Below are 57,671 nucleotides of genomic sequence, written 5' to 3'. Positions count from 1 at the left end.
GCGTTAGAATACGTGTTAGATGTCTATCGAAAAGTGGAAACATTATATGTCTATTCTCATTTAAAAAATGATCAAGACACTACAAATACAGCTTACCAAGCTTTATATGCCAGAGCTAGTTCTTTATATGCGCAAGTTAGTGAAGCTGTTTCTTGGTTTGACCCAGAGGTTTTAACATTAAGTGATGAACAAATCTGGGGATATTTTGAAGAGCAGCCGAAATTAGCTGTTTATCGTCACTATATTCAAAATATTTTAGATGAACGTCCCCATGTTTTATCGATGGAACAAGAAGCTTTACTGGCGGGGGCTAGCGAAATTTTTGGTGCCTCAAGTAATACATTTTCAATTTTAAATAATGCAGATTTAGAATTTCCAACTGTGCAAAATGCTGAAGGCGAAACGATTCAACTTTCTCATGGCGTTTATGGTCAATTAATGGAAAGTGTCGATCCATCTGTTCGTGAAGCAGCATTTAAAGGTTTGTACAAAGTATACAAACAATTTAGAAATACATTAGCCTCAACTTTAGGTGCACATGTTAAAACACATAATTATAAAGCAAAAATTAGAAATTATGATTCTGCTCGGGCAGCATCTTTAGCAAGTAATCATATCCCTGAAAGTGTTCACGAAACATTAGTAGCTGTAGTAAATAAACATTTACCTTTGCTACATCGTTATGTAAAATTAAGAAAAAAATTATTAAACGTAGAAGAATTACACATGTACGACTTGTATGCGCCTTTGCTAGGTGAAGCACCAATTCGTTACAGCTATGAAGAAGCAAAAGAAAAAGCAATTGAGGCTTTAAAACCACTAGGTGAAGACTATTTATCTATTGTTAAAGAAGCTTTTTCAAGTCGTTGGATTGATGTGATTGAAAATCAAGGAAAACGAAGCGGTGCATATTCTTCCGGAGCTTATGATACAGCCCCATACATTTTAATGAATTGGCATGATAGTTTGGATCAACTATTTACATTAGTCCATGAGATGGGCCATAGTGTTCATAGTTACTATACAAGAAATAATCAGCCGTATGTTTATGGCGACTATTCAATTTTCTTAGCTGAGATTGCTTCAACCACAAATGAAAATATTTTAACAGAATATTTATTACAAACAGAAACAGATCCTAAAGTACGTGCGTATGTCTTAAATCACTATTTAGACGGCTTTAAGGGAACCATTTTCCGTCAAACGCAATTTGCGGAATTTGAACATTTTATTCACACGGAAGATGCTAAAGGCACGCCATTAACAAGTGAATATTTGAGTGAGTATTATGGCGAGCTCAATGCTAAATATTATGGACCAGAAGTAGTTAGAGACGAAGAAATCAGTTACGAATGGGCGAGAATTCCACATTTTTATTACAATTACTATGTTTATCAATATGCAACTGGCTTCTCAGCCGCTTCGGCATTGTCTAAACATATTTTAGCTGAAGAAGAAGGAGCTTTAGAGAAGTACCTTAACTACTTGAAAGCAGGAAGTAGTGACTTCCCAATTGAAGTGATGAAAAAAGCGGGCGTGGATATGACACAAGCCGCGTATATCGAAGATGCAATGAAAGTTTTTGAAGAACGTTTAACGGAATTAGAAGCTTTGGTTGAAAAATTATAGACAAAGAAGTGGGATATAAGTCCAAATGACTTATATCCCACTTTTTAACTCTTAAGATAATTGGTTAACAGCTTTTGTCGCAGCATCTTTTTTATAATAAATGTAAATGTCCATTTGGAAAATGATAATTGGAGCGACGTTTAAATTCAAAGGTTGCGTCACCTTGGTCCAGCAACGGTTCGTTATGTGGATGGACACGACATAGTTGTTTAATTTCATCCATGTTTTCAAAATTTTCGACTAAAATGCCGAAATCGTTCTCGCAAGTATAGTTGTAAACGACTGCGGTAGGATGTTGTTTAATCCCCATTTCTCGAGCAACTTTTTGGTCGGTTTGGAAAGATTCTTTGACAAAATCGGATTGTCGGTCTTTACGATACATATCAATATCCCCGCCGGCCGCTAGAAGTAGTTCTTCTGATAACTCAGGAGAGTAAGCTAGACCGTCTTCAGCTACTGCTTTTTGTAAGCCAATCAACAATTGTCGGCCTTTTTTTCGGCCTTGTAACTGTGCTGCTTTATAGTCAAGAGCGGCTGAGTATAAATCTTCAAAAATTCGATTCCGTCGTTTAATGTCATTAATCGGAATATGTTGACGACTCAAAAATTCATTGATCGTCTTCATGTTTAATAAAGGGATAAAGCGCAATTGTATTTTCTTCTTGTCGTTAACAGACAATTGTATAATTTCTTTTTCAATTTCTAAACAGACGCCGCCTAAAGGATTGACGAACAAATAAATTTCAACCATTCATACTTCCTCCAATGCCATGCTTTTTCAAATACAGGTGCCAGAACGTCAGTGCTTCGAATACTAAGGGGCAGTGGTCCGCATCATGCGTTGAATCTTGTTAGGTGCAAGCGTAATGGGAATGTTCAAATCAGCCATTAATGTTTGAAACGCTTGCTTGCCGCTTTCAGCTTCAGTAACTTCTAACTCTAATTCAAAATCGTGCTGTTGGTTATACCAACTTTCGTCTAACGCAAGTAGTCCTTGAGGAATTTGTTTTTCTGCACGTGCTGTTTTTAATGAACCAATTAAATGGATCGAGGCGATTTCAATACCTAATTCTTGTAATTTCTTCGCCACAGCCCCCTCAGTAGGGAGGTGATTCCTTTTGATAAAGTGGTTCGCCGACTCAAGCGATAAAGGGTCATTGATTTCTAATAATCCTTCTGGCGCAGGAACTTTTAAGGTTAACTCACCACGATCTGCTAATACGCGAATTCTTAAGCCCATTCGTTGTGCTTTTAATTGAAAATCGTCCGTATCAAAATAATGATTTGTTTGCGTAAAAAAGTCCGTTTTTTGAATAGCAAAATGGTCGATTAATCGTTTGAAATCTTGCGGACTAACTAATGTTTTAAATTCAATTTCTAAGTGCTCACTCATGGGGTTCTCTCTCTTTCTTAAATCACTCCAATTTTCACATATTATATAGGTTTCCGTCAAGAAAAGTGGTCTTCTCTGTGAAAAATTTTTCTAATGAAAGGCGTTTGGAAATCAAATAGCGAATAACACCCTATTTTAGGAAGGACTGTGGTAAAATAATCAGTGAATGAAATTCAAGGAAATTGAGGGATCTACCATGGAACGAGAGTGGGAGCTGTTTTTAGCGCCATATGAACAGGCGGTCAGCGAATTAAAAGTAAAACTACGAGGTATTCGTAAACAATTTCGGGAGCAAGATAAACACATACCAATTGAATTCGTTACAGGACGTGTGAAACCAGTAGATAGTATTTTGACAAAGACGGCTATTCGGCATATTCCTTTAAATAGGATTGAAGAAGAAATGCAAGACATTGCTGGTTTGCGGATTATGTGCCAATTTGTGGAAGACATTTACCAGGTAGTCGCACTTTTAAGAAATCGTAAAGACTTAAAAATTGTGGAAGAACGTGACTACATTGAAAATAAAAAAGAAAGTGGCTATCGTTCGTACCATGTGGTGGTGGAATATCCTGTGCAATTAGTCACCGGGGAAAAGATTATTTTGGCCGAAATCCAAATTCGGACACTTTCCATGAATTTTTGGGCAACGATTGAACATTCTTTGAATTATAAATATCAAGGTGTTTTTCCTGAAGAAATGAAAGAACGCCTTCAGCGAGCGGCAGAGGCAGCCTATTTATTAGATGAAGAAATGTCATCTATTCGTGAAGAAATTCAAGAAGCACAACATTATTTCTCTCATGGCCGTGGCTTGCTAGAAAACGAATACTATAAGCAAATTAAAAACGAAACACCAGAAAATCAGTAAAGGAGTCTGCTTATGAAAGTGGCGATTGTTCATAACTCGGAAGAAAAATCGAAACAAGTCACAAAACAACTGACAACACTATTAGAGCAAAACCAAATTCAAATAGACAATCGTCAACCTGAACTTGTGATTTCAGTCGGCGGAGATGGTACGCTTCTTTCCGCTTTTCATCGATTTAATCATCTGTTAAACGAAGTAAGCTTCTTAGGTGTACATACCGGACACTTGGGTTTCTATACAGATTGGCGTGATTATGAATTAAAAGAACTAGTTGAAAGTTTGTGTATTCATCGTGAAAAAAGTACGAGTTATCCATTATTAGATGTGCGGATTCGGTTTAGAGATGGGAAACCAGATAAACATTTTTTAGCATTAAATGAATCGACAATTAAACGAGGAAACCGGACGATGGTGGGCGATGTGTTTATTAAAGACGAACTGTTTGAACGATTTCGTGGTGATGGGTTGTCGATTTCGACCCCAACCGGCTCTACTGCGTATAATAAAAGTATTGGTGGAGCTGTTTTACACCCCAGCATTAATGCGTTTCAGTTAACCGAAATCGCCTCCTTAAACAATCGTGTCTTTCGAACATTGGGGTCACCGATTGTAATCGCACATACGGAGTGGCTGGAGATTAAATTACAGGAAAGTGATGATTATTTTGTCACGGTGGACCAATTAGATATTTATCAAGAAAATATCGCTTCTGTCTGCTATCGAATTGCAGACGAACGGATTCATTTTGCCTCTTATCGGCACATGCATTTCTGGCATCGAGTGAAAGATGCCTTTATTGGTGAGGATTAATTAAACGATGGAATTTCAATGGACATATGACAAAGAAACAACACAACAAGTGAAATATTTTTTAAAGGAACAAGGCGTTTCAAAAGGGTTATTAGCTAAGGTGAAATTTCAGGGTGGTAAAATTCAAGTGAATGGGACCGTTCAAAATGCCATCTATCCTTTACAAACTGGCGATGTCGTTAAAATGACGATTCCAGATGAAGCGGAACATGAGACATTATTAACAGATGATGAACCGATTGAAATTGTGTTTGAAGATGATCATTTTTTAGTAGTTAATAAGCCTGCTGGCATTGCCTCGATACCTGCTCAGTATCATCCTTCAGGAACGATGGCGAATCGTGTTAAGGGCTATTACAAGCGTCAAAATTACGTGAATCAAGTTATTCATGTCGTGACTCGTTTAGATCGAGATACTTCTGGGCTGATGTTATTTGCGAAACACGGCTTTGCTCATGCTTTAATTGATCAAGAATTACGAGAAAAAAAGGTGACAAAAATTTATTATGCCCTTGTTGGTGGTGCGATTGAGCAGTTAAACGAGCATCAATTGATTGAAAAGCCAATTGGGCGCGACTTGTCCTCTTTATTAAAACGTCAAGTTATCGAAACGGGTCAATTTGCTAGCACAGAATATTGGCTCGCAAAAAGAGGAGCCCAAGCAGCAGCTGTGCGCATTCAGCTCCATACAGGACGAACACACCAAATTCGGGTACATTTTGAAGCAATTGGCTGTTCATTGTTAGGGGATGAGATGTATCATGGAGAGATGGATCAAGGAATTGAGCGGCAAGCGTTGCATTGCATGGAACTAATTTTTACTCATCCTTTTACCAAAGAAACGGTTCATCTGATTTCCCCACTAGCGGAGGATATGAAAAGTGTAGATGATACGTTATAATAATAAAGAGGCAGGAGGGGAAAGTGTAAGATGAATGAAGGCCAAGAAATGGAAGAGCAATTTGCCCTTCTTTTAGAAACGCTAAAAAATCAACAAATGAACGAATTTCGTGAGCTATTTTTAGCGTTACACATTTATGAACAAGGACAATTTTACCAATCGTTAGATGAAAAAGACCGACAACATTTATACAATTACCTATCTCCGAAAGAACTAGCGGATATGTTTGATGTTATCGAAGAAGATAATGAGAATATGAAAGATTATTTAGCTGAAATGCGCCCAAGTTATGCAGCAGATATGTTAGCTGAGATGTATACCGATAATGCGGTGGATTTACTAAATATGTTAGATAAAAGTCAAAAGGCGAAATATCTTAGTTTGTTAAGTAGTGAAGAAGCAGGCGAAATTAAAGAGTTACTTCATTACGAAGATGAAACTGCTGGGGCGATTATGACCACCGAATTTGTTTCGATTGTGGCGAATCAAACAGTGCGTTCTGCGATGTACGTCTTAAAGAATCAAGCGGACATGGCGGAAACAATCTATTACGTTTACGTAGTCGACCAAGAAAATCATTTAGTCGGCGTTATTTCGTTGCGGGATTTAATTGTTAATGATGATGATACCTTGATTGCTGATATTTTGAATGAACGGGTTATTTCAGTTCATGTTGGCGATGACCAAGAAGATGTCGCGCAAACAATTCGTGACTATGACTTCTTAGCTGTGCCAGTTACAGATTATGATGATCATTTGTTGGGGATTGTAACAGTTGATGATATTATTGATGTTATCGATGATGAGGCCGCTAGTGACTACTCTGGTTTAGCCGGGGTCGACGTTGAAGAAGTTAGTGAGAACCCTTTAAAAGCCGCTTCTAAACGATTACCTTGGTTAATTACGCTGCTGTTTTTAGGGATGTCTACGGCCTCATTAATCAGTAATTATGAGTCTTTAGTTAGCGAAGCGAGTATTTTAGCCGTTTTTATTTCTTTAATTACCGGAACAGCCGGCAATGCCGGGACACAATCATTGGCGGTCGCGGTACGCCGTTTGGCTATGAAAGATGAAAAGGATAGTAATTTTGGACGCTTAATCTTAAGTGAAGTGCTCACGGGACTAGTGACGGGGGCTGTGACAGGTTTAACCATTATGATTGTGGTTGGCGTGTGGCAACATAATCTTCCACTTGGATTTGTGATTGGGATGGCAATGCTCTGTGCAATTACTGTGGCGAATTTAGCAGGGAGTTTAATCCCAATGTTAATGGATAAATTAGGGTTTGATCCCGCAGTTGCCAGTGGCCCGTTTATTACTACCTTAAGTGATTTAACCAGTGTATTAATTTATTTCAATATTGCCAGCATGTTTATGCGTTATTTTGTTTAAAAAATTGCACTTATTTATCATGAGACTAAGGTAAAAGGTTTCGTTGGTTTGCTTAAAATCAAAAAAGTGAGGTAGCCGTTAATACGACGGCTACCTCACTTTTTTAGATACAAGAAATTAAACAATTTTTGTGCCATGGACTTCTGTGACTTTTAAAGTGTCCATCACAGTTTGAACGTTTTCTGTGGAAATACCGCCACCTGGTAAAATAAGAATCCGTTGATCTGCGTAGGCAATTAATTCTTTTAAATGATCAAAGTTGTCTTCGATAGGGGTACCAGCTGGCCCGCCATGAGTTAAAATACGCGTCACACCACGCTCAGCTAACCAGTCGATCGCCTTAAATTGGTTTTCTTTCGACAAGGCATCAAAAGCCATATGGAAAGTGATTTGCAAGCCTTCAGCTGTTTCAATGAATAAGTCCAAAGCTTCTTCATCTAACCAACCATCCTCAGTTAAACAGCCAATAACAATTCCGTCGGTTCCTAATTTCTTTGCTTCGATTAAATCGGTATGCATAATTTTTAATTCAATATCATTATAGACAAAATTGCCGCCACGAGGACGAATGATTGTCATCACTGGTACTGAATGTTCGCCAGCGTATGCTAAGACTTCTTCAATAACACCAGTACTTGGCGTCGTTCCACCTACGGCTAAGTTATCGCATAATTCGATGCGATTCGCACCTTTTTGAATGGCTTGGGGAATCTTAGTGAAATTTTCGGCACAGAATTCTTTAATCATTTCTTATCGCTCCTTGCTTTTTCTTCACAGGCATTGTACCATAATTCTGCTTACTACCATAGCCCTGAAAAAAAGAGTGCAACTTTTTATAAGAGAAAATGTTCATTTAATGAACGTAAGGAGTTTTAAATGTTAAAGAAAATTGAACGAGCACAACAATTATTAAAAAAAGAAGCAACCGTTTTTCGCTGTCCAACTTGTCATGAACCAATGCATGTAGAAGGGGTTGGTCTGATTTGTCAACAGAGGCATCAATTTGATTTATCCAAGAAAGGCACGCTATACTTTCTAAATCATGGCGTTCAGACAGAATATAATAAAAAAATGTTTACTTCTCGAGGAAAAATGATTCAAAGTGGCATGTACGCGCCTGTTTTAAACAAAATTATGCATTATCTTCCTCAAAATAAAACAGTAGTCGATGTTGGTTGTGGTGAAGGGAGTTTTCTAGCTGAGTTAAGTCAAGCAGGCTTATCTGGACTGAAAATCGGGTTTGATTTATCAAAGGAAGGAATCTATTTAGCAAGTAATCAGCCAATTGATGCGTTTTGGTGTGTGGCGGATTTAACGAATTTGCCATTTGCGAATGAAGGGCTTGATACGATTTTAAATATTTTTTCTCCTTCACATTATCAAGAATTTCGGCGAGTACTAAAAGCTGACGGGACTGTGATTAAAATTATTCCTGAAGAGAATTATTTAAAGGAATTACGAGCGGCTTTTTATCCCAATGACGAAAAGAAACAAAGTTATTCCAATCAAAAAGTAGTCCAACGTTTTGCCGAGGAATTAGCAGTGGAAGTAGATGAACGAATAACTTATTGCTTTGACATTCCCGAGGAAAGACGGTTGGATTTATTAGAAATGTCGCCATTAGAGTGGCAAGTTTCTCAAGAAGTTAAAGCCAAACTACAACAGCGACCATTGGAAAAAATCACGATTGACGTCCGCTTGTTAGTAGGTCGTAAAAGATAGACTTTTTTGTGAAGAAAATCCTAAAAAAGTCTTGCAATAAAGTGACATTGGTGTTATATTACTTACAAGTTGTTTTTTCATTGGTTTTTATCAGGGTCCTGTTCTGATAAAAGTTAGTGAAGAGACCTTCACTAACGTAACGACTCGCCGTGCTAGACACCGAGACGGTACGTTTTTTTTATTGGTTAAAATAGCTGCCGCCTGACATCATCGCGTCATGCGGTTTTTTTGAAAATAAGTATTGTGGGCGCTATTTATTTTGAATTTATGCTAAAATGAACACGATTGATATTTGAGGAGCTGAAGATAGTTGACGAACCATATTGTTTTATTTGAACCACAAATTCCAGCAAATACTGGAAATATTGCACGGACATGTGCAGCGACGAATACACCGTTGCATTTAATTGAACCTTTAGGATTTTCAACAGATGATAAACACTTAAAACGTGCTGGATTAGATTATTGGAATGATGTAAATATTACGTATCATAAAGATTTGGCTGCCTTTTTAGCCCATGTGGCAGGCAAACACTTGCATTTAGTAACCAAATTTGCTCACCAAACATACAGTGAGGTCAATTATAATGATGGCGAAGACCATTATTTCCTTTTTGGAAAAGAAACAACGGGCTTACCAGAAACGTTTATGCGAGAAAACGAAGAAAAGTGTATCCGAATTCCTATGAACGATGAACATGTGCGCTCATTGAATCTTTCTAACACTGCCGCACTAATTGTTTATGAAGCCTTACGTCAGCAAAATTTTCCGAACTTAGAACTGACGCATCATTATGAAAATGATAAATTAGATTAAAAAAGTTAGGACAGTAGCGCTTTTTTCAAAAATGTCAGAAGAAAGTGGTTTTATTTTTACCGTTGCCCAATTTCCAAGCCTAGAACAAAAAACAATTTAGATTTTTGTTCTAGGCTTATTTTGCTTGGATTACTAGAAACTTCCATGGATATTTTCGCAGGGAAGTGATAAACTAGAAAGACATATGAAGAGATAAAGAAGTTTGGAGAAGTTACATGAAATTATATTTTACACGACATGGAAAAACTGAATGGAATCAACAGAAACGATTTCAAGGAATGACAGGAGATTCGCCGTTATTATCAACTAGTTATGACGAAATTAAACAATTAGGCCAATATTTACAAGATATTCCGTTTGAAAAAATTTATTCTAGTCCGCTATTACGTGCCAAAAATACTGCGCGGGGAATTCAACAAGAATTGACTCATCCAGTTGAAATTGTTTATACAGATACTTTAAAAGAATTAGGTTTAGGTCGTCTAGAAGGACAATATATTGAAGAAATGCGTAATTTTTATGGAGAAGAATTAGATCATTTACGGCATCGTTTAGATTTGTATGATCCAACAATTTTTGATGGTGAACCAATCGAGCAAGCGATTCAACGGATTTCAGAAACAGTTGCTGAAGCGGCGAAGCAACACGAAGGTCCAGTTCTATTTGTCGGACACGGAGCAGCCTTGACAGCGGCAATCCAAGCGATGGCTGGTAAACCATTATCAGAATTACGTACAATGGGCGGGCTGCTAAACAATAGCCTCTCAATCCTTGAAACCAAAGAGGCATCAAGGAACCTGCCGTACGACTTAACGTTATGGAATGATACGTCTTTTTTAGCTAAAGAAAAAGCACAATAAGCGCACAACAGAAAGGAGGGCTTGTAGTGGTAACACTTTTTGGTGAGGACGAAGAAAAAGCCTTTATTGTTGGGACTGTACAAGCAATCTTTTTTGAAAATCCCAGTAATTTTTATAAAGTCGTTCTTGTAAATGTGACCGATACAAATACAGATTATTTAGAAAAAGAAATTGTAGTAACTGGAAGTTTTGGCCAAGTTCAAGAAGAGGAACCCTATCGTTTCTTTGGTCATTTTGTGGACCATCCTCGTTATGGCAGACAGTTTCAGGTGGATAGTTATCAGCAAGAAAGACCGACTTCGGCTAGTGGGGTGGTTAACTATTTATCAAGTGACAAATTTCCTGGCATTGGTAAACGAACCGCTGAAAAAATTGTTGAAGTATTAGGGGAAAGTGCGATTGACCGAATTATTGATGATCCTAGTGTTTTGGAAGAAGTTACTGTTTTAAATGAAAAAAAACGTCAAGTAATCGTCGAAACAATTCGCTTGAATCACGGGATGGAGCAAGTGATTGTGGGACTAAATCGATACGGCTTTGGTAGTCAGTTAGCTTTTTCAATTTATCAAACCTATCAAGAAGAAACCCTTTCTGTGATTCAAGAAAATCCCTATCAGTTAGTTGAAGATATTGAGGGAGTCGGATTTAAACGAGCGGACAATATTGCTGAACAAATCGGCATTCAGGCGGATTCTGCTGTTCGAATTCGAGCAGCTATTTTACATGAAGTGTTTGAACACTCCATTCGCTCAGGCAATACGTATGTTCAAGCAGATGTTTTATTAGAAGAAGCGATTCGGACCTTGGAAGCAAGTCGCCCAGTGGAAATCTCACCTGATCAAGTGGCCAATGAAATCATTACGTTAGTCGAACATGGAAAAATCCAACAAGAAGAGACTAAACTTTTTGAGAACAGTCTCTATTTTTCTGAATGGGGCATTGGTACTTCGATTCAGCGTTTACTTTCTCGTAAAAAAGAAATTCATTATGAGGAAGAAGAAGTCCAAAAAAATATCCGAATGATTGAGAAACGTTTAAATATTCAGTATGGCGACTCGCAACAAGCAGCGATTGAAGAAGCGATTAAATCGCCGTTATTTATTTTAACTGGAGGGCCCGGAACAGGGAAAACAACTGTTATCAATGGGATTGTCTCGTTGTTTGCGGAACTAAATGGCCTTTCATTAGATCTCAAAGACTATACGCAGGAGATGTTTCCAATCTTGCTAGCGGCGCCAACTGGGCGAGCAGCGAAACGTATGAACGAAACGACAGGTTTACCTGCAAGTACCATCCACCGTTTGTTAGGCTTGACAGGTCGTGAAAAAAATCCGAGTTTAACCGCCAAAGAATTAGAAGGTGGTTTGCTAATTGTAGATGAAATGTCAATGGTGGATACTTGGTTAGCCAATACGTTATTAAAAGCTATTCCGACAAACATGCAAGTGATTTTTGTTGGTGATAAGGATCAGCTACCGTCTGTCGGTCCAGGTCAAGTCTTACATGACTTATTGCAAATTAACGAAATTCCCAAATGTGAGCTAAACGAAATTTATCGTCAAGGAGACGGTTCAAGTATTATTCCTCTTGCCCATGAAATTAAAGAAGGAAAGTTGCCTGCTGATTTTCAAAAAAATCAAAAGGATCGCTCGTTCTTTGCAAGTGATATTGGTCATATTGAAGAATACATTCGACAAATCGTCACAAAGGCAAAAGCAAAAGGGTTTACGCCACAAGATATCCAAGTTTTAGCGCCAATGTATCGTGGCGCAGCCGGCATTGATGCCTTGAATAAGATGATGCAAGAAATCTTCAATCCAAATGATGGTAAGAAAAAAGAAGTCAAATGGAATGACACCGTCTATCGGATTGGGGACAAAGTTTTGCAACTAGTCAATACGCCAGAATTAAATGTGTTCAATGGAGATATGGGAGAAATCGTCGGAATTACTTTAGCCAAAGACTCAGAGGACAAAGTGGACGAGTTGGTTTTACAGTTTGATAATAATGAAGTAACGTATAAAAGAAATGAATGGAATAAAATTACGCTATCGTATTGTTGTTCGATTCATAAAGCGCAAGGTAGTGAATTCCGCATGGTGTTACTGCCAATGGTTCATCAGTATAGCCGAATGCTGCAACGAAATTTGCTGTATACAGCAGTGACACGTAGTAAAGAATTATTAATTCTACTAGGTGAGGTTTCTGCTTTTGAAACATGTGTCAAAAACGAATCGGCTAGTCGCATGACGATGCTAAAAGAACGAATCGTGAACGCAGAACAAATGACCTTAACGACTAGAACCCAGTTAGAAGCCTATGAAGAAGGTTTAACGGCAGACCATCCATTTACTGAAAAGGAAACAAAAGCTGTCTCTTATGAAACTGAACAGCAATCAACGAAAGCCGATCAGATTAAAGAAACAGACGAGCAATTAGTTGAAACAACGGTACAAGAAGTTTCACTATTTGCTGATGAAGGGGAAGAGTCAACCTCAGAAACAGCAAAGAAAGCGACAAAAGTTGTCGAAGAACCATTACCAAAAGAACCACGACTAACAGTCGAAATTATTCAAACAAATGCTGTTGATCCAATGATTGGAATGAAGGATACGACGCCTTATCAATTTATGTGAGAAAAGGAAAGAGTGCCATAAGTCGTTTTGACTTATGGCACTCTTTTTCAACCTTAAGGGACTCAGTTAAAACCAAAACAAACGTTTTTGTGTGGTATAAACCATATCAATACTTCGTTTGCCTAAAATCTCGCCATCTGCGTGAATGGTTTGTGGAATCGTCGAAACAATTCGAATTTTGCTTGATTGAAAATGATGAAAATACTTAGATTTCCCTTGTTTTTGGCGAAGCAATAGGAAAATAAGCCACAAAATTTTAAAAATGTTGATCCGTTCCACGACAACTAAGTCCACGACTGCTTTGCGAGGATTGGCCGTCGGCATAATTGATACGCCCCCACCAAAATAAGGATGATTTGTGACCGTACATAGGAAAGCACGATTAAATGTGTATTGTTTACCATTCATTTCAACTAAAATTGGAAAGCCTTTTTGTTTAAAAAAGACATGAATGATTGAAGAAATATAGGAAAGCGAGCCAAGCTTAAATTTATTTAAGGCTTTTTTTGATGACGATTCGTTGGTTTTTTCCACGATTGCCGCATCTAATCCTAAGCCAACATTATTGGTGGCTAAGCCGATTTCTTCTTGGTTGGCTTCTACATAATGAATCGTTTGAATTTCTTTTGGTCGTCTGGTGCGCAGGATTTGATGCAATGCTTTATCAATATTTCTTGATAATCCCACCCCTCGTGCAAAATCATTTCCAGAGCCGCATGGAATATAGCTTAAAGGAATAGCTGAATCATATGGAAGTAATGAATTAATGACATTATGTAGTGTGCCATCGCCGCCTAGCACGACTAGGATTGGAAAAGTTGAAACGTCTAAGTCTTCAGACCAAGGAAGTAAAGTTGTTTCTGCAAGTTCCTTCGTCAATTCTTTTTCATGTCCAGCGTAATCAGTGTAAAGAGCCGTATATTTAAGTTCTTGTTGCTTGAGTTGTTGAATCACTTTTCTAGCGACTTTTCGGCCATTGCCGCTACTTGCCTGCTCGTTGATAATAAGATAGTAGTGAATGTTCATTGAGCTCCTCCTTTGAATCGCTATTGTCCATTATACCAGAGGGAGGAACTTCTGCGAATAAAGATTGCTTAAAAAAGTAAAAAATGACTAGAAAAAGGCACGAAACAATGCATGAGAGGTGAAAACTGCAAATAAGTGCAAAGTAAAACAGGGCTTTCATTGACTATTTTGACTTTCCATATTAGAATGTGAACTGTTGCAATTGTAACCAAGGTTCATCAACCATCCCTTGTAAAAAAACTCGGAGAAAGAAGGAAAAAGTATGCAAAATTCGTTTCAAGCCAATCGAAAGCTAAGAACAGTCTTAGCCAATGGTATCATTATGGGCTTATATATTGTCCTCTCTTTATTGGTTCGGCCAGTTTCTTCTGGTATGATTCAATTTAGAATTTCAGAAAGTTTGAATCACCTAGTCGTTTTCAATCGCAAATTGATGTGGGGTGTTTTAGGCGGCGTTATCTTTTTTAACTTATTTTTTGGTTTTGGTGTAATGGATGCTCTGTTTGGTGGAGCGCAAACATTATTTGCGTTGAGTTTAACAGCTTTTTTACAAAAAAAGGTACCAAGTATTCCTGTTAGAATGTGTCTAAATAGTCTATTTTTCACTGTAAGTATGTTTTTTATTGCCTTTATGCTAGTACCAAGTGGCGGTCAAGCATTTTGGACAACTTATGGTTGGTTAGCATTAAGTGAAGCGATTATTATGACGATTTCAGCACCAATCATGTATTTTATCAACAAGTCATTAAAATTTGAAACACGTATTTAATTGAAAAGATGTGGATAGAAATGATTCATCCTTTGAATGGCAGTGAAGAAAAGTGTCGTTGCTATTAGTGAGCTAAGTGATAGAATGAACTGTTTCTACCTCGTCTTTTTTACATAAAGAATAAGATCTACATTTTTTCTAAAAATTTTCATGTAAAACTTTACTAGTCTGTTGGAATACACTATGATAGTGTAAGATAAACGGACTATTGGAAAGTCACAGCAGAGGAGTTTGAACATGTACACATTTAAAATCGGTATTCCGGCAGAAGTACACGATACATTTGTTAAAAATCACCCATTATGTAATTTACTACAGTCATCTTCATGGGCAAAAGTCAAGGATAACTGGGGTTCTGAAATTGTTGGGGTTTATGAAAAGGATACATTAGTCGCATCAAGTTTAGTTTTAATCAAACCATTACCAGCCGGTTTTACGATGTTATATACACCAAGAGGTCCAGTAATGGACTATACAAATGAACGTTTGGTCAGCTACTTTATGGCTGAATTGAAAAAATTTGGCAAGAAAAAACGAGCTTTATTTATAAAAATGGATCCAGCGGTTCATTATCAAGATTTCCATTTGGGAGAAGAACATCAACCGCATGCTGAAGCGACAGCTATTATTGAGACCTTGAAAGAAGCAGGTGCCAAATATCAAGGACTGACAATGGATATGGGGGCCACCATCCAGCCTCGCTTCCAAGCGAATATTTATCGTGAAGATTTTAGTGAGGAACAATTGTCAAAAAGTACCAAGAAAATGATTAAAACAGCTGAAAAAAAAGGGGTCGTTGTGCAGCAAGGGCATGTTGACTTTGTTGATGAATTTGAAAAAGTCATTCAATCAACCATGGAACGCCAACATATTTCTTTGCGGAATAGTGATTACTTTAAGAAGCTGTTGAACATTTACCCAGAAGACTCCTTTATTATGCTGGCGCAAGTCAATTTAAAGGAACGCTTAGATAGCACGCGACAACGCTATGACAAAAATCAAAAAGACTTGAGTAATTTGAAAGAAAATCAAGTGAAAAAGCGCCATAATTTAGAAGAATTAGATGCTTCCTTGACTCGGGAACTAAAAGAATTAGAAGAAAATATCGCAGAAGCTGGTGAAATCGTCACGGTTGCTGGCGCTTTGGCTGTGACATTTGGTCCAACAAGTGAAATCCTTTATGCTGGCTTAGATGATCGTTATAAACGCTACATGCCAACATATGTGACTTGGCGAGATGCCATTCAAGAATGTTTTAACCGTGGCTGCGAAAGCTGTAATATGGGCGGCTTAGAAGGTAGTTTAAATGATGGCTTAATTAAGTTTAAAGCGAACTTCAACCCAACGATTAATGAATTTATTGGGGAATTCGATTTACCGGTTAATAAATTATTATTTAAAGCCAGTGAATATGCCTATAAATTACGAAAACAAAAAAATAAATAAAAAACACATGGACTAAAAATCAAACTTGATTTTTAGTCCATGTGTTTTTTTCTATAGTTTTTGTGTTGCATTCCGTTTCATTAAGCGAAGCAAAACGCTAGCAATTGCTGAAGCCGCTACACCAGCAACAAGAGCTTCTGGCACACCAGAACTGAAAATCGTCGCAATAATAGCTAGGTAAACAGCAGTTCCAGCTTTACCAATAATTTCAGCATAAGCTGAATTAAAAAGAAAATAAATCATGTTCATGACTAAAATGGTATTCGTTGCTGAGCCTAAAACACCAGCCACAAATAAGGAGACAGGTTGCGCTTTTTCCTTCGTTAATTTATTTAGCCATTTGTAAGCGAAATAAGGAACGACCCCAATTAAAATCCGCGGAATGAGCACAATTAAAAGTGCCTTCCAACTACCATGATCGGTACCGATCACAGGAATAAATGGAGAAAAAACAAACGACAAAGGTGTTGGTGCTGTCGTATTTTTAATTAAGCTAATGATCCCAAACGTGCCGCCCAACATACTACCGATTTTTGGCCCTAAAACAATGGAACCAATAATTACAGGAATATGCATCGTGGTCGAATTTAAAGGACCTAATGTGATAAATCCTAGTGGGGTTAAAGCCAGTAAAAGTAAGATAGCTAAGAACATTGCTGTTAACGTAAATTTTTTCGTGTTATTCATAAATTACTCCTTGTTATCAGATGCTAAAATTTTCATTACTGTTTGAAGGATATCTTCAACAGTGGCAAGTGCGCCACGACCATAATCACCACAAGCTAAAAGAGCCTCACGTGGGATTATTTCTTGATAGCCGACTTCTTTTAAAATGCCAATATTTCGTTGGACAATGGGGTTTTGATACATATACGTATTCATCGCGGGCGCAATAATTTTGGGCATTTCAGGATAAAGTGCCAAAGCAACTGTTGATAATAAGTCGTCGGCAATCCCATGGGCTAATTTCCCAATTGTATTGGCCGAAGCAGGTGCTACTAAAAATAGATCCGCTTTTTTAGCTAACTCAATGTGATTAATTTTACTGGGATCAATTTCCATCATGACATCCGTATGCACTGGATTCTTAGAAAGTGATTGTAAGGTCAGCGGAGTGATGAACGCCGTGCTACTTTTGGTCATTAAAATTTCCACATTGTAGCCAAGCTTAGCTAGTTGACTTGTAATATCTGCTGCTTTATATGCAGAAATGCTGCCAGAGACGCCTAATAAAATAGTTTTCATTGTTGTTCTCTCCATTTCTTTTCAACATTTTTAACGATCATTGAACCAATCCCTTGTTTTGAACAAGCTTCTTGGACAATGCCCGTTTCGTTAATTAATAATCCTTCGTGTTCTGTTTCATGAACGTTCATCAAGTCATTGGCTAAGACAAAGTCACACCGATTTTTAACCAAAGCGGCTTGTGCAACTTGGACAAGTTCTTCTTGTGAAACGTTGACAAGTAATTTAAAGCCCACTAAAACAGTTTGGGGTTGCTTGTCACGAATCATTTGGATGACTTTAGGATTTTTCTTTAGAAAAATTAATAATCGGTCCGTATCCGATGAAATTTTTGTTGCTGTTTGAGGAATATCAGCAATCTGATTCAATGTGTTTTGAACGATAGTTACCAAGGCTTCTTTGGTCTTTGGCAATGTTTGTTCGCTTAATTGTTGAGCAAAAGAATCAATAAATTGTTCTTCCGTTTGCGCGGTTTCCGTCGTAAAATCACTGACTGCCATTGCGTGAACAATCGCATCAAATTGCTTTTCAGCAAAGAGTTGTTCTAACGTAGTGGCTAATTCAACCGTTGTTTCTATTTCTTTAATTGATAAGTCCAATTGTTGGGTTGGACGTAATGCGTGTTTGGTTGTTACGTAGGTTACGGTGTGTCCAGCAGCTAAAAAACTTTCAGCAATTGCTTTTCCTAGTCCGCCAGAAGAATGATTGGTAATCGAACGAACATTATCAATCGGTTCTGACGTTCCGCCAGCAGTAACTAAAACATCCATAATCAAAACGCCTCCTTAAGAAATTCGGACAATGGTCCGTCCAATATGTTGGCCTGCTTGTAATGCTTCAAAAACAGGGGGAAGTTCTTCTAAAGTAATCTCTTGATACACAGCTTTTTCAGTGATGTCTAAATCAGTGGCAAGACGTTGCCAGACTATTTTTCGTTTGTCCATACCAACATTAACCGAATCAATGCCCAATAAATGAACGCCCCGTAAAATAAAGGGTAAAACGGTTGTCTCTAATGTAATTCCAGCAGCGCGGCCACAAATGGCTGAACGGCCATCATAACGAAGTTGTGGTAAAACAGCAGAAGTAATTTCCCCACCAGTGGTATCAATTGCAAAAGCAAAACGCTGTTTCATCAATGCTTTAACAGGAGTTGCTAAGAAATCTTCTACTAATAAGCATTCACTAACACCTAACTCTTTTAAAAGCTCAAAAGAATCTGGCTTTCTAGTTAATGCAGTGATTGAAGTGTAGCCTAATTGATGCAACATCGCAATAGACAATGTCGCAACACCGCCTGTCGCACCAGTTACAATAATGGGGGCTTCTTTGTCGTCTCGTAAGCCATCGTCTTCTAAAGCTGTGACAGATAATCCGGCCGTAAAGCCAGCAGTTCCGAAAATCATTGCTTCTTTGAGACTCATTTTTTCAGGAAGTGGAACTACCCAATCGCCAGGAACACGCACATATTCAGAATAACCACCAGTATGACTAACCCCTAATTGATAGCCTGTTACGATCACTTTATCGCCTTCTTTGAAACGAGGATCTTCCGATGTGACAACAGTGCCACTGACATCAATTCCTGGAATCATTGGATAATTGCGAATCACACCGCCGTCTTTTTTTGAAGCTAAAGAGTCTTTAAAGTTAACTGAGGAGTAGGCTGCTTTGATTACTACAGTGCCTTCTGATAAATCGTCTAAAGTAATGGTTTCTAGTTGACCAATAACAGATGTATCTTGTTCTCTTAACGTAAATGCTTGAAATGAATTCATATAAAAACTCTCCTTCCAATTATGTAAAAAAGCAACTCGTCTTATTTTATCATATTCTGATTTTTTCGTATCATTTTTCTTCTTATAAACAGTAAGTTATACAGAAAAGAAAGATTGTGTGACAATTAGACTAGAAAAATAAAGAAAAATGGTTGAAATTTTTCAAAAAGTTCGTATACTAAAAAAGGTAAAACTAAACTGTAAGTTTAGTATTACAAAACTTTTGTTGAAAAGATTAGCTGAAAATAGAAACGAGGTGTGCCATGGAAATTGGTGAGAAGTTGAGAAATTTACGCATTCAGAAAAATTTAACACAAGAAGAATTAGGTGAAAGAACGGATTTATCCAAAGGCTATATTTCCCAATTGGAACGGGATTTAAGCTCACCATCAATGGAAACATTCTTCTCAATTTTAGAAGTACTAGGCGTGATGCCAGAGCAGTTTTTTAGTCAGCAACCGCTTGAACAGAAAATTGTCTACAATGAAGAAGAAAGTACCCTCTATTATGATGAAGAACATGGCTATGAACTAAAATGGTTAATTCCAGCCTCAAATGAAAAAGAAATGGAACCTGTCATTATTACTTTTGATAAAAATGGCGAATACAAAACGTTTGAACCTTCTCTATCGGAAACATTTATTTATGTGATTGATGGCTCCATTCGTTTGACATTAGGGGAAGCCACGTATATTGCTAAAAAAGGTCAAACCATGTATTACCAAGCAACAGAACCTCACCAAATTAGCAACAATGGTCGAGGAAAAAGTCGTGCGTTAATTGTGGCGACAGAATCGTATTTATAAAGAAGGACGAAATGGAGGAGTTTATCCAGTGAGAAACCATGTGATTTCATTTGAAAATGTTGTCAAACAATTTGACGATGAACCAGTATTAAAAAATGTCAGCTTTGAAATTGAAGAAGGAAAATTTTATACGTTATTAGGACCTTCAGGATGTGGCAAAACAACGATTTTGCGTATTATTGCGGGATTCAATGACGTGACTTCTGGCGATGTTTATTTTGATGGTAAAAGAATAAATGATGTACCTGCCAATAAACGCCAAGTCAATACCGTGTTTCAGGATTATGCTTTGTTTCCTCACATGAATGTTTTTGATAATGTTGCGTTTGGTTTAAAAATCAAAAAACTATCCAAAGCAGAAATTGAAAAAAAAGTGAAAGAGGCATTACGTTTGGTTCAATTACCCGGCTACGAAACACGTGAAATTAGTGAAATGTCTGGGGGCCAGCGTCAGCGGGTCGCAATTGCACGAGCGATTGTCAATGAGCCAAAAGTATTGCTTTTAGATGAGCCGTTATCCGCTTTAGATTTGAAATTACGCACAGCGATGCAATATGAACTACGTGATTTACAACAACGTTTAGGAATTACTTTTATTTTTGTGACCCATGATCAAGAAGAAGCATTAGCGATGAGTGATGAAATTTTTGTCATGAATAAAGGTCATATCGTGCAAAGTGGCACACCAGTTGATATTTATGATGAACCGATTAATCACTTTGTTGCTGACTTTGTGGGGGAAAGTAATATTGTGGACGGCGTGATGCTGGAAGATAATTTAGTTTCATTTGTGGGCAAAAAATTTGAATGTGTCGATGGCGGCATGCGGAAAAATGAACCTGTAGAAGTCGTTTTACGTCCAGAAGACCTAACGATTACCACGCTTGAAAAAGGCAAGCTAACTGTAACGGTGGACACGCAGTTATTCCGCGGCGTTCATTATGAAATTATTTGTTTTGATGAACAAGGAAACGAATGGATGGTGCATTCCACTCGAAAAGCCAAAGAAGGTGCTCAAGTAGGGCTCTCTTTTGAGCCAGAAGATATTCACGTGATGCGCTTCAATGAATCAGAAGAAGACTTTGATGCCCGTTTAGAAAGTTACGACGAGTAAACGAAAGGGGAAAATAAAATGAAAACAATGCGTCGAATTTATTCGATTCCCTATGTAATGTGGTTACTTTTATTCGTCATTGCGCCAGTGCTAATGATTATTTATCAATCATTTTTCGATATGAATGGCCAGTTTACCTTGGCGAATTACCAAACGTATTTTACATCAGGAACGTATTTAAGTATGACCATTAATTCGGTTTGGTATGCTTTTCTGATTACCATTTTTACGTTATTGGTAAGTTATCCTACGGCTTATTTTTTGACAAAGCTCAAGCATAAACAGTTGTGGTTAATGCTTGTTATTTTACCAACGTGGGTGAATTTATTATTAAAAGCTTATGCCTTTATTGGGATTTTCAGTATTCATGGGAGTATCAATCAGTTTATGAGTTTTATGGGTTTGGGCACGCACCAAATTCTGTTTACAGATTTCAGTTTTTTATTTGTCGCAACGTATATTGAAATTCCATTTATGATTATGCCGATTTTTAATGCCTTAGAAGAGATGAATCCTTCATTGATTAGTGCTAGTCGGGACTTAGGAGCTAGCAGTGCGGAAACGTTCCGCCGTGTCATTTTTCCTCTCTCCCTAAACGGTGTGAAAAGTGGCGTTCAAGCTGTCTTTATTCCTTCGCTCTCGCTCTTTATGTTAACACGTTTAATTGGCGGCAATCGGGTGATTACGTTGGGGACGGCGATTGAGGAGCACTTCTTAGTAACGCAAAACTGGGGCATGGGTTCAACAATTGGTGTGATTTTAATTGTTGCCATGTTTATTGTGATGTTGCTGACGGGTGAGAAGAAGAAAGGGCGTGGCAAATAATGCAAAAGAAAAAGTTTAAATGGTCTTATGTGTATTTATTCGTTGTCTTTGCGCTACTGTACGCACCAATCTTTTATTTGATTTTTTATTCGTTTAACGACACGCAAACGATGAATCAGTTTACTGGTTTTACGTTAGATAATTATCGGAACGTTTTCGAAGACACACGCTTGTTAACCATTGTTCTGAATACGTTTTTGTTAGCTTTTTTATCGGCTTTAATAGCAACCATCATTGGAACATTTGGTGCGATGGGGATTTATTATACAAAACGTCGTAAAAACCGGAACACGTTGCTTAGCTTTAATAACATTTTACTCGTTTCACCAGATGTTATTATTGGAGCCAGTTTCTTAATTTTCTTCACGGCAGTAGGGTTTATCAGTTTAGGTTTTACAAGTGTGTTATTGTCGCATATTGCCTTTAGTATTCCAATTGTTGTTTTAATGGTTTTACCAAAACTACAAGAGATGAACGATTCTATGGTAGATGCGGCACGGGATTTAGGGGCCAATAATGTTCAAGTGATTAAAAATATTATATTGCCTTTTTTAGCGCCAGGAATTATTGCTGGCTACTTTATGGCCTTTACTTATTCGTTGGACGATTTTGCCGTAACATTCTTTGTGACAGGCAATGGTTTTTCAACATTATCTGTTGAAATTTATTCACGAGCACGTCAGGGAATTAGTTTAGAAATCAATGCCTTAAGTGCGTTAGTATTCCTATTCTCAATGATTCTAGTTGTCGGTTATTACTTTATCAGTAAAGACAATACGCCAAAACGTTTAAAGAAAATGCGTCGGGAACAAAGTGAGGTGGCCAAGTTAAAATGAAAAAATTACAGTCACTTTTTATTGGAATTATCGCTATTATTGTCATCTTGTTTTTTGGAGTGCGCCAATTGGAGAAAGCAAGTGGCATGGCAGGAGCAGATACCTTAACCATTTACAATTGGGGAGACTATATAGATCCGGCCTTGATTAAGAAATTTGAAAAAGAAACAGGCTATAAAGTCAATTACGAAACCTTTGATTCTAATGAAGCCATGTATACAAAAATTCAGCAAGGTGGTACAGCCTATGATATTGCCATTCCTTCTGAATATATGATTCAAAAAATGATGAAAGCGAAGATGCTTTTACCACTTGATCACAGCAAATTAAAAGGCTTAGAAAACATTGATGCACGCTTTTTAGATCAATCCTTTGATCCCAAAAATAAGTTTTCCGTTCCGTACTTCTGGGGCACGTTGGGGATTATTTATAATGATAAATTTATTGACGGTCATCAGATCCAACATTGGGATGATTTATGGCGCCCGGAATTAAAAAATAATGTCATGCTGATTGATGGCGCTCGCGAAGTGTTAGGATTATCTTTGAACAGTTTAGGCTATTCGTTAAACAGTAAAAACGACCAACAATTACGTCAGGCTACCGATAAGTTAAACCGATTAACGAACAATGTCAAAGCAATTGTTGCCGATGAAATCAAAATGTACATGGCTAATGAAGAAAGTGCAGTTGCTGTAACTTTCTCTGGTGAAGCTGCTGAAATGCTAGAAAACAATGAACATCTACATTATGTGATTCCCAGTGAAGGCTCTAATCTCTGGTTTGATAACATTGTGATGCCTAAGACAGCCAAAAATAAAGAGGGTGCCTATGCATTTATGAACTTTATGTTACGACCAGAAAATGCAGCACAAAACGCAGAATATATTGGTTATTCCACACCAAATAAAGAAGCTAAAAAACTATTACCAAAAGAAGTTGCCGAAGATAAACAATTTTATCCAGATGATGAAACCATCAAACATTTAGAAGTTTACCAAGACTTAGGTCAAGAATACTTAGGAATTTATAACGATCTGTTCTTGGAGTTTAAGATGTATCGGAAATAAAAAAGTACCTTCGTAACTTTCGAATCGCCCCTAAAAGTTAGATTTTTAGTCTAACTTTTAGGGGCGGCTTTTATTCATACAAGCTTCTAATTGAGGCACAAAGAAACCTGTGCTACACTTTGTATAAAGCATAAAAGGAGCAAAGAAAATGAAGAGGAAAACAATCCGAATACTACTAATCAGTAGCGGGCTTATTTTAATCCTGCTGGTTGGCTACCGTTTGTATCTAGAATATCAAACAGATATTCAATTATTTTTGAATCCTAAAGCCAGTAAGACACAATTATTAGAGCGAATTCGTTCACATGGTTTTTCAGCAGCGCTATTGTTAGTTTTTTTGACCGCGATCATGTGTGCAGTACCAGGGATTCCAACCTCGGTAATTGGTGTGATTGCAGGATTGAGTTTTGGTCCCTTCAGCGGCACACTCATTAACGTTTTAGGGAATAGTTTGGGAAATTTAGTTGCAATCTTTTTGATGCATCATATAAAATTTTTAGATAAAAAAACGGAGACCAATCATTGGGTCCAGTCCATTCGACGGATGAAGCATCCAAAAATTGGGATTATGGTGGGCTACATGATTCCAATTATTCCTTCTTCTGTGATTAATTTTGCTGCAGATACTATGCAGTTGCCATTAAAAAATTTAATAGCCGCTATATTCATTGGTGTAATTCCTTCCTCAATACTTTACGCATGTGGAGGCGAAGCGCTATTTCATGGATATAATAAAACGGCAGTATTGTTAATTGTGAGTGTTCTTTTGTTCGTTGGCTTGGTGGTCATTATTGAGAAAGATAGAAAAAGATTTCAAAAAACTGTTCTTTAAGAACGGTTTTTTTGTGCATTTGAACAATAAATCCTGTTAAATTTACAATTTTAAAAAGAAAGGACTTTGATAGAATGAAAGCGTAAACAATTTAAGGAGCTGATTTTGAATGCCAGATATTACAATATCTTGGGTTGCTGCAATTTTAGGATTAGTTGTAGCGATAGTATTAATTTTGAAAAAATTTAATCCTGTGTATTCCTTGTTTTTTGGTGCAATTGTTGGTTGTCTTATTGGAGGCGCTTCCCTGTCAGATACAGTCGCTGTTCTATTAAACGGAACACAAAGTATTATGGGAACCGCAATCCGTGTTTTAGCAGCCGGTATGTTGGCGGGCGTGATGATGGAATCCGGTGCGGCAGAATCAATTGCCAACGCCATTGTACAAAAGCTTGGCGAGAAAAAAGCTATTTTATCTTTGGCATTATCCACAATGGTAATTACAGCAGTGGGCGTATTCATTCCTGTTGCAGTGTTGATTGTTGCCCCGATTGCTCTATCCGTTGGGAAAAGTACGGGTATTAGTAAATTATCATTATTGATTGCTTTATCTGGTGGTGGCAAAGCGGGCAATATTATTTCGCCTAATCCAAATACTATTGCAGCGGCGAACGGCTTTGATTTACCTCTAAGTGACGTTATGATTGCTGGTTTTATTCCAGCCGTATTTGGCTTAATTACAGCTGTTGTTCTTGCAAATATCATGAGAAGCAAAGGATCAATGGTCAAAGAAACGGATCTTGTAGAGGAACAAACAAAAGAATTATTACCTTTGAAAAAGGCGTTAATCGCGCCAGTGTTAGCGATTGTCTTATTATTACTTAATCCGATTGGCGCCGTTTTAAATATTTCTTTCATCAAAAGTTTGAATATTGATGCTCTGTATATTTTGCCGTTCGCTTCAGTTGTTGGGACAATTGCGATTGGGCAAACAAAACAACTGGCCTTTTATGCATCTTCTGGCTTGAAGAGAGTAACCGATACTGTTTTAATTTTAATTGGTGCAGGCGCAATTGCTGGATTAATTTCTGTTTCTGATTTATCAACACAAATTGTCCACTTAATTTCTGTTATGGGAATTTCTGGAACCTTCTTGGCACCGATTTCTGGTATTTTAATGGGCTTAGCAGTTGGTTCAACATCCACAGCGGTTATTTTAGCGACAGGTTCTTTTGGACCAGCGATTTTAGATATGGGCACATCTTCACTTTCAGCAGCAGTCATGGTTCATACTGGGGCAACTGTGATTGATAGTGTTCCTCAAGGCAATTATTTCCATATTACGGCACAAAGTATGAATATGACGATTAAAGAAAGAATTCGAGTGATTCCTTATGAAATGTGTGTCGGTGGGGTAATGACGATTGTTGCAACCATTTTATATGGCTTTATTTTAAACTAGTTGGAAAGTAGGCGCGAAAAGATGACGAAAAAATTTGTTTTGGCTCCAGACTCATTTAAAGAAAGTATGAGTGCAAAAGAAGCCTGTCTGGCAATGGAAAAAGGGATTTTAGCTGTATTTAAAGATGCAGACATTCAACACGTCCCGATGGCAGACGGCGGGGAAGGAACGGTGGATTCCTTAGTGGATGCAACAGGAGGCACAAGAGTACCAGTGCGTGTGGCAGGACCGCTTCCTGATCAAATCGTTGAAACCTATTACGGCTTATTAGGTGACCAAGAAACGGTGGTCATTGAAATGGCGAAAGCCAACGGAATTGAATTGGTCAAAGCAGCAGAACGTAATCCCTTGATCACTTCTACTTATGGTACAGGAGAAATGATTCAACATGCGCTCAATCATGGGGCAAAAAAAATCATTATCGGCATTGGTGGTAGCGTGACAAATGATGGGGGTGCAGGTATGATTCAGGCACTTGGTGCGCGTTTGTTAGACAAGGAAGGGCAAGAATTGACACGTGGCGGTGGTGCATTAGATAAACTGGCGCAGATCGATTTAACACAGTTTGATCAACGTATTTTTGCTACCGAAGTTCTAGTAGCAAGTGATGTGAATAACCCACTAACAGGGCCAACAGGGGCGTCTCATGTCTTTGGCCCGCAAAAAGGTGCGACAGAAGAAATGGTGGCTCAATTAGATAAAAACTTAGCCCATTATGCAGCGATCATCAAAAAAGAGATCGGCATTGATGTTGAGATGATGCCAGGCGCAGGAGCTGCTGGTGGTTTGGGTGCAGGGTTACTAGCATTCACGAAAGCTCAGTTACGCCCAGGGATTGATATTGTCGTAGAAGTGAATCAATTAGAAGAAAAAATAAAAGCCGCTGATTATGTCTTTACTGGTGAAGGCGGGATGGATTTTCAAACAAAATTCGGCAAAGCCCCTTATGGCGTCTCGCGTTTGGCCAAGAAGTATCAAAAACCGGTTTTCGCTTGTGCTGGCTATATCGGCAAAGATGTGGATGTCCTCTATGAAGAAGGGATGACGGCTATTTTTGGAATTTTGGCCAAAGCCGAACCATTGGAAGCAGCATTGAAAAATGGACCAGTTAACTTAGAAAGAACCGTTGAAAATATTGCTCGTACATTACAGCTGGTGCCTTGTGACTAAGAACTAACCATGGTATCATCAGTAATGAAAGCTGAAATAAAAATGTTCAGTCGTTGATCTGAAGAATTAAGCGTTTGGGACATAAGTCATTGCGGCTTATGTCCCAAACGCTACTCGCTTTTTAGAAAGTTGGCGATAGCAATGTTAAAATTAGACAAAATCCAAGCAAATAAAATTGTTGAAAAGTTGATGGCAGATATTCCTTATAACATCAATATTATGGATGAACGAGGAAAAATTATTGCGAGTGGAGATTCTGCTCGAATTGGGGAGCGCCATCGTGGCGCAGAAAGAGCCATCAATGAACGAAAAAATATTGAAATTTATAAAGATACTTCTTTAGAGAAAAAAGGCACCAATGAACCGATTATTTTGAATGATCACATTTTAGGTGTCGTAGGCATTTCAGGAGAACCAGACGAGGTGCGCAAATTTACCAAGCTTGTGCGCTCGATTGTTCTTTTACTGACAGAAGAATTAAATACACAACAAGAACGCGAAAAAAAGAAGAAACAAAAAAATCAGTTTATCCAGCACTTAATGCATGTTGATTCTGCTTACTCAGAAGCCTTAAAATTTGAAGCGTTGGAACTATATAACCTTCAATTAGATGACCAGAATCATTGTGTACTGACCAAGGACAAGCGCTTATTATCCAGTTATTATCCTGGCCATGAAATATTTGAATGGGAAAATTGTTATCTGGTGATTACTTCTGAACAACCTCAGATAACAAAGCCAGTAACAGAATACCTTGTGATAAGTTCGGAAAAAGCCACGATTCAACAAATGGTCCAAGAGGCACAAAACACGTATTTACTTCTATCGTTTCTCCAATTAGAAAAGGCTAAGTTTTACCAAGCAGAAGATTTTTTCATTCAAGGAATTTTTAATTTTCCTTTTCATATTGAATTGGATTTTTTTGAAACCATCCAGACGATTTATGATGAATACTATGAAACCGTTATTTTTTTCGCCAATCATAACTTAAACATCAATGAAACCTCACAAGTATTACATATCCATCGAAATACATTGAATTACCGCTTGAAACGAATTCATGAATTGACGGGGATGGATCCAAAAGTTTGGCAAGATTTTTGGAAATTGTTCTATTATTTTGCCTATTGCTTTAAAGAACGTTTTGAAAAGTAGTGAGGAGCAGGAATGCTTGTTTGTTAAGCAAGTGTCAGCATATTTTTCGCCAGAATCAAAAATATCTTTTATAATAATTGTAAGGAATCAAACGATTTAGTTATCAATGAGGAGTGGTGCCAGTGAAAAAAGCAGTTTTAATTGTTAACCCCAGTTCTGGTGGTGAAAAAGCCAAAGAATTTGAAACGTTAGCAGAAGAAAAATTAAAGCAGTTATTTGATGAAGTTGTAGTGAAACAAACAGAAAAAGGCGGCGATGCAGAACAATTTGCCCGTGAAGCTGCGGAAAGTCACTTCGACAGTGTTTTCGTAATGGGGGGAGATGGAACCGTTAATGAAGGAATTAGCGGGTTGGCAGAACAAGCTTACCGCCCAAAATTTGGCTTTTTTCCTTTAGGAACGGTGAACGATTTAGCGCGAGCCTTGAATTTACCGATGGATCCTGAAGAAGCGATTCAACAATTAGATTTAGAAAAAACCAGTGCTTTAGATGTGGGGAAAATCAATGACGACTACTTTATGAATGTCGTTGCGATTGGGACGATTCCAGAGTCCATTAACGACGTGGACGTTGAACAAAAAACGAAGTTAGGAAAACTCGCTTATTTTATTTCAGGTGCCAAACATTTAGCGAATGCTCAAACGTATCCTTTTCATTTAAGCTTGGATCAAAAAGAACAAACCATTGAAAGTAGTACCGTTTTAGTTGGCTTAACGAATTCAATCGGTGGGTTTGAAACATTATTACCAGAAGCCCAAGTGGATGATGGCAAACTTCATTTAGTTTATTTAAAAGATCAATCATTGTGGGATGCAGTAAAAGCCGTTCCAGATTTGTTAAAAGGAGTCGACCAGTCCACTGATAATTTAGTTTACCTAACCTTTAAAGAAGGAACAATCTCCTTAGAAAACCAAGAAGAATTAACCACTAATGTGGATGGTGATGAAGGAGCTGCTTTGCCAATTACGCTGGAAATTTTACCTAAACACTTGACGGTGTACTGCGGTGAAGAACAAACAAAATAGCTGATTTTTTGAGAAAAGCTAGAACATTTCTATTTGTTTAAAAAACAGATAAGTTCTGGCTTTTCAAATCATCTAAAAGAGAATCAATCAGGGGCTATGCTATACTTTGTTTCTACATATTGATAGATAAAGGAGTTAATGAGATGAGAAGAAAAAAACATAAAAACAAAAAGAAACAAGAACTTTTTGAAGAGATTGAAAAACAAGAATTAGCAGAACAAGAAACTAAGCAATTGAATGAAGAAATCGAAGACCCAGAATTTCGTTCTTTTTTTCAAGATGTCTTGAAAAAATTTCCACAAAAAACGTCTACGGCCATAATGAATGCTTTCGCAACTTCTAAAGGTAAAGCAGAACAATTAGTGACGAACAGTCAAACACAACTCGACAAAGTATTTGATGAATTTTTGGCTGGTGTTTCACCTGACGTGAAAAAGAAAAGTCATCAAACGATTCATTTTGCTGCATTGTCAGCAGCAATTATTGGGTTTTCGCCAATTCCATTTTCAGATGCTTTTTTACTGGTACCTGTTCAATTAACTATGATGTCACGGCTGCATAAAATTTTTGGTCAGTCTTGGTCTGAAAGCTTAGGGAAAAGTTTAACCAAAGAATTAGTAGTGGTTAGTTTAGGTAAGAGTGCAGTCGGGAATATTCTAAAAGTGATTCCTGTTGTCGGAACTGTGACTGGTGGCATGGTCAATGCTTCAGTTGCGGTAGCAATTACGGAAGCGCTTGGCTGGGTTACTGTCAAAATGTTAAATGATGGTGTTGATATCTTTGATGATGTGATGTCTTTCAAAGGACAATTTTCAACATTATTTAAAGCCATCCAAAATGCTAAAAAGAAATAATCGCTGTATCGATTAACTAGGGTGAGACAGATTTAAAATTTTTTAAGTAATTCGTAGCAAATTTCCAAGGTTTTCGTCACAAATTATTCACAGGTTCTCGTTAATATATAAGCATACCAACAAAACACCCAACATAAACACTTTTCATTTTTACTCCTCAAGTAAAAATAACTCCTTTCCACTCAGTCTACCCAACTGAGTGGTTTTTTTTGCGAAAAAAGAGGGCGTTGAACAATTTGTTCAACGCCCTCTTTTAATAGATGGGGAAGTCATTTGTTAAGAATTATTTTTTCCATTCTGCTACTTGGTCTTTATGTGAATCAACCCAATCGCGTGCAGCTTCTTGTGGGTCTTTGCCTTCGTTAATTTCTAACATGACAGATTCCATATCCTTAGTTGTCCAATGGAAATTATCTAACACTTTGTAAGCTTCTGGTTGATCTTCTTTTAGGCCTTGGCGAGCCATTGTGTGAATCGCTTCTTCGCCGCCCATAGTGCCTTTTGGATCAGCTAAATATTTTAAATCATATTTTGCAAACATCCAGTGAGGAGACCAGCCAGTAATAACGATGTCTTCGTTGTTTTTAATTGCTTGTCCTAAGGCGACAGTCATGGCACCTGATGAAGAAGTTTCAACAGACCAATCTTTCAAATTAGGATAAGCTTCTTTAGTTTTCTCTGCTGCTGCAACAACACCAGCCCCAGGTTCAATTCCAGTAATCTTTTTCCCAGCTTGATCAGATAAATCTTCGATAGAATCAACATCCATATAAGAAGGGACGACAATTCCTAGCTTCGCGCCTTTAAGGTTTTCACCAAGGTCGTTTAATTTATCTTTATATTGTTTATATTGCTCTGCGTGAGTTCCTGGCAGCCACGCACCAACCATGGCATCTGTTTCACCTTTAGCTACAGATTCCCACATAATTGCGTTATCTAAAGGGGTCGTTTTAACATCATACCCCATATCTTTTAAGACTTCGGCAACCACATGTGTGGAGGCTACTTCGGTATCCCATTCCACATAAGAAAGGGAAATTTGCTTATCATTTGTTGTTGTAAAAATTGAAGCACCAACTAAGCCAGCGACAATTACAACAATCGCTGCAATAATCCCGTATTTTTTCTTTTTAGAGGTGGCACCAGCTGCTTTAGGGGCTGCTTTTTTATTATTTAAATGTTGAGTAAAACGGTCAATGATAATCGCTAAAATAACTAAAGCCACACCATTTACGAAACCGTTCCCGACTTGTGCACGTTGTAAAGCGGAAAGGACGCCACGTCCTAATCCAGGCGCACCAATCATTGAAGCAATAACTACCATTGATAGGGCTAGCATGGTTGTTTGGTTAACACCAGCCATAATCGTGTTTTTGGCTAAAGGTAATTCTAATTTGAATAATTTTTGCCAGCCAGTACTACCGTAAGAATCAGCTGCTTCAACAAGTTCATTTGGCACTTGTCGAATTCCTAAGTTCGTAAAGCGTACGGTTGGTGGTAAAGCGAAGATAACAGAGGCGAAGACCCCAGGAACCATACCAATTCCGAAGAATGCAACGGCTGGAATCAAGTAAACGAAACCAGGCATTGTTTGCATGAAGTCCAAAATCGGTGTAATGATACTTTTGGCTTTTTCGCTTTTCGCCATTAAAATCCCTAGTGGCACACCAATGATAATGGAAATAACACTAGAAAGTAAAACTAACGTAACGGTACTCATTAAATCGTTCCATAAGTTTTGATTATAGATAAACATTAAGCCGATAAACGTGAATAAACTTAAGCCAATTTTTTTATTAGAAATAAAGAAAGCAGCAATCGTTAATAGCACAATCAGCACAAGTGGTGGTACGGCTGTTAGTAATGCAGTAATGTTGTCCATTACACTTTGACCAATTGTTTGTAAAAAGCTGAATAATCCAGCAAATGTTGAAGTTAACCAATCAGTAAAACTTTCAACCCAAGACGCGACAGGTAATTGATACTTATTCATGTTCGTTCACCTCTGTTTCTGCAAGTGCTTCAAGTACGCTACCACGGATGACCACGCCTAATAGTTTACCGTTATCAGTCACGGCAAGAGGCGTTTGTGCATCATAAATCAGTGGGAAAATATCATTCACTAACATATCTTTGTCGATTGTTTGAATTTCTGGATCCACACATTCTACAAGAGAAGTCCCGTTTTTACGCGCTTCTAAAGCTTTTTCTGCGCGTACAACGCCTTTTAGTTGGCGTTTTTTATCCACGGCAAGTAACATACTCACTTCTTCTTGACGCATCCGTTTTAAAGCAACAGTTGGGCCATCAATTTCAATGTTAGTAGTTAAAGCAGGTACCATAATATTTTGGGCAGTTAAGACTTTTGAACGATCCACATCTTCCACGAAGGTTCGCACATATTCGTTGGCTGGGTTGGTTAAAATTTCTTCTCCAGTCCCAATTTGCATAATTTGACCATCTTTCATCAAAGCAATCCGGTCGCCGATTCGTAAAGCTTCATTCAAATCATGTGTGATAAAGATAATGGTTTTTTTGACATTTTCTTGTAAATCTAATAGTTCGTCTTGCATTTCACGACGAATTAACGGATCAAGAGCAGAGAACGCTTCGTCCATTAATAAAATTTCTGGATCGTTAGCCAAGGCACGAGCAAGGCCGACACGTTGTTGCATCCCGCCAGATAATTGACTTGGTAATTGGTCTTTAAAAGCAATTAAGCTAGAATTTTCTAAGGCTTTTTCAGCTTTTGCTTGGCGTTCTTCTTTAGGAACACCACGAATTTCTAAACCATATTCCGTGTTTTCTAAGATAGTTCGATGGGGGAAAAGACCAAAGTTTTGGAAAACCATGCTCATTTTATTTCGACGTACTTCACGTAATCCTTCTTTATCTAAAGAAGAAATATCTTGTCCATCAATATAAATATTTCCTGAAGTTGGTTCAATCAAACGATTTAATAAACGAATTAATGTTGATTTCCCACTTCCTGATAACCCCATAATAACGAAAATTTCGCCTTCTTCAACTTCGAAATTTACATCATAAACACCGACTGTGGCACCCGTTTTTTCTAAAATTTCTGTTTTGCTTTTGTTGGCACGAATCATTTCAAGTGCCGGTTTGGTTTTCTTACCAAAGATCTTGGTAAGGTGATTTACTTTTACTTTTGGCAAATCATTGTTCCTCCTCATTAAAAAAAAGTGACTACATCAGACTACTATAAAGTTGTCACTTTGTCAAATTAGATGAAAATCTTTCTGAAAATGAAGAAAAACAGTATTTTAAATAGGTTTTATAGTGGTTTTTTATGAAAAATAGAAATAATAAATAAAAAAAGTGACTATTTACCGCAAGATAAGTAGTCACTTTTTTGTTTAAGGATAAAAGAAATTTTGGACACGTTGTAAGGTTGATTCGTCATGTCCAACAAAATAAAGTGTGTCGTTCAACGAAATCTTTGCATATGGACCAGGTGAGACCAGAAGTTCTTCTTTGTGTTTGATGGCGATAATCGTTGCCGAAGTGTTTTGCCAAAAATTCATTTCGCTAATCGTCGCCTCAAGATAAGCAGCTTCTTCTGTTAAAACTAATGAATAAGGATTCATTGGATTGAAAGAATCAAAACGCTTTGTTTGTTCAACAAGAGTATCTAGAATGCTAGAAAAATGAGTAAGTTCTTCTTTTTGTTTCGCTACGCTATCTAGCAATTCTTCTTTAATTTCAGCAATCGTTTGAACGTCTTGATATTGTGTCACAAAGTCCTGCGCTTTTTCTTTTGATGCCACATAGAAGCCGCTGCCGTGTTTGGCTTTAACGATTTCTAAATCAACTAAAACGATAATGGCTTTGCGAGCTGTTTCTGGCGACACTTGGTATTGGTTAGCTAGGGTGGAACGGGCATGGATTTTATCTCCAACATGTAATTTGCCTTCTGCAATTTTTTCCGCAACATCAACGGCGATTTGTTGATATTTGGGCTTCGTTAAACTGATTTTTTTGGAAGCCATAGTGAATCCCTCCGTTAATTGTTATTTTCCATTTCTTCTAATTCTAAACTGAAATTTTCCCATTGCTCAAGTAGTTCATCTTGTTGCTGACGAGCGTCATCTAATTGTTGGTTTAAAGCCAGCAATTCAACATGATTTTCTAGAATGTCTGGTTGACTCATTTGTGCTTCTAATTGTGCAATTGTCGTATCTAACTGAGCAAGATTTTCTTCGACTTGTGTTATTTTTCTCTGCAAAGTACGGAGTAATTTTTGTTGCTCCTTGTTTTGATAAAAGGTATTTTTGGCTGTAACTGGTTCGGGTTTTTTCGCCGCTTCTTCATTAGCTAAGAGGGCAGCGATTTCTTCTTCCTCTTGTTTCTTTTCTAAATAATAATCATAGTCGCCTAAATAAAGTTTGCTGCCTTTTTCAGAAAGCTCAACAACTTTTGTTGCAATTCGATTGATAAAGTAACGGTCATGGGAAACGAAGAGGATGGTTCCTTCATAATCAATCAGCGCATTTTCTAAAACTTCTTTATTATCGATATCCAAGTGGTTGGTTGGCTCATCGAGAATCAAGAAATTGTCACGATCCATCGCTAATTTTGCTAATGCCACACGTGCTTTTTCGCCACCGCTTAATAAAGGAATCGTTTTTTCAACATCGTCTCCACTGAAGAGAAAGCCGCCTAAAATACTTCGAATCTCTTTTTCAGGTGTGGTTGGGTGTTCATCCCATAATTCCGCTAAGACCGTTTTATTGCCATGTAAATTGGCTTGCTCTTGGTCATAGTAACCTACAGAAACATTGGTGCCAAAAGTTTTACTTCCTTTAATGAAAGGAATGCGATCAATAATTGATTTCAAGAGAGTAGATTTACCAATTCCGTTCGGTCCGACTAAGGCAATGGCTTCTTTGCGACGAATATCCAAATGAATAGGTTCGGATAAAATATGTTCTTGGTCGTAACCAATGGCGGCATCTTCGACTTGTAAAACAACATTTCCCGAGACTTTTTCACTATCGAAAAGAAAATGCGCCGATTTTTCATCTCCTTGAGGTCGGTCTAAACGGTCCATTTTTTCTAATACTTTTCGGCGACTTTGTGCACGTTTCGTTGTAGATGCACGAACCAGATTTTTGGCAACGAAATCTTCTAACTTATTGATTTCTTCTTGTTGCTTTTCATACGCTTTCCATTCACTGGCTAATTGTTCTGCTTTTAACTCTAAGTATTTGGAATAGTTTCCTTTGTAGTGAGTCATTTTTTTGCGGCTCAGTTCATAAACTTCATTAACTACCTTATCTAAAAAATAACGATCGTGGGAAACAATTAATAGGGCGCCGGCATAACTTGGCAAATAAGATTCCAGCCAAGAAAGCGTCTCGATATCTAAGTGGTTTGTAGGCTCGTCCAGAATTAAAATGTCTGGTTTTTGTAAAAGCATTCTCGCTAATGCAAGCCGGGTTTTTTGACCACCAGATAAGGTTTGAATATCTTTCGTGTAAAAGGATTCGTCAAAGCCAAAGCCGTGAAGGACTGAGCGAATTTCATTTTCATAGCCGTAGCCATTTTTTTCAGAAAACGTATGTTGCAATTGATCGTACTCTTTTAAAATTCCTTCATAAACGGAAGTGGTTGGCTCCATTTCACTAATTTTGGTTTCTAATTCTCGCATACGCTGTTCCATTTCTAGGATGTCAGCAAAGGCTTTTGTCATTTCATCCCAAACGGTTTTATCTGATTCTAAGCCGGTATTTTGAGCTAAATAACCTAACGTAGCAGCTTTATTTTTGGCAATGGTTCCGCTATCGGGAGCATCGATGCCTGCAATGATTTTTAAAAAAGTCGATTTTCCAGCACCATTACGACCAACTAAGGCAATCCGACTTTTTGTTGCAATTTCTAAATGTATGTTTTCAAACAATGTTTCCGAGCCAAAATGCCGGGCAACTTGATTTGCTTGTAATAAAATCATCAGTAGTCCTCATTTCTAAATTCATTGCCCTTAGTGTAGCATAAAATCTGCTAAAATAGCACGTATCAAAAAATGCTTTGTGAAGGTTTATACCTTTTATCACAAACTTTTGAAGAAAAATGCTATTTTTGAGCCATAGAATTGCTTTTTATTGTGAAAAACTGCTATTATGTTAATGGATAAGATTTAAGTGAAAGTATTGGAGGTCCAATTGTGAAAGATCAAGTTATTCCAAAAGCAACGGCGCGACGCCTTCCTTTATATTATCGCTACTTAAGAATGTTACATGATACAGGAAAAAATAAAGTCTCATCAACTGAATTAAGTGAAGCGGTACAAGTAGACAGTGCGACTATTCGTCGTGACTTTTCATATTTTGGTGAATTAGGTAAACGTGGGTACGGCTATGATGTTGAAAACTTAATGAACTTTTTTGCAAAAACATTGAATGAAGATGAGTTAACCAATGTCGCATTAATCGGGGTTGGTAATTTAGGAAGTGCTTTATTAAAGTACAAATTCCATCAAAGCAACAGTATTCGTGTAAGTTGCGCATTTGATGTGAATGAAGATATTGTGGGACGCATTGTTGACGGTATTCCGGTTTATCCAATGGAAGATATGATGGAACAAATTCGTGTTCAACAAATCGAAGTAGCTATTTTAACTATTCCAGCTCGCAAAGCGCAAGAAGTTGTAAACAAACTTGCCGAAGCAGGGGTTAAAGGAATTCTAAACTTTACAGCTGCGCGTTTAGTAGCGCCACCTGAAGTATTAATTCAAAATGTTGACTTAACCAACGAATTACAAACATTAATTTATTTCTTACATCATGACAACGAATTGATTGACGAAGAAGAATAAGCAAAAGAAAAGGGCCTAGTCGTTTAGACGAAGGCCCTTTTCTTATTGAATTGCACCATTATGCAAAAGTAGTTGAACAATAATCACAATCGTATTCATGCCGCAATGGGCAATAATTGAGGTCCAAATTTTTCCAGTTTGCTTGTACAAAAGAGCAAAGAAAAATCCCATAAAGAAATAAACAAAAAAGTGACCATCGGCATGTGCGAGTGAAAAAATCGCCGAACTAACAGTAGCCGCAATCCAGAAATTTGTAAAAGGCTGGATTAAATGGATAAATGCATAACGAAAGACGAATTCTTCCATAATCGGACCACCGATAGTAGTTGCCAAAATAAATAAAGGATTTGCCAAAATCACCGCTACAATAGCTTGTGTATTTTGAGAAGTAGCTTGTTCTCCTGTGATGGCTACTTCAATGGCAAAAGTAACCCCTTGAATCAGCATGGCAATGAAAATCCCACTAACACCTAGTAAAAAAATAAAAATAGGTGATTTCAAGGTTGCTGTTTCCTCTAAAGGAGAAGGTTCTGTTGTTTTTAAAAAGATGCCAATCATTACAAGGGCGCCAATAATGTAGAGAGCAGTTGTCACATTAATCGCTGCATTGGGGGAAATACCCGAAAAAAGTAACGGCCCGAAAAAAGCGATAATGTATGTGACTAAAATAAATAAACTTGATTTTCTTAAGGTCATGGTTAATCCTTTCTATAATTATTTTTTACGATTATTGCGATATCCTAATAAAAGAAAAACGAATAAGAAAAAGAAAAGAGATTCCCAAAGTGTCGAAACAATTCCTTCTGTGACACTGAAAACAAGATTTCCTAAATTCGCTATCACAAAATAAACGAATGTTGCTATTAGTGCTGTAAGTAAACGTTGTTTCATTTTATTCGCCTCCAATCGTAGTCAATTTATTTTACCATGAATTAAAGGATTGGAAAAACATTCCATGAAAAAAGAATACTCAATAAAAAATGCGTATCTTATAATTGACAAGAAAAAGAGAGAAAAGACTTGCATTTTTAGAGTGAAATGAGTATTATAAATAGTGTGAGTTAGCACTCTTATGTATCGAGTGCTAAAATAAGCGAAAACTTTTTATTTGGAGGGATTTATTGTGTTAAAACCATTAGGCGATCGCGTCGTAATTAGAGTCGCGAAAGAAGAAGAAAAAACTGTTGGAGGAATTGTTCTTGCATCCGTTGCAAAAGAAAAACCACAAACAGGTGAAGTTATCGCAGTAGGTGAAGGTCGTGTGCTTGAAAATGGCACAAAAGTTCCGATGGAAGTAAAAATTGGTGATACAGTAATGTTTGAAAAATATTCAGGAACAGAAGTGAAATACGAAGGCGTAGAATACTTAATTGTATCAGCCAAAGACATTATTGCCACTGTTGAATAATAAACAACTTTTACAGAATAATATAATAGAAGAAAAAAATTATGAGGTGAAGAAATCATGGCAAAAGAGATTAAATTTGCAGAAGATGCACGTGCAGCAATGCTACGCGGAGTAGATGTATTAGCAGATACAGTGAAAGTGACATTAGGCCCTAAAGGTCGTAACGTTGTTTTAGAAAAATCATTTGGTTCACCATTGATTACTAACGATGGGGTAACAATTGCTAAGGAAATTGAATTAGAAGATCATTTTGAAAACATGGGCGCAAAATTAGTTTCAGAAGTTGCTTCTAAAACAAATGATATTGCTGGTGACGGAACAACAACAGCGACTGTTTTGACACAAGCCATTGTTCGTGAAGGCTTAAAAAACGTAACTGCTGGAGCTAACCCATTAGGTATTCGTCGTGGGATTGAATTAGCAACAAAAACAGCAGTAGAAGAATTACACAATATTTCATCTGTAGTTGATTCAAAAGAAGCGATTGCACAAGTCGCTGCTGTTTCATCAGGTTCTGAAAAAGTCGGCCAATTAATTGCCGATGCAATGGAAAAAGTTGGTAACGACGGCGTAATTACCATTGAAGAATCAAAAGGGATTGAAACAGAATTAGATGTGGTTGAAGGAATGCAATTCGACCGCGGTTATTTATCTCAATACATGGTTACTGACAACGATAAAATGGAAGCTGTTTTAGAAAATCCATATATCTTAATTACCGACAAAAAAATCTCAAATATTCAAGATATCTTACCTTTATTAGAACAAATTCTACAACAAAGCCGTCCACTATTGATCATTGCGGATGATGTTGACGGGGAAGCTCTACCAACATTAGTATTGAACAAAATCCGTGGTACATTTAATGTTGTCGCAGTAAAAGCGCCAGGATTTGGTGACCGCCGCAAAGCGATGCTTGAAGATATTGCTATTTTAACAGGTGGTACAGTAATCACTGACGACTTAGGATTAGAGTTAAAAGACACAACCATTGAAAACTTAGGAAATGCTAGCAAAGTAGTTGTCGACAAAGATAACACAACAATTGTTGAAGGTGCTGGTTCAAAAGAAGCCATTGATGCCCGCGTTCATTTAATTAAAAACCAAATCGGCGAAACAACGTCTGATTTTGATCGTGAAAAATTACAAGAACGTTTAGCTAAATTAGCTGGCGGGGTTGCTGTCGTTAAAGTCGGTGCTGCAACTGAAACAGAATTAAAAGAATTAAAATTACGAATTGAAGATGCATTAAACGCAACACGTGCCGCTGTAGAAGAAGGCATGGTTTCTGGTGGTGGTACCGCACTTGTCAATGTAATTGGTAAAGTCGCTGCGCTAGAAGCTGAAGGCGATGTGGCAACAGGGATTAAGATTGTCGTTCGTGCATTAGAAGAACCAATCCGTCAAATCGCTGAAAATGCTGGCTATGAAGGATCAGTGATTGTTGACAAACTAAAAAATGTTGACTTAGGTATCGGATTCAATGCAGCTAACGGTGAATGGGTAAACATGGTTGAAGCCGGTATTGTTGACCCAACCAAAGTAACTCGTTCTGCATTACAAAATGCAGCTTCTGTGTCAGCTTTATTATTAACAACTGAAGCAGTTGTTGCAGACAAACCAGAACCAGCTGCACCAGCTCCTATGATGGATCCATCAATGGGCATGGGTGGTATGATGTAAAAATAAAAAAGTATTCTAAAAGCTTACGATTGAAAAATCGTAAGCTTTTTTTTACATAAAGAATAAATAATCTAAATAATATCTTTGCTTATGGTATTTTCTCAAATATTTACTCATTTAACAAAAAAGATGATAATTTAAAGGCTTCGTTTTAGCTAGACAGCCTTGTTTTTATTCGATAAAATTTAGTAATAACAATCATTTTTTGAAAACTAGTAGTTGGTAATTTTTATTTATTAATAGAATATAAATAAAAAATATTATATTTTGAAGGGGAATATTAGGAAGATTGAGGTGGAAAAATGGAAAAATATACAATTGGTGTCGTTCCTTTGACAATTGAAACAAAAGAATATTGTCAAAATTGGTTTGTTAGTAATCAAGTAGAATGTCAGATCATCCAAGGAACAAATATACTTCTTCATTTGCACCATATTGATGGGTTAGTGATTGAAGTTACTGATCACCAGCAAGTAAATACTTGTTGTGAGTTATTAATGACGATTCGCAAGCAGTCAGACTTGCCAATTTGGTTATTTTCTCGGACAGAAGTAATTAGTAAAGTCAATCGAATTATTTATTTACAATTAGGTGCAGATGGCGTTTTTGATCATTCTTATGATCGTCAAGAATGCATGTTAAGCATGAGTAATTTATTGCAACGTATAAAAAGACGTTTTTATCCTAAATTAGCTAGTGCAAACGAGGAACAAACAGTTACTAAGAATCTTTCTGAGAGATTGTATTTAATTGCGCCGAATTTGAGTGTTTGCTTGGGAAGTGGAGAAGAAATTCTTTTAACAAAATTGGAATTTTTCACAATAGAGTATTTATACAAACACGCAGGACAAACAATTACATATGAAGAACTCTACAAAAATGTTTGGAAAGATACTGCGAATGAACGAAAATATCGTGTCGCTAATGTGATTTTCCATTTGCGCAAAAAAATTGAACAAGATGTGAACAAACCACAATATATCAAAACAATTCGTTCAAAAGGCTATATGTTAACGGTGTAAAAGGTACGAAGGAGGGGAAAAAGATGTGGCAATTTTTGACTAAAAACAATGAAGATGAGGAGTATGAGAAGATGCCGGATTTTGAAAATGAACAATCGATGAAAGCACAACCAACGGTAACAGAAGAAGCAATCTTTGATGACGAGGTCGTTTATGCAAAAGAGCAAGCTGCAAAAGTAAAGCAGGTCCAGCAACAAGTGCCGACTGAACTGTCAGAAGAGTCATTTTCTTTTGTTGAAAAACTAGAAGAAGAAAATCTACTATATCAGCAATCCATTAAAAAGCTAACGGAGCAATTATTAATGCAAACCAATGAAGTGGAAGCATTACGAAAACAAGTAGTCGAAAAAGACGTGCAACTTAAACAGCTTAAAGAAACGTTAACGGATAAAGAAGCAACTATCACTTCTTTACAGAAACAATTGTCTGAAGAAAAGATGCAACCGAGACAGACTAGCGAAGAGAACTTAGACACAGTCGTTACGCTTTCTCAAAAAGAAATTGGTGAAGTCTTATTAGAAGCCAAACGTCAAGCAAAAGAAACAATTGCTCAAGCTAACCAACAAGTTGCAACAGTTCATGAAGAAATGGAACAACGTTTAGCAACTTTAACACGCATGAAGCAAGTGGCAAGAGAGTACCAAGCTTATTGTGAACAAATGCTGACCATCAAGAATGAATCAACAGGAACGTACCAACAGATAGAGCAGTTATTAGCAGAAATAAAGAGGTAAATGAAGGAGAAATGCGATGAAAAAAAGAAAGGCAAGATATTTGAAGTTGGTATGTATTGGAATTTTAGGGATTTATGCGGGCGCCAGTTACTACAATTCGGAACCATTAATCGCTCAAGAAGAGACCGAAACGAGGGACGAAAGTCGACAGCTATCGCTGGAAGAAAAAAGAGCGGACCAAGCCAATCAAGAAACCCTTACTTCTTCAACGCTGAACGAAACAATAATAAGTTCGTCTGAACAACAAGAAAGTTCGATACAAAATGACAGCGGTGACCATCAGGAAAATAATGTGGAACCTTCAGAATCTGAAAATAGTTCACCGCCACAAGAAAAGCCAATTGCTAGTACTAAACCAACCGAATCGTTACAAAATGAGCAACTAGCGTCTGAAAAGCGTAAAATACTCACTGAGAAGCCGCCTCATAATCAGGAAGCACAAAATTCTACATTAACTGAAAAGACCAAAGAGCCGTTGGCACATTCAGAGATAGACAATAGTCAAGAAAAGGAAAAGCAAGCAGGAATTCAACAACAAGCCGAGGCAAATTTTGTTGTCCAAGAGAATGCTTCTACTTCTGAGTTTATTAGAAAAATTGGTGAAGAAGCACGAGTTATTGGTCAGCGACATGATCTATACGCTTCTGTCATGATAGCTCAAGCTATTTTAGAGAGTGGCTCGGGCAATAGTGCGTTAGCAGCGCCGCCTAATTATAATTTGTTTGGCATTAAAGGCGCTTATCAAGGTCAAAGTGTCAGCTTTCCCACACAAGAAGATGATGGTAAAGGGAAGATGACCACCATTCATGCCGATTTTCGTCAGTATCCATCCTATAAAGAGTCATTAACAGACTATAGTAAATTAATCATCAATGGGCTGGCTGGTAATCCAACGTTTTATCACGGCGTTTTGAAAGCAAACACGACGAATTATCAGCAGGCAACAAAATTTTTAACAGGTCGTTATGCAACGGATACATATTACGATAAAAAATTAAATGCGTTGATTGAAACCTATCAATTAACTGAATACGATCAAGAAAAGAAGAAACCAGTAGTGACTAATTTGGCAGAAGAAAAGAAACCTTCGTTTGATAAGGAAGCAGTCAAGGCACAGCTAAAAAAAGAAGCAGTCGTCTATGAAGTAAGCAAAGGAGATTCTCTCGCCACCATTAGCCAGACGTTTGGTGTGTCAGCAACAGCCATCTTAAAACAAAATTCAAAGACTAAAGAAATGTTTTATATTGGCCAAAAGATCACAATTCCTCAGCAAACAGCGGCGACTTCTCTAGAACCGAAAGAACAAGCGTTACTTCAATCACTAATAATCAGTAAATCGGTGACTAATGCTTTGAAGACAGCAGAGCAATCAAATGGTAAAGCGAATGACTCAAAAAAAGAGTCTACTGAGTATTATGAAGTAAAAAGAGGAGAGACACTCGCAAAAATTGCTAAAAAAACGGGCTATTCCTTAACCGCCCTCAAGCAGGCAAATGACTTAACGTATTCTGTATTAACCGAAGGACAAACGATAGCACTTCCTAAACTAAAGGACTAATGCTGATTTAACTTATCGGTCGATGGAGTCAATATATTATTAGAGTAAGAGTAGAGGGTAAGTTCATTCATGGATGAACTTATCCTCTACTCTTATTATGTTTTTCATAAATACTTAATAAATAGTAAAATTAGCAAGAGAATTGTGTCTTTACACAAAATAGATAGGTTTTCTTGCCGAAGTTTGATAAAATGATTAGTTGAAAGGATGCGTGAAAATTGAAAGAATTATTTCGTAAATACCGAGAAGTACTGGCTTATTTATTTTTTGGTGGTGCAACGACTGTCGTCAACTTAGTTGTATTTTTTGTTTGTCAAAATGTGTTAGGGCTGGATTACAAGATAAGTAACACAATTAGTTGGTTTTTATCTGTTCTATTTGCCTTTTTCACGAATAAATATTGGGTATTCGCAAGTAAGCATGAAAGCATAGCTGGTTTTTTTAAAGAAATGGGCTTATTTTATTGGTACCGAATTTTATCTTTTGTGGCTGATATGGGTTTAATGATTCTCCTAATTGATGGCATTCATTTTTCATCGTTTTGGGCGAAAATGATTACACAAGTTGTAGTAGTGATTTTAAATTATTTCTTCAGTAAATTTTTCATTTTTAAAGAAAAAGAGGTCTAAGCAGATTTTAGGCTAAAAAAAATTTTTTTGTTATAATATAAACAAGTTTTTAATACAAAGAATAGAGGTAGAAAACGATGGACTATACATATGCAGATGATAGTTTGACATTGCATACAGATATGTATCAAATCAATATGATGCAAACATACTGGGAATTAGGGAGAGCAGATTTACATGCTGTTTTTGAATGTTACTTTAGAGAGATGCCCTTTAATCATGGCTACGCAATTTTTGCAGGTTTAGAACGTTTAGTCAATTATCTCGAAAATTTAACGTTTACAGAATCTGATATTGCATATCTCCGAGAAGTTGAAGAATATCCAGAAGATTTCTTGACGTATTTAGCAAATTTTGAATTTAAATGTACTGTACGCTCTGCTTTAGAAGGGGATTTGGTTTTTAATAACGAACCGTTAATTCAAATTGAAGGTCCTTTGGCACAATGTCAATTGGTAGAAACTGCCTTGCTAAATATGGTGAATTTCCAAACATTAATTGCGACAAAAGCGGCTCGAATTAAATCCGTGATTGGCGATGATCCTTTATTGGAATTTGGAACACGCCGAGCACAAGAATTAGATGCTGCCATTTGGGGCACAAGAGCCGCCTATATTGGTGGGGCGGACGCGACAAGTAATGTTCGTGCTGGTAAAATTTTTGGTATTCCGGTTAGTGGGACTCACGCCCATTCATTGGTTCAGTCGTATGGAAATGATTATGAAGCATTCATGGCGTATGCCAAAACACATCGGGATTGTGTTTTCCTTGTTGATACGTATGATACTTTGAAAGCGGGAGTGCCAAGCGCAATTCGAGTAGCTCGAGAAATGGGGGATAAAATTAATTTCCTAGGCGTGCGGATTGATAGTGGCGATATGGCTTATATTTCTAAACGAGTTCGTGAACAACTGGACGAAGCTGGCTTTACTGAAGCAAAAATTTATGCATCGAACGATTTAGATGAAAATACGATTTTGAATCTAAAAATGCAAAAATCAAAAATTGATGTATGGGGCGTGGGTACCAAGCTGATTACGGCCTATGATCAACCGGCTTTAGGAGCGGTGTTTAAATTAGTTTCAATTGAAGGTGAAGATGGTCAAATGAAAGATACCATTAAACTATCTAGCAATGCTGAAAAAGTGACAACACCAGGAAAAAAACAAGTTTGGCGTATTACACGTAAATCTGATAAAAAGTCAGAAGGGGACTATGTGACACTTTGGAACGAAGATCCTCGCCAAGAAGAAGAAATTTATATGTTCCATCCCGTTCATACCTTTATTAATAAGTATGTCCGTGATTTTGAAGCACGGCCAGTACTCCAAGATATTTTCGTTGAAGGAAAACGTGTGTACGAATTACCAACTTTAGATGAAATTAAACAATATGCAAAAGAAAATTTAGATTCACTTTGGGAAGAATACAAGCGGGACTTGAATCCGCAGAAATATCCAGTGGACCTTTCAACAGATTGTTGGAACCACAAAATGAATTTATTGGAAAAAGTGCGTAAAGACGTTAAACATTTAACAGAAACGGTGAATAAGGAGGCCTAGAAATGACAACACTTCAAGAAAAAATCATTCAAGAGTTAGGTGTTTTACCGACAATTGATCCAAAAGAAGAAGTTCGTAAAAGTATTGATTTTCTGAAAGCTTATTTAACTAAACATCCTTTTTTAAAAACCTTTGTCTTGGGAATTAGTGGCGGACAAGATTCAACATTAGCTGGGCGCTTAGCACAATTAGCGATGACTGAAATGCGCGAAGAAACAGGAGATATGTCGTATCAATTTATTGCGATTCGCCTTCCTTACGGTGAGCAAGCAGATGAAGCTGATGCACAAGCCGCGCTAGCCTTTATCCAGCCAGATGTTTCTTTACGAGTGGATATTAAACCAGCAGTGGATGCAATGGTTGGTTCGCTAGAAAACGCTGGCGTTCAAATTAGCGATTTTAATAAAGGGAACATGAAAGCACGTCAACGTATGATTACACAATATGCAGTAGCTGGCGAAAATGCTGGCGCAGTAATTGGCACAGACCACGCAGCCGAAAATGTGACAGCTTTCTTCACCAAATATGGCGATGGCGGAGCGGATATTTTACCGTTATTTCGTTTAAATAAGCGCCAAGGAAAAGCTTTGCTGAAAGAACTTGGGGCACCAGAAGCCTTGTATCTAAAAATACCAACAGCTGATCTAGAAGATGACAAACCGTTAGTTGCAGATGAAGTTGCCTTAGGTGTCACGTATGATGCCATTGATGATTATTTGGAAGGCAAAAAAGTCTCGGAAACAGATCAACAAACAATTGAAAACTGGTATGAAAAAGGACAACACAAACGGCATTTACCCATTACAATTTTTGATGATTTTTGGAAATAAAAACACAGACCATCGGCGAATGAACGATGGTCTGTGTTTTTTTACATAACTACTTTTCAGAAAGTAAACGTTGCTACAGCAACTATCCCATGATAATGAAAGTCGTTTTCATTTAGGCGTTTTCACTTTCTTTTTCAAAACAGAAAAGGTACGCTCAATAATGTAAAGTGAATGATGGGAGAGAAAAAGAGATGAAGCATGTAACAAAATTGGGGATTACAATTATAACAGGAGTTTTGGCATTATTATTTGAATTTATTTTACATCAGCCGAATTGGGCGTATGGCATTATTTTAATAACAGGTTCTGTAATGGCGTTAATGATGTTCTGGGAAATGATTCAAACCTTACGTGAAGGAAAATATGGTGTCGATATTTTAGCGATTACCGCTATCGTCGCGACCTTAGCTGTGGGAGAATACTGGGCCAGTTTGATGATTTTAATTATGTTGACTGGTGGTGATTCATTAGAAGACTATGCCGCTGGAAAAGCTAACCAAGAGCTGAAGTCATTATTGGATAACTCGCCACAAAAAGCTCATCGCTTGAATGGCGAAAATTTAGAAGATGTTTCTGTTGAGGAAATCAATGTTGGCGATGAATTAGTAGTAAAACCAGGGGAACTAGTTCCAGTTGATGGCTTGGTAAAAACCGGGACATCAACAGTCGATGAATCTTCATTAACAGGAGAATCAAAACCAATTGAAAAAAATCCTGGTGATGAATTAATGTCGGGTTCCGTGAATGGTGATGGCTCTTTGAAAATGGTTGCTGAAAAAACTGTAGCCGACAGTCAATATCAAACGATTGTGAACTTAGTGAAAGAATCTGCGGCACGTCCAGCTCATTTTGTACGTTTAGCAGACCGCTATGCGGTACCTTTTACACTAGTTGCCTACTTAATTGCAGGTGTTGCTTGGTTTGTTTCAAAAAGTCCGACGCGTTTTGCGGAAGTCTTAGTTGTTGCTTCGCCGTGTCCTTTAATTCTATCTGCCCCAATTGCTTTAGTGGCAGGGATGGGTCGTTCAAGTCGTCATGGGGTCGTTATTAAATCGGGAACGATGGTCGAAAAATTAGCTTCTGCAAAAACGATTGCGTTTGATAAAACAGGCACGATTACGCAAGGACAACTTTCTGTTGAGCAAGTCCAACCAATCAATGCTGAAATAACTGCTGCTGAATTAGTGGGATTGGCAGCAAGCGTGGAACAAGAATCAAGTCACATTTTAGCTAGATCAATTGTTGCTTATGCCAGAAAGCAAGATGTCCCATTAAAAAATATTACAGATCTAGCGGAAGTTTCTGGTGCTGGCGTGAAGGCATTTGTGGATGGTGCTGAGATACGGGTAGGTAAAAAGAATTTTGTGACACAAGAGTCTCAAACAACTGAAAAAATTGATAAAACGACCATTCATATTTCACGTAATGGCACATATTTAGGGCGAATTACTTTTACAGACACAGTACGACCAGAAGCAAAAGAGACTATGGAAAAATTACACCAATTACATCTTCAACGAATTTTAATGCTGACGGGGGATCAAGAATCCGTCGCAGAAACGATTGCTGCAGAAGTAGGAATTACCGAAGTACATGGGGAATGTTTACCACAAGATAAGTTAACTATTCTAAAAGAATTGCCCAAAGAAAACCATCCAGTCATCATGGTAGGGGATGGTGTAAATGATGCACCTTCGCTTGCTGCTGCAGACGTAGGTATTGCTATGGGCGCTCATGGAGCTACTGCGGCTAGTGAAACTGCTGACGTTGTTATTTTAAAAGATGACTTAAGTAAAGTCAGCCAAGCGGTCGAAATTGCCCAAGATACCATGAAAATTGCCAAACAATCTGTATTAATCGGAATTTTTATCTGCGTTTTACTAATGCTAATTGCTAGTACCGGGATCATTCCGGCGCTAATCGGGGCTATGCTACAAGAAGTCGTGGACACTGTGTCAATCTTATCTGCTTTGCGTGCTCGTCGAATTGGCAAGTAAGGTGGAACAATTAATTGCCTGAATGTCCAGCTTAGTGGTAAAATAAAGGTACGTTTTTAATATTAATAAGTTACAGGGGAGAGATCGTGCAATGAAAGGAAACCAAATAGATGGGCAACCAGTCACGGAAGAACAACTATTAAAAGAAGGCTACCGTAAATATACTGGGGAAGGAATTGATATCTTTTATAATAAAGATATTTGTGAACATATTGGTAATTGTGTTCGCGGAAATCCAGAAGTCTTTGAAGTTGGTCGGAAACCATGGATTATTCCAGATAACGGAAGTGTTGAAAATGACATGATTGTGGTAGATTCATGTCCAAGTGGTGCTCTAAAATATATTCGGAAAGCAGGGAACGAATATGCAAATTAAAGAAGAAAACAATCGTTTTGCTCTATATAACGATGAAAACCAAGAAATTGGTGAAATGACATGGTCAGATGCTGGCGAAAGCATGATGATTATTGACCATACGTTTGTTGATCCAACTTATCGTGGACAAAAATTAGCTGAAAAACTTGTTTTAGCCGGTGTTGAAAAAGCGAGAAAAGAGCATAAAAAAATTATTCCGCTATGTCCATTTGCTAAAAAAGAATTTGATACTAAACCTGAATACGGAGACGTATTGAGAAAATAAAAAATAAGCTAGCAACAGCCGCAAGTAGAAATCTGATTCCTACTTGCGGCTGTTGCTATTAGAGACAAATAAGGAAAGACATTAAATTTCACTGGTGTTTACAGATAAAATATGCTACATTAAAGTAGATGAATTTCGCATATTTGTATAAAAAGGAGAATTAACGCATGTATAATCTAATCTTAACGTTGGTCATCATTTTATCTGTTTTAATCGTCATTACTGTTATGATGCAACCAAGCAAACAAAACAGTGCAGCAAGTGCCTTCACTGGCGGTGCAGATAAATTATTTGGGAAGCAAAAAGCGCGCGGTTTTGAAGCTGTTATGCAACGCTCAACAGCAATTCTTGGCGCAATTTGGATGATTTTATTATTTGTTTTGGCGTTCTTATCTTCAAAATAAGTACGTAATCTTTTAAAATGACAAGTTTAGAACAGAGAGATGAGTGCGGACACTTATTTTTCTGTTCTTTTTCTTTCTGAAAAAGTCTTTGAAACTTATCATTTCGGAAGGTTTTCTTTTGAGAATATGATAGAATGAAGCTGAGGTGAGCGAAGTGGCAAAAAAAATCAATTTACCGAAGCCGTTATTTTCAGAAAAAGGAAAACGGGCGGTCCTTTTATTACACGCTTATTCTGGCAGCAGTAATGATGTACGGATGTTAAGCAGACGTTTAGAAAAAGAAAATTATACTGTCTATTCGCCTAATTTTTCAGGACATGGCACGCTAGTTCCTGAAGATATTTTAGATCAAACAACGGAACAATGGTGGCAAGATACACAAGAAGCAGTCGCTTTTTTGAGAGAAAGAGGCTATCAAGAAATTGCCATTTTTGGTTTATCAATGGGCGGGATTTTCAGTATGCATGCATTAACGGAACAATTAACAGGATTAATTGGTGGTGGATTTTTCTGTTCACCTATCTACCCTGTCGCAAATAAAGTCCCAGAAAATTTTGTATTATACGCAGAAAATGTGATGAAAATTGCAGAAGTTCCTGCAGAGGAACAACAAAGCCGGTTGCAATCGATTGAGCAACGAGTCAAACAACAATTAGGAGCGATTGAAACGATTGCTAGTCAGACGGCTGACAAACTAAACAAAATCCACACCCCTCTTTTCTTAGCGCAAGCTGGCAAAGATGAAATGATTGAGCCAATGGGCGTCTATCAAACGGCCCAAGCGCTAACACAAGCACGTGTGACCTTACAATGGTACCCAAACAGCGGACATGTCATTACGGTGAGTGGAGAACACAAACAATTAGAGCAAGATGTGGTGCAATTTTTAGCAACACTACCTTGGAATGAGGAGAAATAATGACAAAACAAACAATTAAAGAGCAAATTTTACATTTTATGGAAAGCCAAAAAAAGAAAAGCTTTTCAATGGAAGAAATTGCACAAGGCTTGAATTTAGAAAAAAGTTCAGATTTTAAAATTTTAGTGCAAACCATTGCACAAATGGAACGAGAAAAGTCAGTTAGTTTCAACAAAAAAGGCAAAGTCCTGTTACCAATGAAAGACTTATTAATAGAAGGAACGTTTCGTGCAAATGAACGAGGCTTTGGTTTTGTAACCATCGATCCTGAAGAACCAGATGTTTACATTCCGAAAGAGGCAACGAACTTTGCAATGGATGGAGATACGGTTTTAATTGACGTGATCCAACATGCGGATCCTTTTTCAGATCGCGGCGCAGAAGGTAAAGTCAAAGAAATTAAAGAGCGAGCAGTGAGCCAAGTTGTCGGAGAATTTGTGGCATATAGTGAAGAAGAAATGGCAGAAATGGGACTGTATGGCTACATGATTCCCAAAGATAAGAAATTGAATCAGTATACTGTATCAATTGCACCTGAAGGGATTAAGCCAGTAGATGGTAGCATTGTCATTGCTGAAATTACCTATTATCCAGATCAAGAATATCCAACGAGTATGGAAGGACTAGTCAAACAAGTGATTGGTCATAAAAATGATCCAGGAATGGATATTTTATCAATCGTGGTGGCTCATGGAATTCCCACAGCATTTCCTGATGAAGTTTTGGCTGAAGCGGACCAAGTACCAGAAACTATTGCAGAAAGCGATTTAGTCGGTCGTCGGGATTTACGTGATCAGTTGATTGTGACGATTGATGGAGAAGATGCGAAAGATTTAGATGATGCAGTAACGGTACAAAAGTTAGCGAATGGCAATTTCTTTTTAGGGGTGCATATTGCAGATGTTTCTTATTATGTAACTGAAGGAAGCCAATTGGATATGGAAGCGTATGAACGTGGTACAAGTGTCTATTTGACAGACCGAGTTGTGCCAATGATTCCGCAGCGATTATCAAATGGGATTTGTTCGCTAAACCCACATGTTCCACGTTTAACCATGAGTTGTGAGATGGAAATTACACCAGAAGGAGAAGTTATTTCGCATGAAATTTTCCAAAGTGTAATCCAAACAACGGAGCGAATGACCTATACAGCGGTCAATGAAATTTTAGAAGAGCAAAAACCTGAAACGTTAGAACGCTACAAAGAGCTAGTTCCCATGTTTAAAGAGATGGACGAACTGCACCATATATTAGAAGAGATGCGTATGCGCCGTGGTGCGATTTCTTTTGAAGATCGTGAAGCCAAAGTCCTAGTTGATGAAAATGGTCATCCCCAAGATATTCTTTTACGCACGCGTGGCGTGGGTGAACGATTAATTGAATCCTTTATGTTGGCAGCGAATGAAACTGTGGCGCGTCATTATCATGACTTAAAACTGCCATTCATTTATCGGATTCATGAACAACCAAAAGAAGAAAAAATGCAACGTTTCTTTGATTTTGCTGCAGTACTTGGCATTCTTGTTAAAGGAACAAAAGAAAACATTTCACCGAAAGATTTACAAAAAGTTTTAGAGCAAGTTGAAAATAAGCCGGAAGAAGTGGTTATCAATACGATGTTGCTAAGAAGTATGCAACAAGCGAAATACTCAGAAGACAACTACGGACACTATGGGTTGGCCGCTGAATATTATACGCATTTTACTTCACCAATACGTCGTTATCCAGATTTAATTGTGCATCGTTTGATTCGCAGCTATAGCCAAGATCAATCTGAAAAAAATCAAGAAAAATGGAACGAAGCATTACCAGAAATTGCCAATCATAGTTCAAGTATGGAACGTCGCGCAGTTGATGCAGAGCGTGAAGTGGACGCCATGAAGAAAGCCGAATTTATGGTAGATAAAGTGGGAGAAACGTATGACGGGATCATCAGCTCTGTCACGAAATTTGGTATCTTTGTGGAACTGCCTAATACAATAGAAGGCTTAATTCACGTGAACAACTTAAAACAAGATTATTTCCACTTTATTGAAAATCATATGGCGTTAGTTGGTGAACGGACGGGAATGACTTTGAAAATTGGTCAGAAAGTTCAAATCCGTGTTGAAAAAGCTGATCCAGAAACAAGAGAAGTTGATTTTGAATTGATTTCAGCTGAGGAAGTCGCGCCAGTCGAAGGACCAAAAGGACGTAAAAAAGGTAAAGCCAATTCTTCAACTCGTTCAAATAATCAACGAAGAAATAAAAAAGATGAATCATTTGATGGTAAGAAAAAGAAAAATAAGAAAAAAGGCAAAGGCAAAAAACAACCTTTTTATAAAGAAGCAATGAAACAAAAAAATAAAAAAGGGAAAAAGAAGAAGTAGAGGAGGTCGCTTATGCCAAAAGGGGAAGGAAAATTAATTGCACAAAACCGCAAAGCTAGACATGATTATTCAATTATCGATACGGTTGAAGCAGGTCTTGTTTTACAAGGAACAGAAATCAAATCTATTCGAAATGGTCGTATCAATTTAAAAGATGGTTTTGCACGAATTCGAAACGGAGAAGCCTTTTTGTATAATGTTCATATTAGTCCATATGAACAAGGCAATATTTTTAATCATGACCCATTACGTACCAGAAAATTATTATTACACAAAAAACAAATTAATAAGTTAATCGGCGAAACCAAAAATACAGGTATCACATTAGTACCTTTGAAGGTCTATATTAAAGACGGCTATGCCAAAGTTTTGATTGGTTTAGCTAAAGGGAAAAAGCAGTACGACAAGCGTGAAGACTTGAAACGTAAGGAAGTTGACCGACAAATCAGCCGAACATTAAAAAATAACCGACGTTAAAAATGTAAATTTATTCTTTTTCGCATATTTGCTTGCCTTTCTTCGGATTAGGTGTAAAATCTGGTAAGTGTTGAGTAAATGAATGTAAATGATTCATTTTTTAATCGCTTCGGAAAGCAGTACCACCCTGCATTAGATTGGTTTATGGAAAAGGTTTTCCAACCAATTTTCAACACATGAAATTTTAAAAGTAAACTATTTGTAAATTATCAACAAGTGGTGGTACGATAGCTTTGCCAGGGATTATCACTCAGGAGTAGGATGAAACTTCTGAAAGATTGTTGGAAAAGAGGTGAATTGATTTGGAAGAGAAGAAATTACTCTTCAATATCGGACCAATTTGGTTTGATGGAACCATTGTTTTGATGGTGCTGTTGACGTGTATCATTGTTTTCGCCTTTGTCTATGCTTGTACGAGAAATATGAAGCTACGACCTAAAGGCAAACAAACGGTCATCGAATGGTTAGTGGATTTTATTCGTGGAATCATTACAGACAATTTACCTCGTAAAGAAGTGAGCAATTTTCATTTAATGGCGTTTACCCTCTTCATGTTTGTGCTTGTTTCAAACATCTTGGGTCTCGTTACAAAAATCGTTGTGGGCGACGATCTCAGCGTTTGGAAAAGTCCAACCGCCGATCCAATCGTAACCTTAACGTTAGCGATGATGATGATTGTCTTAACACACTTCTTTGGTATGAAACGCTTTGGTTTTAAAGGCTATCTAGTTAATAGTTATTTAAGACCCGTTGGTTTCTTACTACCGGTAAAATTAATGGAAGAATTCACGAATCTATTAACATTAGGCTTGCGTTTGTACGGAAACATTTTTGCCGGCGAAGTTCTATTGGGCTTAATTGCTGGAACCGTAGCAAGCGTTGGATTATGGGTTATCCCACTAGCAATTCCGCTAGAAATGATTTGGGTAGCATTCTCAATCTTTATTGGATGTATCCAAGCGTTTATCTTTGTGACACTTTCAATGGTTTATATGTCACACAAAATTGAAACAGAAGAATAATCAAGAAATACGAAGGACAAAAATTATCTTTTAGGAGGATTTTACACAATGGAAGGATTAAATTTTATCGCAGCAGCAATTGCAATTTTCGGTTCAGCTATCGGAGCCGCTATTGGTAACGGACAAGTTATTTCAAAAACAATCGAGTCAATGACTCGTCAACCAGAAATGTCTGGTCAATTAAGAACAACAATGTTTATCGGGGTCGCTTTAATCGAAGCTGTGCCAATTTTAGGTGTCGTTGTTTCTTTATTACTTTTATTCAGATAAGCAATAAAATGGAGGCAGGACGCTGATTATTATCGGGACCGTCACTGCTTTCTTCTATCTTTAGCCTTTTCAATAGCTGGTGATAAAGCAGTTGAAGAAGCTAAATCGATTTTTGCAGGAAAGGAAGTTGAGACTTCATGCTACTTACTACATTGGTAGTCGGTGAAACGGCTCCTAGTACCACACTAGGCACGATGATTGTTGTCAGTGGTGCATTTTTAATCTTGATGCTCTTATTAAAGAAATATGCATGGGGAGCAATCGTAGATATTTTGACACAACGTGAAGAAAAAATTGCCAACGATTTAGACTCTGCAGAACAATCTCGCGTAGCAGCAGCGAAAATGGAAAAAGAACGTCAACAACAATTACTTTCTTCCAGATCAGAAGCAGCTGAAATTATTAAAAACGCGAAAGAAAGTGGAGAACAGACTCGCCAAAAAACATTAAAAGAAACAACTGCGGAAGTTACTCGCCTACGCGAAAAAGCTCGGACAGATATTTCTCAAGAACGTGAAGAAGCATTGTCTTCAGTAAAAAATGAAGTGGCAGATCTTTCTCTTCAAATTGCAGCCAAAATTTTAAATAGAGAATTAACACCAGATGCACATGAAGCATTGATTGATTCTTATATTGAAAGTTTAGGTAAAGCAAATGAAACTAGATAAATATACAGTTGGTAAACGCTACGGCAAGGCTTTGTTTGAGTTGGCAGTTGAAAAGAACCAAGCTGAAGCAATTTATCAAGAATTATTGACGCTTCGCGAAGTCTATCACCAAGTACCTGGTATCGGCGATATTTTAAGTGATGATCGCTTAGAACCTTATGAAAAAGACAGCATCATGGAAAAACTAGTAACAGGTTTTAGTGAAATGATGCAAAACTTTTTGCGAGTGGTTTACGAATATCGTCGCATGTACGATCTGCTCTTGATGATTGATGAATATGAACGACGTTATGATGAGCACCAAGGACTAATTTTGGGTTCAGTGACAACAGCCATTCCTTTATCAAAAGAACAACATCAAGCAATGGAAGAAAAAGCTGCCCAATTATTAGGGTATGAACAAGCGCATTTAGTCAATTTAATTGACCCGTCAATTGTCGGCGGAGTGGTTATTGAAGCAAACCATCAAGTAATCGATGGCAGCATCCGCAAACAATTAGAACATATGCAGCAGAAGTTATTAAAATAATCTTTAGGACTACAAAGAGGTGAATTGAATGGCTATCAAAGCAGAAGAAATCAGTGCCTTGATTAAAGAACAAATCGAAAACTATCAACAACAGCTTGCTGTTGAAGAAGTTGGAACAGTCACTTACGTCGGTGACGGAATTGCCCGCGCCCACGGTTTAGAAAATGCCATGAGTGGAGAACTTGTTGAGTTTTCAAACGGTTCATACGGAATGGCACAAAACTTAGAAACAAATGATGTAGGGATTATTATCCTTGGCGATTTTGAAACCATTCGTGAAGGAGATAAAGTACAACGCACAGGCAAAATCATGGAAGTACCCGTTGGGGAAGCTTTGATTGGCCGTGTTGTTAATCCATTAGGTCAACCATTAGATGGTTTAGGCGAAATTAAAACAGACAAAACACGTCCTGTGGAAGCAACAGCTCCCGGTGTTATGCAACGTCAATCTGTTGCTGAACCAATGCAAACTGGCTTAAAAGCCATTGATGCCCTAGTACCAATTGGTCGTGGACAACGGGAATTGGTTATTGGAGACCGTAAAACAGGGAAAACATCGATTGCAATTGATACAATTATTAACCAAAAAGGACAAGATGTAATTTGTATTTATGTAGCGATTGGTCAAAAAGAATCTACTGTTCGTAACCAAGTAGAAACACTTCGTAAATTTGGTGCCTTAGATTATACAATCGTTGTGACTGCAGGGGCTTCACAACCAGCACCATTACTTTACATTGCACCATATGCAGGAACTGCAATGGGTGAAGAATTCATGTATAACGGCAAACATGTCTTAATTATTTTTGATGACTTATCAAAACAAGCCGTGGCTTATCGTGAACTTTCTCTACTATTACGCCGTCCACCAGGTCGTGAAGCTTATCCAGGGGATGTCTTCTATTTACACTCACGTTTATTAGAACGTGCAGCTAAATTAAGTGATGAATTAGGTGGCGGTTCAATGACAGCCTTACCATTCGTTGAAACACAAGCAGGCGATATTTCTGCTTATATTCCAACAAACGTTATTTCAATCACTGATGGACAAATTTTCTTAGAAAGCGACTTGTTCTATGCAGGCACTCGTCCAGCCGTTGATGCTGGGTTGTCTGTTTCTCGTGTCGGAGGATCAGCGCAAATCAAAGCAATGAAAAAAGTTGCCGGAACGCTTCGTTTAGACTTAGCTAGTTACCGTGAGTTAGAAGCCTTTACACAATTTGGCTCTGATTTAGATGCGGCAACACAAGCTAAATTAAACCGTGGTCGTCGTACGGTAGAAATTTTAAAACAAAAACTACATGCGCCACTGCCTGTAGAAAAACAAGTTTTGATTTTATATGCGTTAACACACGGCTTTTTAGATAGCGTGAGCGTAGATAAAATTTTACACTTTGAACAAGATTTATTCGATTATTTTGATGGCAAACATGCAGACTTATTGGAAACCATTCGTACAACGAAAGACTTACCAGATACTGATGCATTAGATGCAGCGATTACAGAGTTTTCTGAAATGTTTGCAGCGGCAAACAACAGCGGAGATTCAGCCAAAGAAGCTTTAGAAAAAATCGATAACGCATAAGAGAGGTGAGCAACATTGGGTGCTTCATTAAACGAAATCAAACAACGCATTGCATCAACAAAAAAGACAAGCCAAATTACCAAAGCGATGCAAATGGTTTCTGCAGCCAAATTGACCAAGTCAGAAGGCGCCTCTAAAAGCTTTC

General features: G+C 37.6%; 58 protein-coding genes (2 of these 58 cut by a window edge). 44 read left to right on the top strand and 14 right to left on the bottom strand.

The genetic code is table 11. The annotated features are described in order from the left end of the window. Positions 1–1,629: the 3' portion of an oligoendopeptidase F gene (pepF, locus tag IGL07_RS10735; protein WP_010817567.1), read on the top strand. It extends 183 nt beyond the left edge of the window; 1,629 of the gene's 1,812 nt are visible here — the last part of the coding sequence; its start codon lies off the left edge, out of view; the stop codon is at positions 1,627–1,629. 91 nt (positions 1,630–1,720) lie between these two features. Here the strand turns inward: pepF and IGL07_RS10730 are convergent, their stop codons facing one another. Together IGL07_RS10730 and IGL07_RS10725 are read right to left on the bottom strand one after the other, a co-directional pair. After that, entirely contained in the window at positions 1,721–2,380 is a 660-nt protein-coding gene (locus IGL07_RS10730; protein ID WP_002356482.1) for a ClpXP adapter SpxH family protein, read from the bottom strand. A 63-nt stretch (positions 2,381–2,443) separates the two neighbouring features. Beyond that, the gene (locus tag IGL07_RS10725) at positions 2,444–3,022 is read right to left on the bottom strand and encodes a CYTH domain-containing protein (RefSeq protein ID WP_010712743.1); all 579 of its coding nucleotides are present in this window, start codon (positions 3,020–3,022) and stop codon (positions 2,444–2,446) included. A gap of 196 nt (positions 3,023–3,218) precedes the next feature. Between IGL07_RS10725 and IGL07_RS10720 the strand changes: the two genes are divergently transcribed. Genes IGL07_RS10720 through mgtE form a run of 4 tightly spaced genes read left to right on the top strand, consistent with a single transcriptional unit; the run spans position 3,219 to position 6,996 of the window. Beyond that, positions 3,219–3,893 carry a GTP pyrophosphokinase gene (locus IGL07_RS10720; protein WP_002356484.1) on the top strand — a complete coding sequence of 225 codons (675 nt, stop codon included), beginning with the start codon at positions 3,219–3,221 and terminating at the stop codon, positions 3,891–3,893. A gap of 12 nt (positions 3,894–3,905) precedes the next feature. After that, on the top strand, positions 3,906–4,703 hold the full coding sequence (locus IGL07_RS10715; RefSeq protein ID WP_002356486.1) for an NAD kinase: 798 nt from the start codon (positions 3,906–3,908) through the stop codon (positions 4,701–4,703). Between the two features lie 7 nt (positions 4,704–4,710). Further along, positions 4,711–5,604 carry an RluA family pseudouridine synthase gene (locus IGL07_RS10710; protein ID WP_002362547.1) on the top strand — a complete coding sequence of 298 codons (894 nt, stop codon included), beginning with the start codon at positions 4,711–4,713 and terminating at the stop codon, positions 5,602–5,604. A 30-nt stretch (positions 5,605–5,634) separates the two neighbouring features. Then, positions 5,635–6,996, top strand: coding sequence for a magnesium transporter (gene mgtE, locus IGL07_RS10705; RefSeq protein ID WP_002362548.1), 1,362 nt, complete (start codon positions 5,635–5,637; stop codon positions 6,994–6,996). A gap of 117 nt (positions 6,997–7,113) precedes the next feature. Here mgtE and cutC read toward each other — a convergent pair whose 3' ends face one another. Next, positions 7,114–7,743, bottom strand: coding sequence for a copper homeostasis protein CutC (cutC, locus tag IGL07_RS10700; RefSeq protein WP_002359565.1), 630 nt, complete (start codon positions 7,741–7,743; stop codon positions 7,114–7,116). 129 nt (positions 7,744–7,872) lie between these two features. Between cutC and IGL07_RS10695 the strand changes: the two genes are divergently transcribed. From IGL07_RS10695 to recD2, 4 genes are all read left to right on the top strand, one after another. Further along, the gene (locus IGL07_RS10695; protein WP_010817566.1) at positions 7,873–8,718 is read left to right on the top strand and encodes a methyltransferase domain-containing protein; all 846 of its coding nucleotides are present in this window, start codon (positions 7,873–7,875) and stop codon (positions 8,716–8,718) included. Between the two features lie 310 nt (positions 8,719–9,028). After that, on the top strand, positions 9,029–9,535 hold the full coding sequence (gene trmL / locus IGL07_RS10690; protein WP_002356493.1) for a tRNA (uridine(34)/cytosine(34)/5-carboxymethylaminomethyluridine(34)-2'-O)-methyltransferase TrmL: 507 nt from the start codon (positions 9,029–9,031) through the stop codon (positions 9,533–9,535). A gap of 215 nt (positions 9,536–9,750) precedes the next feature. Next, positions 9,751–10,395, top strand: a complete 645-nt coding sequence (locus IGL07_RS10685; RefSeq protein ID WP_010817565.1) for a histidine phosphatase family protein — start codon at positions 9,751–9,753, stop codon at positions 10,393–10,395. A 26-nt stretch (positions 10,396–10,421) separates the two neighbouring features. Further along, positions 10,422–13,031, top strand: coding sequence for an SF1B family DNA helicase RecD2 (recD2, locus tag IGL07_RS10680; RefSeq protein ID WP_010817564.1), 2,610 nt, complete (start codon positions 10,422–10,424; stop codon positions 13,029–13,031). 66 nt (positions 13,032–13,097) lie between these two features. On the opposite strand, the gene IGL07_RS10675 is transcribed toward recD2, so the two are convergent. Next, positions 13,098–14,057: a diacylglycerol/lipid kinase family protein gene (locus IGL07_RS10675; RefSeq protein ID WP_010817563.1), complete on the bottom strand. Its 960-nt coding sequence runs from the start codon at positions 14,055–14,057 to the stop codon at positions 13,098–13,100. 262 nt (positions 14,058–14,319) lie between these two features. Here IGL07_RS10675 and IGL07_RS10670 point away from each other — a divergent pair, with 262 nt between their 5' ends. Both IGL07_RS10670 and IGL07_RS10665 read left to right on the top strand, forming a co-directional pair. Beyond that, entirely contained in the window at positions 14,320–14,826 is a 507-nt protein-coding gene (locus IGL07_RS10670) for a QueT transporter family protein (RefSeq protein WP_002356499.1), read from the top strand. Between the two features lie 237 nt (positions 14,827–15,063). Continuing rightward, positions 15,064–16,272 carry an aminoacyltransferase gene (locus IGL07_RS10665; RefSeq protein ID WP_002395491.1) on the top strand — a complete coding sequence of 403 codons (1,209 nt, stop codon included), beginning with the start codon at positions 15,064–15,066 and terminating at the stop codon, positions 16,270–16,272. A 51-nt stretch (positions 16,273–16,323) separates the two neighbouring features. On the opposite strand, the gene IGL07_RS10660 is transcribed toward IGL07_RS10665, so the two are convergent. The 4 genes from IGL07_RS10660 to IGL07_RS10645 are packed head-to-tail and all read right to left on the bottom strand — an operon-like array spanning position 16,324 to position 19,295. Continuing rightward, positions 16,324–16,959 carry an ECF transporter S component gene (locus tag IGL07_RS10660; protein ID WP_002356501.1) on the bottom strand — a complete coding sequence of 212 codons (636 nt, stop codon included), beginning with the start codon at positions 16,957–16,959 and terminating at the stop codon, positions 16,324–16,326. Positions 16,960–16,962: 3 nt separating this feature from the next. After that, positions 16,963–17,517: a phosphopantothenoylcysteine decarboxylase gene (coaC, locus tag IGL07_RS10655; protein ID WP_195526173.1), complete on the bottom strand. Its 555-nt coding sequence runs from the start codon at positions 17,515–17,517 to the stop codon at positions 16,963–16,965. Continuing rightward, the gene (gene coaB, locus IGL07_RS10650) at positions 17,514–18,287 is read right to left on the bottom strand and encodes a phosphopantothenate--cysteine ligase (RefSeq protein WP_010712737.1); all 774 of its coding nucleotides are present in this window, start codon (positions 18,285–18,287) and stop codon (positions 17,514–17,516) included. The genes coaC and coaB overlap by 4 nt, the downstream gene beginning before the upstream one ends. 15 nt (positions 18,288–18,302) lie before the next feature. Continuing rightward, complete coding sequence (locus IGL07_RS10645; RefSeq protein ID WP_002356506.1) at positions 18,303–19,295, bottom strand: YhdH/YhfP family quinone oxidoreductase; 993 nt, start codon at positions 19,293–19,295, stop codon at positions 18,303–18,305. 263 nt (positions 19,296–19,558) lie between these two features. Here IGL07_RS10645 and IGL07_RS10640 point away from each other — a divergent pair, with 263 nt between their 5' ends. From IGL07_RS10640 to IGL07_RS10590, 11 genes are all read left to right on the top strand, one after another. Beyond that, a complete protein-coding gene (locus tag IGL07_RS10640) occupies positions 19,559–20,101 on the top strand; it encodes a helix-turn-helix domain-containing protein (protein WP_010817562.1) in 543 nt (180 codons plus the stop codon). A gap of 28 nt (positions 20,102–20,129) precedes the next feature. Next, complete coding sequence (locus IGL07_RS10635; RefSeq protein WP_002356508.1) at positions 20,130–21,215, top strand: ABC transporter ATP-binding protein; 1,086 nt, start codon at positions 20,130–20,132, stop codon at positions 21,213–21,215. A gap of 18 nt (positions 21,216–21,233) precedes the next feature. Then, positions 21,234–22,040, top strand: coding sequence for an ABC transporter permease (locus IGL07_RS10630; protein WP_002356510.1), 807 nt, complete (start codon positions 21,234–21,236; stop codon positions 22,038–22,040). Next, on the top strand, positions 22,040–22,876 hold the full coding sequence (locus tag IGL07_RS10625) for an ABC transporter permease (RefSeq protein ID WP_002356512.1): 837 nt from the start codon (positions 22,040–22,042) through the stop codon (positions 22,874–22,876). The genes IGL07_RS10630 and IGL07_RS10625 overlap by 1 nt, the downstream gene beginning before the upstream one ends. Continuing rightward, the gene (locus tag IGL07_RS10620) at positions 22,873–23,946 is read left to right on the top strand and encodes an ABC transporter substrate-binding protein (RefSeq protein WP_195526174.1); all 1,074 of its coding nucleotides are present in this window, start codon (positions 22,873–22,875) and stop codon (positions 23,944–23,946) included. The genes IGL07_RS10625 and IGL07_RS10620 overlap by 4 nt, the downstream gene beginning before the upstream one ends. Before the next feature lie 148 nt (positions 23,947–24,094). After that, a complete protein-coding gene (locus IGL07_RS10615; RefSeq protein ID WP_002376564.1) occupies positions 24,095–24,778 on the top strand; it encodes a TVP38/TMEM64 family protein in 684 nt (227 codons plus the stop codon). Positions 24,779–24,887: 109 nt separating this feature from the next. After that, positions 24,888–26,180: a GntP family permease gene (locus IGL07_RS10610; protein WP_002359581.1), complete on the top strand. Its 1,293-nt coding sequence runs from the start codon at positions 24,888–24,890 to the stop codon at positions 26,178–26,180. A 21-nt stretch (positions 26,181–26,201) separates the two neighbouring features. Continuing rightward, positions 26,202–27,350 carry a glycerate kinase gene (locus IGL07_RS10605; protein WP_002367172.1) on the top strand — a complete coding sequence of 383 codons (1,149 nt, stop codon included), beginning with the start codon at positions 26,202–26,204 and terminating at the stop codon, positions 27,348–27,350. 141 nt (positions 27,351–27,491) lie between these two features. Further along, the gene (locus IGL07_RS10600; protein WP_010712732.1) at positions 27,492–28,505 is read left to right on the top strand and encodes a CdaR family transcriptional regulator; all 1,014 of its coding nucleotides are present in this window, start codon (positions 27,492–27,494) and stop codon (positions 28,503–28,505) included. Positions 28,506–28,627: 122 nt separating this feature from the next. Continuing rightward, the gene (locus IGL07_RS10595; RefSeq protein WP_010713166.1) at positions 28,628–29,530 is read left to right on the top strand and encodes a diacylglycerol/lipid kinase family protein; all 903 of its coding nucleotides are present in this window, start codon (positions 28,628–28,630) and stop codon (positions 29,528–29,530) included. Between the two features lie 119 nt (positions 29,531–29,649). Then, the gene (locus IGL07_RS10590) at positions 29,650–30,384 is read left to right on the top strand and encodes a YcjF family protein (protein ID WP_002384134.1); all 735 of its coding nucleotides are present in this window, start codon (positions 29,650–29,652) and stop codon (positions 30,382–30,384) included. Positions 30,385–30,667: 283 nt separating this feature from the next. On the opposite strand, the gene IGL07_RS10585 is transcribed toward IGL07_RS10590, so the two are convergent. The 4 genes from IGL07_RS10585 to IGL07_RS10570 form a co-directional block, all read right to left on the bottom strand. After that, complete coding sequence (locus tag IGL07_RS10585; RefSeq protein WP_010817561.1) at positions 30,668–32,377, bottom strand: ABC transporter permease/substrate binding protein; 1,710 nt, start codon at positions 32,375–32,377, stop codon at positions 30,668–30,670. Beyond that, positions 32,370–33,560 (bottom strand): quaternary amine ABC transporter ATP-binding protein, encoded by a 1,191-nt coding sequence (locus tag IGL07_RS10580; RefSeq protein WP_002388977.1) that lies wholly within the window; start codon positions 33,558–33,560, stop codon positions 32,370–32,372. Before IGL07_RS10580 ends, IGL07_RS10585 begins: the two co-directional genes overlap by 8 nt. A gap of 201 nt (positions 33,561–33,761) precedes the next feature. Next, a complete protein-coding gene (locus IGL07_RS10575) occupies positions 33,762–34,394 on the bottom strand; it encodes a GntR family transcriptional regulator (protein WP_002356525.1) in 633 nt (210 codons plus the stop codon). Between the two features lie 14 nt (positions 34,395–34,408). Further along, a complete protein-coding gene (locus IGL07_RS10570; RefSeq protein WP_010817560.1) occupies positions 34,409–36,355 on the bottom strand; it encodes an ABC-F family ATP-binding cassette domain-containing protein in 1,947 nt (648 codons plus the stop codon). Positions 36,356–36,568: 213 nt separating this feature from the next. Between IGL07_RS10570 and IGL07_RS10565 the strand changes: the two genes are divergently transcribed. Continuing rightward, complete coding sequence (locus tag IGL07_RS10565; RefSeq protein ID WP_002356528.1) at positions 36,569–37,219, top strand: redox-sensing transcriptional repressor Rex; 651 nt, start codon at positions 36,569–36,571, stop codon at positions 37,217–37,219. Positions 37,220–37,261: 42 nt separating this feature from the next. Here IGL07_RS10565 and IGL07_RS10560 read toward each other — a convergent pair whose 3' ends face one another. Both IGL07_RS10560 and IGL07_RS10555 read right to left on the bottom strand, forming a co-directional pair. Then, positions 37,262–37,915 carry a CPBP family intramembrane glutamic endopeptidase gene (locus IGL07_RS10560; RefSeq protein WP_002356529.1) on the bottom strand — a complete coding sequence of 218 codons (654 nt, stop codon included), beginning with the start codon at positions 37,913–37,915 and terminating at the stop codon, positions 37,262–37,264. Positions 37,916–37,933: 18 nt separating this feature from the next. Next, complete coding sequence (locus IGL07_RS10555; RefSeq protein ID WP_002356530.1) at positions 37,934–38,110, bottom strand: hypothetical protein; 177 nt, start codon at positions 38,108–38,110, stop codon at positions 37,934–37,936. 232 nt (positions 38,111–38,342) lie between these two features. Here IGL07_RS10555 and groES point away from each other — a divergent pair, with 232 nt between their 5' ends. The 21 genes from groES to IGL07_RS10450 form a co-directional block, all read left to right on the top strand. Continuing rightward, positions 38,343–38,627, top strand: coding sequence for a co-chaperone GroES (groES, locus tag IGL07_RS10550; RefSeq protein WP_002356531.1), 285 nt, complete (start codon positions 38,343–38,345; stop codon positions 38,625–38,627). 57 nt (positions 38,628–38,684) lie between these two features. Then, on the top strand, positions 38,685–40,310 hold the full coding sequence (groL, locus tag IGL07_RS10545; protein ID WP_002362559.1) for a chaperonin GroEL: 1,626 nt from the start codon (positions 38,685–38,687) through the stop codon (positions 40,308–40,310). Between the two features lie 302 nt (positions 40,311–40,612). Then, entirely contained in the window at positions 40,613–41,332 is a 720-nt protein-coding gene (locus tag IGL07_RS10540; RefSeq protein WP_002376571.1) for a response regulator transcription factor, read from the top strand. 23 nt (positions 41,333–41,355) lie between these two features. Then, positions 41,356–42,066 carry a hypothetical protein gene (locus IGL07_RS10535; RefSeq protein WP_010817559.1) on the top strand — a complete coding sequence of 237 codons (711 nt, stop codon included), beginning with the start codon at positions 41,356–41,358 and terminating at the stop codon, positions 42,064–42,066. Between the two features lie 16 nt (positions 42,067–42,082). Next, entirely contained in the window at positions 42,083–43,624 is a 1,542-nt protein-coding gene (locus IGL07_RS10530) for a glucosaminidase domain-containing protein (protein ID WP_010817558.1), read from the top strand. 218 nt (positions 43,625–43,842) lie between these two features. Continuing rightward, positions 43,843–44,253 (top strand): GtrA family protein, encoded by a 411-nt coding sequence (locus IGL07_RS10525; protein WP_002356537.1) that lies wholly within the window; start codon positions 43,843–43,845, stop codon positions 44,251–44,253. Between the two features lie 77 nt (positions 44,254–44,330). After that, complete coding sequence (locus IGL07_RS10520; protein WP_002356538.1) at positions 44,331–45,815, top strand: nicotinate phosphoribosyltransferase; 1,485 nt, start codon at positions 44,331–44,333, stop codon at positions 45,813–45,815. A gap of 2 nt (positions 45,816–45,817) precedes the next feature. Beyond that, positions 45,818–46,645, top strand: coding sequence for an ammonia-dependent NAD(+) synthetase (gene nadE, locus IGL07_RS10515; RefSeq protein ID WP_010817557.1), 828 nt, complete (start codon positions 45,818–45,820; stop codon positions 46,643–46,645). Between the two features lie 167 nt (positions 46,646–46,812). Continuing rightward, positions 46,813–48,642 (top strand): heavy metal translocating P-type ATPase, encoded by a 1,830-nt coding sequence (locus tag IGL07_RS10510; RefSeq protein ID WP_025189575.1) that lies wholly within the window; start codon positions 46,813–46,815, stop codon positions 48,640–48,642. Positions 48,643–48,733: 91 nt separating this feature from the next. Further along, positions 48,734–49,018, top strand: a complete 285-nt coding sequence (locus IGL07_RS10505; protein ID WP_002356543.1) for a (4Fe-4S)-binding protein — start codon at positions 48,734–48,736, stop codon at positions 49,016–49,018. Then, positions 49,008–49,283 (top strand): GNAT family N-acetyltransferase, encoded by a 276-nt coding sequence (locus tag IGL07_RS10500; protein WP_002356545.1) that lies wholly within the window; start codon positions 49,008–49,010, stop codon positions 49,281–49,283. Before IGL07_RS10505 ends, IGL07_RS10500 begins: the two co-directional genes overlap by 11 nt. A gap of 167 nt (positions 49,284–49,450) precedes the next feature. Further along, on the top strand, positions 49,451–49,687 hold the full coding sequence (gene secG, locus IGL07_RS10495; protein WP_010817555.1) for a preprotein translocase subunit SecG: 237 nt from the start codon (positions 49,451–49,453) through the stop codon (positions 49,685–49,687). A 145-nt stretch (positions 49,688–49,832) separates the two neighbouring features. Next, positions 49,833–50,606: an alpha/beta hydrolase gene (locus tag IGL07_RS10490; protein ID WP_016629924.1), complete on the top strand. Its 774-nt coding sequence runs from the start codon at positions 49,833–49,835 to the stop codon at positions 50,604–50,606. Further along, complete coding sequence (rnr, locus tag IGL07_RS10485) at positions 50,606–52,975, top strand: ribonuclease R (RefSeq protein ID WP_010826203.1); 2,370 nt, start codon at positions 50,606–50,608, stop codon at positions 52,973–52,975. Before IGL07_RS10490 ends, rnr begins: the two co-directional genes overlap by 1 nt. A 12-nt stretch (positions 52,976–52,987) precedes the next feature. After that, on the top strand, positions 52,988–53,452 hold the full coding sequence (gene smpB / locus IGL07_RS10480; RefSeq protein ID WP_002356550.1) for an SsrA-binding protein SmpB: 465 nt from the start codon (positions 52,988–52,990) through the stop codon (positions 53,450–53,452). A 302-nt stretch (positions 53,453–53,754) separates the two neighbouring features. Next, positions 53,755–54,474, top strand: a complete 720-nt coding sequence (gene atpB, locus IGL07_RS10475) for a F0F1 ATP synthase subunit A (RefSeq protein WP_002356551.1) — start codon at positions 53,755–53,757, stop codon at positions 54,472–54,474. Between the two features lie 48 nt (positions 54,475–54,522). After that, positions 54,523–54,744 carry an ATP synthase F0 subunit C gene (atpE, locus tag IGL07_RS10470; RefSeq protein WP_002356552.1) on the top strand — a complete coding sequence of 74 codons (222 nt, stop codon included), beginning with the start codon at positions 54,523–54,525 and terminating at the stop codon, positions 54,742–54,744. Positions 54,745–54,881: 137 nt separating this feature from the next. Next, positions 54,882–55,412 (top strand): F0F1 ATP synthase subunit B, encoded by a 531-nt coding sequence (gene atpF / locus IGL07_RS10465; protein ID WP_010817554.1) that lies wholly within the window; start codon positions 54,882–54,884, stop codon positions 55,410–55,412. Next, on the top strand, positions 55,399–55,941 hold the full coding sequence (atpH, locus tag IGL07_RS10460) for an ATP synthase F1 subunit delta (RefSeq protein ID WP_002356554.1): 543 nt from the start codon (positions 55,399–55,401) through the stop codon (positions 55,939–55,941). Before atpF ends, atpH begins: the two co-directional genes overlap by 14 nt. Before the next feature lie 28 nt (positions 55,942–55,969). Next, positions 55,970–57,526 (top strand): F0F1 ATP synthase subunit alpha, encoded by a 1,557-nt coding sequence (gene atpA / locus IGL07_RS10455; protein ID WP_002356555.1) that lies wholly within the window; start codon positions 55,970–55,972, stop codon positions 57,524–57,526. A gap of 15 nt (positions 57,527–57,541) precedes the next feature. Then, positions 57,542–57,671 carry the 5' portion of a F0F1 ATP synthase subunit gamma gene (locus tag IGL07_RS10450; protein ID WP_002359606.1) on the top strand. It continues 779 nt past the right edge of the window, so the window shows 130 of its 909 coding nt (coding positions 1–130); the start codon lies at positions 57,542–57,544; its stop codon lies off the right edge, out of view.

The organism is Enterococcus sp. DIV1368f (assembly GCF_051712245.1).
Taxonomy (GTDB): Bacteria; Bacillota; Bacilli; order Lactobacillales; family Enterococcaceae; genus Enterococcus; species Enterococcus faecalis.
This window is presented reverse-complemented; position numbering and strand designations above follow the sequence as displayed.

Excerpts from the sequence above, each read along its gene's own strand:
- IGL07_RS10710 (WP_002362547.1), top strand. The coding sequence starts at position 4,711 with ATGGAATTTCAATGGACATATGACAAAGAAACAACACAACAAGTGAAA.
- atpE (WP_002356552.1), top strand. The coding sequence starts at position 54,523 with ATGGAAGGATTAAATTTTATCGCAGCAGCAATTGCAATTTTCGGTTCA.
- coaB (WP_010712737.1), bottom strand. The coding sequence starts at position 18,287 with ATGGATGTTTTAGTTACTGCTGGCGGAACGTCAGAACCGATTGATAAT.
- mgtE (WP_002362548.1), top strand. The coding sequence starts at position 5,635 with ATGAATGAAGGCCAAGAAATGGAAGAGCAATTTGCCCTTCTTTTAGAA.
- IGL07_RS10530 (WP_010817558.1), top strand. The coding sequence starts at position 42,083 with ATGAAAAAAAGAAAGGCAAGATATTTGAAGTTGGTATGTATTGGAATT.
- IGL07_RS10560 (WP_002356529.1), bottom strand. The coding sequence starts at position 37,915 with ATGACCTTAAGAAAATCAAGTTTATTTATTTTAGTCACATACATTATC.
- IGL07_RS10675 (WP_010817563.1), bottom strand. The coding sequence starts at position 14,057 with ATGAACATTCACTACTATCTTATTATCAACGAGCAGGCAAGTAGCGGC.
- IGL07_RS10615 (WP_002376564.1), top strand. The coding sequence starts at position 24,095 with ATGAAGAGGAAAACAATCCGAATACTACTAATCAGTAGCGGGCTTATT.
- IGL07_RS10715 (WP_002356486.1), top strand. The coding sequence starts at position 3,906 with ATGAAAGTGGCGATTGTTCATAACTCGGAAGAAAAATCGAAACAAGTC.
- IGL07_RS10605 (WP_002367172.1), top strand. The coding sequence starts at position 26,202 with ATGACGAAAAAATTTGTTTTGGCTCCAGACTCATTTAAAGAAAGTATG.
- IGL07_RS10500 (WP_002356545.1), top strand. The coding sequence starts at position 49,008 with ATGCAAATTAAAGAAGAAAACAATCGTTTTGCTCTATATAACGATGAA.
- IGL07_RS10505 (WP_002356543.1), top strand. The coding sequence starts at position 48,734 with ATGAAAGGAAACCAAATAGATGGGCAACCAGTCACGGAAGAACAACTA.
- rnr (WP_010826203.1), top strand. The coding sequence starts at position 50,606 with ATGACAAAACAAACAATTAAAGAGCAAATTTTACATTTTATGGAAAGC.
- IGL07_RS10570 (WP_010817560.1), bottom strand. The coding sequence starts at position 36,355 with ATGATTTTATTACAAGCAAATCAAGTTGCCCGGCATTTTGGCTCGGAA.
- coaC (WP_195526173.1), bottom strand. The coding sequence starts at position 17,517 with ATGAAAACTATTTTATTAGGCGTCTCTGGCAGCATTTCTGCATATAAA.
- IGL07_RS10645 (WP_002356506.1), bottom strand. The coding sequence starts at position 19,295 with ATGAATTCATTTCAAGCATTTACGTTAAGAGAACAAGATACATCTGTT.
- IGL07_RS10660 (WP_002356501.1), bottom strand. The coding sequence starts at position 16,959 with ATGAATAACACGAAAAAATTTACGTTAACAGCAATGTTCTTAGCTATC.
- IGL07_RS10535 (WP_010817559.1), top strand. The coding sequence starts at position 41,356 with ATGTGGCAATTTTTGACTAAAAACAATGAAGATGAGGAGTATGAGAAG.
- IGL07_RS10640 (WP_010817562.1), top strand. The coding sequence starts at position 19,559 with ATGGAAATTGGTGAGAAGTTGAGAAATTTACGCATTCAGAAAAATTTA.
- IGL07_RS10665 (WP_002395491.1), top strand. The coding sequence starts at position 15,064 with ATGTACACATTTAAAATCGGTATTCCGGCAGAAGTACACGATACATTT.
- IGL07_RS10540 (WP_002376571.1), top strand. The coding sequence starts at position 40,613 with ATGGAAAAATATACAATTGGTGTCGTTCCTTTGACAATTGAAACAAAA.
- cutC (WP_002359565.1), bottom strand. The coding sequence starts at position 7,743 with ATGATTAAAGAATTCTGTGCCGAAAATTTCACTAAGATTCCCCAAGCC.
- IGL07_RS10725 (WP_010712743.1), bottom strand. The coding sequence starts at position 3,022 with ATGAGTGAGCACTTAGAAATTGAATTTAAAACATTAGTTAGTCCGCAA.
- IGL07_RS10620 (WP_195526174.1), top strand. The coding sequence starts at position 22,873 with ATGAAAAAATTACAGTCACTTTTTATTGGAATTATCGCTATTATTGTC.
- secG (WP_010817555.1), top strand. The coding sequence starts at position 49,451 with ATGTATAATCTAATCTTAACGTTGGTCATCATTTTATCTGTTTTAATC.
- IGL07_RS10695 (WP_010817566.1), top strand. The coding sequence starts at position 7,873 with ATGTTAAAGAAAATTGAACGAGCACAACAATTATTAAAAAAAGAAGCA.
- IGL07_RS10585 (WP_010817561.1), bottom strand. The coding sequence starts at position 32,377 with ATGAATAAGTATCAATTACCTGTCGCGTCTTGGGTTGAAAGTTTTACT.
- smpB (WP_002356550.1), top strand. The coding sequence starts at position 52,988 with ATGCCAAAAGGGGAAGGAAAATTAATTGCACAAAACCGCAAAGCTAGA.
- IGL07_RS10600 (WP_010712732.1), top strand. The coding sequence starts at position 27,492 with ATGTTAAAATTAGACAAAATCCAAGCAAATAAAATTGTTGAAAAGTTG.
- IGL07_RS10575 (WP_002356525.1), bottom strand. The coding sequence starts at position 34,394 with ATGGCTTCCAAAAAAATCAGTTTAACGAAGCCCAAATATCAACAAATC.
- IGL07_RS10610 (WP_002359581.1), top strand. The coding sequence starts at position 24,888 with ATGCCAGATATTACAATATCTTGGGTTGCTGCAATTTTAGGATTAGTT.
- IGL07_RS10625 (WP_002356512.1), top strand. The coding sequence starts at position 22,040 with ATGCAAAAGAAAAAGTTTAAATGGTCTTATGTGTATTTATTCGTTGTC.
- groL (WP_002362559.1), top strand. The coding sequence starts at position 38,685 with ATGGCAAAAGAGATTAAATTTGCAGAAGATGCACGTGCAGCAATGCTA.
- IGL07_RS10630 (WP_002356510.1), top strand. The coding sequence starts at position 21,234 with ATGAAAACAATGCGTCGAATTTATTCGATTCCCTATGTAATGTGGTTA.
- IGL07_RS10685 (WP_010817565.1), top strand. The coding sequence starts at position 9,751 with ATGAAATTATATTTTACACGACATGGAAAAACTGAATGGAATCAACAG.
- nadE (WP_010817557.1), top strand. The coding sequence starts at position 45,818 with ATGACAACACTTCAAGAAAAAATCATTCAAGAGTTAGGTGTTTTACCG.
- IGL07_RS10520 (WP_002356538.1), top strand. The coding sequence starts at position 44,331 with ATGGACTATACATATGCAGATGATAGTTTGACATTGCATACAGATATG.
- IGL07_RS10555 (WP_002356530.1), bottom strand. The coding sequence starts at position 38,110 with ATGAAACAACGTTTACTTACAGCACTAATAGCAACATTCGTTTATTTT.
- atpF (WP_010817554.1), top strand. The coding sequence starts at position 54,882 with ATGCTACTTACTACATTGGTAGTCGGTGAAACGGCTCCTAGTACCACA.
- IGL07_RS10730 (WP_002356482.1), bottom strand. The coding sequence starts at position 2,380 with ATGGTTGAAATTTATTTGTTCGTCAATCCTTTAGGCGGCGTCTGTTTA.
- atpH (WP_002356554.1), top strand. The coding sequence starts at position 55,399 with ATGAAACTAGATAAATATACAGTTGGTAAACGCTACGGCAAGGCTTTG.
- IGL07_RS10720 (WP_002356484.1), top strand. The coding sequence starts at position 3,219 with ATGGAACGAGAGTGGGAGCTGTTTTTAGCGCCATATGAACAGGCGGTC.
- atpA (WP_002356555.1), top strand. The coding sequence starts at position 55,970 with ATGGCTATCAAAGCAGAAGAAATCAGTGCCTTGATTAAAGAACAAATC.
- IGL07_RS10670 (WP_002356499.1), top strand. The coding sequence starts at position 14,320 with ATGCAAAATTCGTTTCAAGCCAATCGAAAGCTAAGAACAGTCTTAGCC.